Below are 56,312 nucleotides of genomic sequence, written 5' to 3' on the forward strand. Positions count from 1 at the left end.
TAGTTGTAATTTAGAGGTTTATAAAATCTACTTGTTATTCACTCAATACGCCACGGGGCGCCCCGCTTGCTAATGGGCCTGGAGTCCCAAATTTCTATTCGAGCTGCTCTACAAGTAGAGACAGAGCAGGTCCTAAATCGGCCGCCACGGGGCGCCCCGCATAGGTCATCAACCTTGCCCAGCGATAGGGTAGCCTGCTCTGGTTTTCTTTTGACAGCAAGCTACCAAAATCTTGGAATCTTACCAGCTCAAAAACCTAAAGGCCATGCGGAAGAGCCTCTTATTTTACGGTGGGTAAAGGGCGACACAGCCTCTGTGGAGCACATTTATTACGAGAATTGCAAGCCCTCATTGACCAAGGACGTCAGTGGGCGAAAACTATGCACAAGTACTTAATGGAAGCCTATCGAAGCACTCGCCAAGGCCCGATTTCTGCTGACCAACAGGCTCACTGGCGAAGTCGCTACCAACAAATTTACCAACAGGCCGACCAAGAAGAACATCCCCCTATCTACTTCATCAAATCGAATGGTCGCTTGGGAAGAGCCAAAAAACGACGGGGCGTAACTTATTACAGCGCTTGATTCTTCATCAAGAGGCCGTGCTTGCATTTGCTCGCACCGGCGACCCGGTTCGAGTCAGGTAGGTGTACGTTTCACAAATAACCAAGCCGAGCGCGACTTGAGAGCCGCTAAGGTAAATCGGAGCGCCGATGCAACAAAAAATCAGTAATTGCTTCCGTAGTATGGGTGGAGCGACTGCCTATGCCCGTATCACGGGCTTTATTTCTACAATCCGAAAAATGAATCGGAATATCATTCAAAACATCGAATCTGTTCTACAAGGCCCTTTTCAATGGGCTACCTAAACAGTTACAAAAAATCAATAAAAAACAAAAGTTTAAACAGCTTCAGTAAATTGGTCTATTTCCAACACAATGAATGCAGAATGGTGTTGTCAGGTGTTGCGCAAGGCTTTGTCCAATTATCCTCAACCCGAAATTTTTAACACTGATCAAGGCGGTCAATTTACTCAGATGATTTTACGAACGTGTTGCTAAGCCAAAACATTCGCATTTCAATGGACTGCAAAGGCGGGCTCTAGATAACATATTTGTTGAGTGGCTTTGGCGAAGTGTAAAATATGAGCGGCCGCCTCTGCGGGATATTTACCTGAAAGCGTATCAAGATTGATGGCAGTTGGAAGCAGGCTTGCAAGCATACTTCGAGTTTTATAATTGTCGGCGTTTTCACCAAGCATTGAATTATTAAACGCCTGAACAGGTATTGAAGGGAATAAAAATCAGTCAAAAACCAATACAAAATAAAAAAAACCAATAAATTCGTTATTCAATAAAGTACTCTAACTTTATGGGCGCAGTGTATACTTTGCTTATTTTATGGCCGTAGTTCATATACCGTCAGGTGCTCTGTTTTGGGCTTTTTATTTGGGGTTCGGTATGTGGAAATGACAGATGTTGGGTTTTGGTATATGATTTTGTCGGCGCGGTAGTTGTTGTGTTGTATCGAAAGTGGAAATGACAATGGTTTATTTCTAAATTCTAGCGCATAAACCGATGGACAATCGCAGATATCAAGGCTATCGCGAAAGATACGACGAGGAGCATGGACAAGGTTTATTCTTTCTTGGGTGTATAAACACGCATTTTTAGGGAGGATGTTGTCAAGCGCCCGAAAGTCGTCATATAAGGGCAAAAAACGGCGGTAAAAATGCGTACGCTGCTTTGTGGTAAATGGGAAAGGCCGTAAATTGTATAAATACAAGTACGTCATGCCAAGGTAGGGAAGGACAGCTACAAAAATTAAACCTGCTTTAAGATAAAGGTTTGTTGATTTTGTAGCCCATTTTGGCAGACAAAGTAGGGTTGCTATGAAAAAACACAACGGTAAATTCCCCCAAAAACGTGGGCTGTAAAGTAAGTCAAATTTGTACAAAATTAATAAAAATAAAATGGCAATGAGGTACATCTTGATTTTATCACGCCAAGGGTAATTGCTCCAGCCAAACACAATAAATGAACCCAAAACAAGGTATGGAAAGTGCAGCAGTGCCGTTTGGGTATGTTCTAAAAAAGTAGGAGTATTAACAACTTCCGCTTGTAAGGTTGACGCAAGTAAGTGCTTGTCTATGAGTAGTGTATCGAAGTGTTGAGAAAAAATTAAACCGAAAGGTGAATGGGTTTGCGCATAAGTCCAGACGACGATAGGTAGGTAAAATACAAGTGTTGGCCAGAGGAGTAACAGCAGATTCCGAACAGAAAATTGGTTTTGTTGATACAACTCAAAGATTGCTGCTAAACCAACCAACGCTGCATAAGGTGCAAGTGACATTTTTGCGCCCAAAATAGCGGGTAAAAGTAAACCAATTCCGCTAAGAAGGCTTTTAACTGACAATGTTTTGGAAAGCTGAGTGAAATTGAGCGTGAGATAAAAGGCAGTAAATGCGGCTAAATCTCCAAAATGATGGCTTCCTGCGGAGGTAAAAACCAAGCGATACATGCCTAAGCAAGACAAAGATAAACCTACGCTTATCCAAAACACAGGTGTTCCTGCTTGACGCATCCATTGGTATATTGACCAGAGAAATAATCCCAAAAAGCAAAAACTTACCACATTAGGAGCATCGGTAAACACAAGACTGACAAGCGGAACTTGCGAAAAATTGTAAATAAGATGCGGCGGAATTGCGGCTTCCCAAGGTTGGCGATAAAAAATAAGCCCGCCATCCATTACAATTCGCTGCGCAACTAACTGATGATAAAACAGTTCGTCAATTTTGGTAGAAGGCAACAAGGCGTATATGAAAATGGGTAATAGACAAACGAAACCAACGCCAGCTAAAATCAATTTCGGGGTTGAAAAGGTGATTTTGGCCGTTTTCAAATAAAAACTAAAGCGACTTACTGAATATGCAAGACCTGCCGCGAGCATCCCATACAGTACGTTGATTGAAAGAGGAGTTAGCCAAAAACCAAAAGCAAGAAGCTGAATAACAAGGCTTAGAACTAAAAAGCCTAAAATGGCTGCAATTACTTGTTTTAATGGAGTAGGGAAATAAAACCGAAACAAATCTAAAAAGGCTACCCCCCAGCCATAAACCGCCCCAAAAAAAGCCAGTCCAACCAAAAAGTTGCTCAAAAAAAAGTAATGCTCAAGGTACAGAAAGGAGGGCATGGAGGATTTATTCTTTTTGCGCGATAAAACTGTACAATTTACCTGACAAGCGTTCTTGTCGGAACATCAATGCTCGCCAACCAATATCGACAAGCCATTGTTGGTTAGCAAAAGTACGACCTATTTTGTTGCCAATAAGGTCGGCAAGGCGCTTTTTATTCCAAGGATCATAGTTGATGACCGACTGAGAAGGACTCAAATCTTCCAAAATTTGCATGGATGCCTTTAGAAAAGCGTCTCGGTATTCGGCCAGACGGAAGGCATTTTCACCTCCGTAAAAACCATGTAAAGGGTGTTTTTTTAGGAAAATTTGCTTATCGTATTCGTCTTTAATGACGTGATCACGGGTTGTGAAAAGCAGCCCTTTGGGCAAGAGTACCCGCGCTGCTTCTGCTACAAATTTGGGTAAATGATGGGCATGGTGCATCACTTGACGACCATAAACGAGGTCAAAAGTGTGGTCATCAAAAGGCAGCTTTTCTCCAAATGCTTCGACAATTTGTACATTGGATAGACCATATATAGCCACCAAAGTTTTGATAGCTCCACTTCCCACCATTTGACTTGGGTCGGGCTCAAGGGCTACGACCCGAAAACCTTCCAACGCAAAAGCAATACTTGCGATGCCATTGCCAGCGCCGATGTCTAAAAGATATGGGTTAGGAATAGGGCAATAATGCCGAATTAAGCGCAATGTTTCTTGAAACTCAGCACTTTGGCGAAACCGTTCCACATTTGTTTTCAATTCGGGGAGAATGTAAGTGTTGGCTACAATCTCGGCAAATTCGGGGTTTTTCTGGATGTATTCAATGGTTTCGTGCCAAGTCATGTGCCGTTACAGAAATTTGATTTTATTAAGGGCAAAAAACGTCATTTTGAGTAACAGCCATCCGTGTTTGAAGCGAGAAATATTGGTTTCGCCATAGGTTCGTGCCCGATAACGGATGGGAACTTCTATAAATTTGAGGTTGAGTTTTGCTGCTCCAAAAATCAGGTCAAAGTCGCCAAACGGGTCAAAATCACCAAAATAAGAACGGTTGGCCGCAAGCTTGAGGTAATTTTCGCGCGTCATCACTTTCGTACCACAGAGCGTATCCTTCAAACGTTGACCCAATAACCAAGAAAAAGCAATGCTAAAAAACTTGTTGCCCAGCAAGTTGAGGGTTCGCATGGCTTCTTTTTCCATCGGATATACCAGTCGCGTACCGTTAATATATTCACCTTTGCCCGTAGCAATTGCTTCAAAAAATTTGGGTAAATCTTCGGGTGGAACAGTCATGTCGGCATCCAAAATCATCAAAATGTCGCCCGTAGCTATGCTGTATCCTTTTCTTACGGCATCCCCTTTGCCTTTCCCTTCTTGTTGAATCCATTTTAGGGGTACTTGGTCTTTATATTTTTGGCAAATACGTTGAATTTCCCCCCAAGTATCGTCGGTCGAATTGCCTTCTACGAAGATTATTTCGGTTTCCTTCCCCATCTTGGGTGTACGTTGTACGAGGGCTTCGATGTTCCCCTTTTCATTTCGGGCAGGAATGACCACGCTTACGGTCATCTCTTCGGCGGCTTTGAGCGGTTTTTTGACACTTCGAGCGACTAAGAATGTGACCAATCCAAAGAAGTTAAACAAGGGTAAATTGCCAACGTATTTGTTCAAAAACCACGACACCAAAGGAATATATCGAGGGAAAATTATTTTTTTTGTTTGCCGAACAACGTCAAAATTTGCCAAGGTCAATAAGTTGGCTATGTCGCTAATATCAAGCCAATTTTGACGTTTTTGGGGCATTTTGAGCCCAATAATTTCGGCAAAACGTAGGAGCGGTAACCAGAAAAAGTTGGTGTAACTAATGATAACTCGGGTTTGGGGAGAGCATACTTTTTGGACTTCCTGGAAGACTTTTTGCACATCGCCAAAGTACCCAATAGTGTCGCTAATAATCACATAGTCAAAGGTTTCGGCAAGTTCAAGTGCTTCGGCATCCATGTGAAAATAGTCGTGCTGGCCACGGTGTTGGCGGGCGTATTCAATCATATCTTTCGAGGAGTCAATACCAACGCCACGGCTTGGTTGGAGCTTTTCAAGCAAATACCCCGTACCACAGCCTATTTCTAAAATAGAGGCATTGGAAGGAATGAAAAATCGAAGATATTGAATGAGGCAGGTATAATAGTAACGATTTTGTCGTATCCACTTCTCGCGTTCTTCGCCACTCATTTGTAGTGTTGATTGTACCATACAGCGTCTGCTAAAATCAAAAATTGAGGGTGCGGTACGGTCGTATAACCCTCTTTTTTGGGGAAAATGTATTTTTTGTTCGTTTTAAGGTCTTTTTTCTCGTAAATATACAAATATGGTCGCGTCAAAATGCGCAAATCATAACTCCATTCGTTGGCATATACATTTTGAAAAATTCCTACGTACTCAGCGGGGCATACAATTTCGCAGCCTTTGGGGAGTTTTTGGGCCAATTCGTACAGTACTTTTGCGGGGCTTTGTGCATAGGGTTTTGTACCGAGTCGATTATTGTGAATAAACAAGAAATTCTTTTTGATACTAAACATCTGACCGTGAATCGATAAGTCATTGCTTACGGCCATCGGGGTGATAAAAAACTGTAAAAGCCCCGCCCAAAGCAACCATTGGCGTTGATTGGAATGAGGTTGGAGATTGGCTTCTACTAGGCGATCAGTCATAAAAACATAACAACTCATCATAAATGCCCACCAGCTTCCGACGCGTGCAGGGTAGCGAATACTCATGTTAGGGTCGGGAAAATACAACATGCCTTCCACGAAAAAAACGGTGAGTAATACAAAGCAAAACCCTAAAAAAACGCCGATGATAACTCTCTGCTGGGGAATAACCCGCCACCAAGGAATGAAAAGTAAACAAGCAGCTGCCAAAGATACACTTGAAAAAAAAGCAACTAAACCGATATAAACGACCGTCATTGAGAGGGATGCTTTTTCCTGAATTAGCAAAATAGCTTGACCCAATCGACTAGGGTGAGGGCCATTGAGGTATGATAACCACCACATTCCTGCGGCAAAAACAACGATTGAAATTCCAACGATTAGATAGTTGTTTCGGTTAAAAAAATAACGAGTCCATTTTTGGGTCGGATGTTGAAGAAGATTTGATAACACCGAAGCAAACAGCGTCACGCCACAGAGCAAAACCACCGCAGTCTCTTTGATCGAAAGAACCAATAACCCCCAAAAAGCAACCTCTATCCATTTACGTCGGGCGAGACTGAGTGAAAAAAGCCCTAAAAGGGGTAAAAAGTATTGTTCAGGATGCCAGCCATAGTTGTCCAAATATACATGATAGGCAAGTGGTCCTACGCCAAAAAGAATGATAATAAACCAGTCATTAAGCCAGTCTCTGCTGCGAATACTACGGTAAAATTTGAGGAAAAAAGTAGCTAAAAGTCCTAAGTAGATAAGAAACAAGCCGTAAAGCCCCGTAAACTTGGTGACAAAGCCTGTCAAGAGTATAAAGTAATAATTGTGGTGAAGCCAGTGAGAACCGTAGTAGGTATCAAACAAAATGGGTCGTCCTTCCAACCAGCCACGGCTCAATTGGAGGGCGATCAGTCCATCAACGAAATTTTCATTTAGGTACTGAAATTGATATACCTTTAAATAAAACCAGCCCAAAAGTATCGCAAACGGAAAGCCAACAATGAGGTAGTTGAGAAGTTTACGAAAATTGAATAACGGCATTGATACAAGAGCTTAGGCGATAAAAAAGCGAATCTAAGAGTTAATCTTGAAAGATTTTTACAAAGGTATTCGCAAATGTTGAAATACGTTGTTCAAAATCATCAAAGGTAGGTTTTGGCGCAATGGTATTGTCCAAAAATCCTTCCATTAAAGCGATTAATCCGTCAACATCATCGGGAGAAAAATAAAAGCCACGTTCTTGCATTTGTTCTTGATGAACATCAATGTCCGACAAAATTAACTGAACTTGGAGCGTTTTTGCATCTTCTACAACGGTACTCCAACCTTCAAATTTGCTTGGCTGAACCACCGCAATAGATTGACTCATTAAGTAAAGCTGATGTGTCCGAGGAATAACTCCAAGAAAACGAACGTAGTCTGACAGCCCTTTTTCGGTAACAAAATCTTTGAGCCCTTGTACAAAATTGGTGACTTTATAATCTTCTTCTTTTCCCGTAAAAACAACGATAAAGTCGTTTCGACGTTGCTTGAGCTGCTCAAGGGCTTTCAGTACAACCCAATGATTTTTATGGATATAGAATTGATTAGAAACAATAAAATAGCGTTTTGGAACTTGGTAAAGCTCCGTGATTTCGTCAAATGACAAATGCTTCGGACGCTCAACTTGCGAAACAAATCGCAAAATATGAACGGGCAGGCTGGCGGGAACGTCGTAAAATCGTTTGAGGTGATTGTAAGCATCTTGGCTTGACAATACCAGCGCATGAGTTCGTTTTAGCAAGCGTTTTACGCGGAGCTCGCGAAAAAAAATATTGATTTTGGAAAAATATTCGGGATAAAATCGGTGTTGAAAATCGGGGAACCATGAAACAACCTTACTTGACAGCGCGGGTTTCCCCAGTGGAAAATCCATGAGTGGATAAATACCTTTGAGTTGGTATTTTTCGATAATATCCCCAATGAAAAAGTTTTTACGAGAAAGCCACGATTTTAAATAATTGAAGTAATTGTTGGCGGGAGCTTTATGATAAACGTAGGTAACGTAAGGGTAGGAGATAAGGGCGAGCGAACTTTCGACTTTATGATCATAAAAGACAAAAATATGAGGGCGGCGCGCGTCGGGAAGGCTGTTCAACGAATTGATGATGTTGATAAGGTAATAATGACCTCCAATCCAGTCGGCAGCAAAGTAGGTAAACAATATTCCGATGCGTGTTCGATTCGCTAACTCCATTCTATCTTTATTTTGACAACTAGGTTTGGAAGTCGTACATTTTTGCCAAAATATCTTTCAGCGCATCTTCGATGGTGAAAAATAGTTGGGTATTAAACTCCGTCAATACTTTTTGATTATTACCAATTTGGCTAATTCGGTCGTATTTTCTAATCTTCTCAGGGTCTATCTCGATTGAGATGGGTTTGTTCATCAACACCCCAATTTTTTCGACAATTTCCTCAACTGAATATTCGACTGATGTACAAACGTTATAGACTTTCAACCCTTTTTTGGGAGCAGAGGTGGCCATCAACATGAGCAAATTGGCCGTATCTTCTACGTGAATATAATCTCGACGGCTTTTTATGTTTCCAAGCTTGACAATCGCATTGCTTTCTTCGGGGTCAATTTGCCGTAAAATATCGGGAATCAAATGGGCATTTGGGTCATTGGCGCCAATAGTGTTAAACAAACGTGCAATGCAAACATCGGCTTCGGTCCGCTGCTGATAGAATCGAATCTGTTTCTCATTCGTAAATTTCGACAAAGAGTAATTATCAAACGGATCAACAGGCGTTTCATCCTCATTCAAGATGGGGAAGTCGGGTGAATAGACCGCACCTGTGGACGCAAACACCAATTTAGAAACCTGGTATTTCTCCATGCAAAGCAAGAGATTTTCGGTGCCGATGACGTTGACCTCAAGCGCATAATTGCGTTCAATTTCACAAGTGGGAACGTGATGAATGGCCGCCAGATGCACAATACAGTAAGGTTTGTGGGTTCCAATAATTTCATCTAGGGCCGTGGCATCCCGAACGTCGAGGTTATAATTGACAACATTTGGTAACTGGACAAATGGAAGATTACTGGTCAAATTATCAATCACAACGACTTGAAAGCCATTTTCAGACAGCATTCTTACCAACCGACTCCCGATAAACCCTGCCCCTCCAGTAACCAGAATTGTGTGCTTCATTAGAAGATATTAAAGTATCGCATGTACTAACCTACGTTTATCAGGGTTGGCCAAAAGCTAAAAATTGGTGGATAACCGCTTTAAATTTTGAATAATGTCCTGAGTGTAGGTCAACTGATTTGCAAATTTAGCAGTTGAATTGGATAAAATCGACTTTTAGAGGGTTTGATTGTTGAAGATGTGTATACTATCTTCAATAAATTCTTACCAATCATCAGGTTGTTCACTTTTAGCATGACTGAATTTTGGGTATTGAATTTATAATTTATGATGATCAACTTTGCATCATGGGAATAGATTTCGACAAACAAAAGGGGGGTACAATACTGTGCCAATGAGTTGTGGAGTGGATTTGTTTGGACGGACACTCGAAATGCGTAACTCTACAAAGTTATTTCTAGTAAACGCGGTCGTAAGTACGATCAAAACTTTAAGCAACAAGTATTAGAGAAAGTACATGGTGGACAGAGCGTTGCCTCAGTAGCTCGGGAACTTGGGATTAGTGAAGGTATTATCTACCAATGGAAAGAGAAGATGGATAATCATGATATCAATCGTGTGTCTGATTTGGAAAAAGAAGTTGCACAATTGCGACAGCAATTGAATCAAGCCGCAATGGAGCGTGACATCCTAAAAAAATCGGACCGCCGCGCGGCCACAGCGATTTTTGCCAAGTCGGGATAGTTGAAAGATACGATTTTATTAGGCGTGAGACTGCTAATTATTTAGTTAGAGTAGTCTGTAAAGTGTTGAATGTCACCAAGAGCAGTTACTACGAATATATAAAAGACAAGACACATCAAGAGCTAACAGACACTGGCGTAAGTGACGAAATGCGGCGAGTATTTCAAGAACACCGAAGACGGTACGGCTCACGACGCTTGCGAGCAGAAATGCAGGCTATTGGCTACAGAATAGGTCGTCATGGTATTCGTAAGCTACTCAAAGCCCAAGGATTAAAAGCTATTCAGCCACGTAGTTTTGTTCCAAAAACTACTCAAAGTAGGCATGGACTGATGGCCTGTCCTAATCTATTGAAAGCTGATTTTGAGTGTATCAAACCGAATCAAGTATGGGTATCCGATATAACGTACATACCTCTCAAAGACGGGAAATGGGCTTATTTCGCGACATGGATGGAGTGGCCCGCCACCGCGGTTGTATACGCGTAGAATTGTAGGGTGGCACCTAGATGTAACTATGACACAGGAACTAGTGACGATAGCACTAAAAAATGGAATAGATCGTCACAGACCATCCTCGGAGCTTACGCTCCATTCTGACAGAGGCGGTCAGTATTTTGGAGCTAAATTCTAACAACTCGTTGACAAACATTTTTTTAAGCAAAGTATGGCAGGCAAGAAGTCTGTTTATGAAAACGCTTATGCGGACCGCGCGGGCGGCCCCGTCAATTTGGGCCACTATCAAGCGTGAAATGTTAGAAAAGGGGGCTTTTGATAGCTTGGAAGATGCTAAAACAGAGTTATTTGACCGAGGCGGCGGGCCGCTACATTGAAGTCTATAATAATCTTAAGCGAAGACACTCATCTTTGGGTTACCAAAGTCCGGAGAAATTTGAAGAAATCTTTAACCAAAATCAATTACTAAATATGCAAAGTAAAGTGTCCGTCATTTGAGGATCACCCCAGTAAGCTCTGAACACGCCTTTATGAACCACAAAATAACTGGTCAATAGTTGCCCTTGTTTCAAGAAGTGGTCATTCTTTTTTTTGACAATTCTATTGATTTTTTGTTCGATGCTTTTTTCCGCTTCGGGACTCATTGGTCCGTACTTTTTTAATTGTTGGATTAGAGGGTTTTGTCTGTTCATAACGGTTGGTAAATGCTTGCAGGTAACGAACAGGGCTTTGCGTAGATTGGTAAATAGCATTCCGTCTGCCCAACTTGCACAAAACCTTCGGTAGCTATATTTTGCCAAAAGGGTTGATTTTGAGTCCAATTTACCCTTAAAATTTATCATGACAAAAAAGAAGTGTGATGGACTTAAAAATAACACGCTAGTCGGATAAACAGCCATAAAAGAAAAAAGCGGGTCAAAACCCGCTCTCAGTGCAGTTGCCAGCTCGACCATAACTCCATAATAAAACAAAAGGGTTTGGTGAGTACTCACCGCTAGGCTGGCTGCCCGCCCAAGTTTTCGTTCAATCCTGAAGGCTTTCGGGATTTCATGGCTTGGCCTACGGCCACCACGAATGCTTAGTTATTAGCGGTAGTGACTATATGATCAACTCGTTTTATTCAATAAAATCAGTAGAAATACTCAACCGTTTCCAACGCTCTATTTCGGTTTGTAATTTGGTTAAATGATTATTTACAACTCGCACGCCATCACTTCCCATAATGATGTGTGTGGGCGGATTTTCATCTTTAAAAATACGAATGAAAACATCGGGTGCTTTTTCTGGGTCGCCTAACTGTTTGCCGTGTTGGTTTTTGTCGAGCCATTCTTTTATTTTGTGAATATGTTCGTAGTCTCCTATGCTTTGTTGTGCATACACAGCAGAACCTTCTCCCAAAAAATTGGTACGGAATGGTCCAGGTGCAATAGCAGTTATTTTTATCCCTAATGGTTGCAATTCGCCAGCCAATGCGTCGGTTAAACCTTCAACAGCATATTTGGAACTGTTGTAAACCGATACACCTGTATCTCCCTTCCAGCCTGCGATTGAGGTAACATTGAAGATGTGTCCAGACTTTTGTTTGCGAAGTTGGGGTAATACCTGGCGTATCACATTGATGGTTGCGAATACATTGACATCAAACTCCTTTTTGATTTCATCTATCGATAATTCTTCCAAAGAACCTAATAACCCATAGCCCGCATTATTCACTACGGCATCTATACTTCCAAACTTTTCTATTGTTGCAACGATGGCATCTTTCACAGATGTTTCATTGGTAATATTTACTTCGAGTGGTAAAAAATTGTTTTGTATGCCAATAGTTTTTTGCAATTCTTGCACGTTGCGTGATGTAGCAGCCACTTTATATCCTTCTGTTAATAGTCGTTTTGCTAATACAAGCCCAAGCCCCTTGGAAGCTCCTGTTATAAACCATACTTTGTCGTTTGTCATTATTTTAATTTTAAATATTTTATGTTCAATTAATTTTTTCTATTTCAGAGGGTGATTTGCCGAATTTCTTTTTGAATGCAAAAGAAAAATGAGAAAGGTCTTCAAAGCCCAAATCCATAAAAATTTCAGAGGGAGTTTTACCACTTTTTTGCAATAAAAAATGTGCTTCTTCCAATCTTTTTTGTACCAACCAGCGGTTAGGCGTTTCTTTAAATATTTCTTTAAAATCTCTTTTGAATGCCGAAATACTTCTTCCCGTCATACAAGCAAACCGTTCTAAACTTACATTAAATCTAAAATTACGGTTCATAAACTCTTCAAGGTTTATTTTTCCTGGTAATGAAAAGTCGAAAAATAATCCTGATAATTCAGGTTGCTGTTGTAGGATGATTAGTAATAGCTCTTCCCGTTTCAAATCGCAAAATATTGGGTCTATTTTACCTGAAGAAGTAAAATAGGTATTTAAAGTAAGCAAATAATTGACAATCTTTTCATCTTTTTTTAGTTTTATGAAAGCCTCTGTTGAACGAAAGTATTGCAGCGTTGTCTTGTATTTTTGTAGAAACGATTTCAAAAAAGGTTGGTCAAAAATGATGATTACTTTTTCAAAAGTATCATTTTCCTTTTGCTTGTTGTAGCGAGCCAATCTGTACCTGCGAACAATGCAACATTCGCCGTCTTTCAATGCTATGTTTTTGCTTCCATCATAACCGTCCATTTTTCCTTTTGCCAAAAACAAAAAGAAGTGTTCGGGTATAAATTGTTCTGCTGAAATTGCTGGACCGATAGTACAGGATTTTATTTCGGAATACTTTGTCATTTTGCCTGTTTTTTGATGTCCGACACTTCCAAAATAGTTTTTTTATAGCCGCGGATTACACAATGAATCATCGCTTGTCCTACTTCCTCCATTTTACAAATCCAGTTGGGTGAAAATAAATAGAACAAAGGCGAAAAAATATCAAACACTTTATATATGGTTCTTACATTATGCTGTCCTTTTACAGGTTTCATAAATCCTGGGCGGAAATTATAAACTGCTTTAAAAGGCAATTTTGCTACTGCATTTTCGGTTCTACCTTTCACTCTCGCCCACATTACTTTTCCTTGTTCGCTACTATCGGTACGGTTTCCTGAAACGTAGATGAATGTGATGTTTAAATTTATTTCTGAAAGTGATTGGGCAAATGGCACTACAAAATCGTAGGTTTTTTTAGTAAAACTTTCTTCCGTTTCTCCGATAGAACTTGCTCCAGCACAAAAGAAGCAACCTTCATAATTTTTAAGCAGTTCGCTATGATTTTTTATTTCCGAAAAATCTTTTACAATCAATTCTTTTAACTTCTCGTGTTTCCTTGCCAATGGTTTTCTGCTGATAGATAGAACTTCTGTAATCATTGGGTTTTCCAAACAAACCAATAGCACACCATCGCCTACCAAGCCTGTTGCACCTGTGAGTATTATTTTCATAGGTTAAATTTGTTTCAATTTTATTAAACTTTCTGCTGTGGCCAAAACGGCTTCTTGAGTAGTTCTGGGTTTCCATCCCAAAAGACTTTTTGCTTTCTCATTACTGGCTTTTTTTACTAATCCTAAATGAGGAACAATCATTTGCACTTTCGGATTGAATTTGGCAAATAGTTTTACCAACCAATTAGGTATTTCTTTGGTGGGAACTTTACTGGCTTTGTCGCCCAAATTCTTTCTCAAAATATTTGCCGTATCTAAAATTGAAATCGCATCACCTGCCACGGCTATAAATCGTTGTCCGTTGGCTTGTGGCATTGTCATTGCTTTAAAATGTAATTCAGCCACATCACGCACATCTACATAGCCAAATACCAATTTCGGACAACCACGCATTTCGCCTTTCAACATTTGTTTGATGGTTTGGATAGAATGTGAATAGTCATCTGATAAAATGGGACCCAAAACACCAGTCGGATTGACAACGGAAAGTTCCATTCCATCGCCTTCATTTTTGATAAATTCCCAAGCCGCTTTTTCAGAAATGGTTTTAGAACGTTGATAGGGTGCAACAGTGTCGTTAATCACTGTCCAATCTTCTTCTGTATAAGCCGTGTTTTTAATTGTGCCATAACCCACAGCACCAAATGCAGAAGTGAGCACAACACGTTTAACTCCTGCCTTTTTAGCCGCACGAAGCACAAACAAAACGCCATTTACGGCTGGTGTTACAAAATCATCTTCCGATTTAGCATCTGTATTAGGGGTTGGTGAAGCCGTATGAATAACATATCGACAACCTTCTGCAGCTTTTTCCCAGCTTTGTTCGTTGGATAGCTCTGCTTCCACAAAAGATAAATCTTCAAAGGAATTAATGCCACCTCTTTTGAGCATTTCTTTTACCAATTCAGATTTTTTTAAAGAACGTAAACTTGCCCTTACTTTATAACCATTGTGTAACAACGCTATAATGCAATAGGTGGCAATAAACCCCGAACCTCCTGTAACTAAAACTATTTCTTTGTTTTCCATTTTGTATTAATTATACTGCAAATGTCAGCATAATTTTCAATACGTATTTTGTTGAAAAGTCCAAAGTTGTTTTGTTGAAAAGTTCAAAAGTTGAATTGGAACGGTTGGTTTGCCATTACAGCTAACGGTTGGCTGCTTTGCGAAGGCGGGGATTTTTAGCACTAAACTTCATTAAATGCACAAAGCTTGAATTTAGCACTTCACTTTCATAGAAGCACGAAGCCCCAACTTGCACAAAACCTTCGGTAGCTATATTTTGCCAAAATGGTTGATTTTGAGTCTAATTTACCCTTAAAATTTAGCATGACAAAAAAGAAGTGTGATGGACTTAAAAATAACACGCTAGTCGGATAAACAGCCATAAAAGAAAAAAGCGGGTCAAAACCCGCTCTCAGTGCAGTTGCCAGCTCGACCATAACTCCATAATAAAAGAAAAAAGGGTTTGGTGGGCACTCGCCGCTAGGCTAGACGCCCGCCCGAGTTTCGTTCAATCCCGAAGGCTTTCTGGTTTTTTCGCTTGGCTTTTAGCTGCCACAAAACCTTAGTTATTGGTGGCAAGCATAATTAAAAGCTTACTATTTTACTATCCACAGGTTGAGAAGGTGATTAATGCCCTGTTGATTTTGAAAAAAGATTGATGACCACAACGCCGACAATTATCAACAACATCCCCAAAATTGCAGCCGCATCTAGTTTTTGTTTAAAAATAATAACCGAAACAGTCGCCGTTAAAACAATTCCCAATCCTGCCCAAATGGCATAAGCAACACCCAAGGGAATGGATTTTAAAGCCTGAGAGAAAAAGAAGAAACAAGCACTAAATGCAATGACTGTTACAATGCTGGGTGTTAGCTTTGTAAATCCATTCGACTTTGCCAAAAAACTTGTTCCTAAAACTTCTAGGCAAATTGCCAATGCTAAAAATAAATATTTCATATCATCAGTTTACTTTTATCCCAAATGCAACCAAACAGGTCTTGAATTCTTACTTTTCACGTCCTATTTTTTTATGTTGATTAAGAATTATACAAATTGGTGTCTTCCAAAGTAAAACTTCCCACACCTACTGGCACACGACCGTCCACGGCTTCAATTACTTTGGCTGCACCAGCGGTAGTGAAGCCGCCGTATAGTTCAATCAGTCCAAAACCTTCATTGACCAATTCTACCGCAATTGATGCTGCCGTAGCTTCATCTGGTACAGGAATAAAAGTAGTATGTTGTGGATGATAGGACTTTTCGAAGCGGTCTTGCACGGGATTGCTGCCACGCTCTAAAATAATAAAAGCCTCGGGAAGTGGATTGCCTTCCTGAAAGGATTGGCTGTAAGCGGCTGCCAAAACCAGCGATTCGTAGCCAAAAGTTACGGAACTCACTTTTGTCCGATGGCCAACGGCTTCTTGCACTTTTGCTCTCCAAACTGGTGAGATGTAGCCACAAAGCTCTATCAGCTCTGCACCTTCGTCTGCTAGTGCTATGGCTGTTGAAATAATTTCGGGCAAACCGCCTATGGCGACAATGGTCAACCGCCCAGACTCGCTATCACGCACAAACTTAGTTTCGTTGGGCTTAGCACCATAACCTTCGTAAACAATGGCTTTGTTGATACGACTTTGATTTTCTAATTTTTCGCTTTGCATAATTGTATTTATTTAATGATGCAAAGTTCAGATTTATTGAAACTCATTTTTTTGATGTACATCAAAATCGTTTAGCTTTTTCTTATTCGGCTCAAGGTTTCTTGCGTCACACCAACATAGGATGCAATGTGCCCAAGGTTTATCCTATTGATTAAATTGGGATGCTCTTTGATGAGCGACTGATAGCGTTCTGCGGCACTCTCTGTGAGTAATGATGTAATTCGGTCTTCAAGAACAACGCATAGTTCTTCTGCGATTTTTCTGCCAATAAGGTTGAGTTCGGGATGCAGTTTGTACAATTTTTCTAAATCATTAAACGCGATTGCATACACTTCCGAATCTTCTAAAAACTGAATATTTTCAGGCGAAGGTTTGCTTGCATACATTGGCATTATCGCACCAAATATTTGATTTTCTTGCCCAAACCAAACATTTACTTCTTTGTCATTTCGATAGATGTAAGCTCTGAACACGCCTTTATGAACCACAAAATAGCTGGTCAATAATTGCCCTTGTTTCAAGAAGTGATCATTCTTTTTTTTGACAATTCTATTGATTTTTTGCTCGATGTCCTTTTCTGCTTCAGGACTCATTGGTCCGTACTTTTTTAATTGTTGGATTAGAGGGTTTTGTCTGTCCATAACGGTTGGTAAATGCTTGCAGGTAACGAACAGGGCTTTGCGTAGATTGGTAAATAGCATTCCGTCTGCCCAACTTGCAAAAAACCTTCGGTAGCTATATTTTGCCAAAAGGGTTGATTTTGAGTCCAATTTACCCTTAAAATTTAGCATGACAAAAAAGAAGTGTGATGGACTTAAAAATAACACGCTAGTCGGATAAGCAGCTATAAAAGAAAAAAGCGGGCCAAAACCCGCTCTCAGTATAGTTGCTCGCTCGACGATAACTCCATAACAAAAGAAAAAGGGTTTGGTGAGCACTCACCGCTAGGCTAGCCGCCCGCCCAAGTTTCGTTCAATCCCGAAGGCTTTCGGGATTTCATCGCTTGGCTTTCAGCCACCACGAAACCTTAGTTATTAGCGGCTGGCTGGCTATTCATTCAAAAAGTCCAAAATATATTTGTGAAATAATTCAGGGTTTTCATAATTTATCAGATGTCCTGATTGCGGTATAATTTGTATAACTGAATTTTCAATTTTATCGCTCAATATTTTTGCGTCTGCTAAAGTTGCAAATGGGTCACACTCTCCATTTAGTATTAATGTTGGTGACTTAATTTTAAAAATATGGTCAACAACATTATATTTTCTTTGTGCCAAGTATTGATTTTTCCACGCAAATAATGGCTGTTGATACGGGTCGTTTTCATCATATTCAAGAAACACTGCATTTTTCGGATTACTTAAAAAGGAAGTCGAAAAAAGCCACGGACATATAAGGTTAAACATTTGCTTAGAACTAATCCCACTTTCGTAAACATCTAAAACTGAATCAACAAATAGTCGTATTCGAGCATTCATTACGGCATTTGATGCAGCGATTATTAGCTTGCCAACTCTTTCTGGATAGTTTAAAGATAATGTTAAAGCAATATTTCCACCCATTGAAAATCCTAAGATGTTAGCCTTTTCAATTTTTAGTTCATTCAATAACGCAATTATGTCGTCTGCAAAAAGTTCAATGCTATAATCCTCTTTGGGGGTGTCTGTTTGTCCAATTCCTCTTGTGTCTAAAGTAATAACTTGAAATTTGGCAGATAAAAAATCCAAACTCGATTGCCAAAAAAAATGATCGCCACCAAGTCCGCTAATTAAAACCAAAGGCATTCCTTCTCCGTGGGTTTCAAAGTAAATATTTATTCCGTTACAATTTATTATCGGCATATTTTCTATATATTTAAATGATTTCACCTTTAACAGTTGTCGTCAGCTTGGCGCAGTGGCGGATTTTTAGCACAAAAGTTCAATAGAATTACTACCGTTGAACCTTGCACAAATGTTTCATAGAAGCACTTCAGCCGCCATATTGCCAAACCGATGTTGTCCGTTCGTTTTTTTTTCATTTCAATATACTCGTCCATTAAGTGTATGTGTACAACATTCACAATAATGTTTCAAGCCTGTTACTTCTAATTTAGGATTTGATAATTGTAAAACCCCGTCATTGTCAACGTAAAGTCCTGAATAATATGTTGCTTCTCCAAGTCTTACGAAGTCTTCCTTGTCATTCTCATCTAATGCAACTAACCAAAATATGGGCTCTGTTTTGTCTAACCTTGATTTTGCTTCGCTAAATATTTCATTCCAATTTGAACCAACTTTTGATAGTAAAAATCTAAAAAGAGGTGTATAATCCAAACCCCTTTCTTTTTTGCCATACATTGTTCCTTTGGTTTGTTCCAAAGTCTCCTTTTTCTTGTACCTTGAATATTTAAAGTCGCCACCGAAATTGTGATGAACGTTTCGAGCTTTTGTATTTACCTTTCTGTAAAGGGGGTCTTTCTGATTATTTCTGTTCATCTCTAACTATTGAATTTCTGTTCATATTCAGCAATGTGTTCTGGAAATTCCTTTTCGTAAATTTCACTGTCCAACCCAAGAATAGTTATTGTATAATTATCGGAGTCCATTCCTTCAATACTATTTCCTATTCCAACAAGTTCGAGATTTTCAGTATTATAAACTTTGAGACTTGCAATTTGTCCTGTCGAAATTAATTTGTCTTTAGGGTAATCTGTTTGAATTTAAATTGTTGGTACAATATTATTTAATAAAGTCATACCCAATATTTTTTTCAGCAAAGTCTATTTGTCCAAATACAACACCCATTGGTGGGTCGCTAAATTCTAATTTTGTCGTCCCAAACAATTTGTCGTTAAGCAATATTTTATAAATCTTTTCTGTCATTGCAGTGTCTTTTAAAATGACGCACAACGGTTTCGGGCTTTGCGTTCGGGCGGGTTTCGGAGTACAAAACTGTCAACCAGCACTAAACTTGAATAGAAGCACAAAGCTCCAAGTTTGCACGTCACCCCGCCTGACGCAAAACCCGTGTTGTGCGTAGGTTTTCTATTGGAAGTCAATGTCGATACCGTCATATTTTGCAATTAATTCGGGCAAAGTCATAGTTTCAATTTCTAATTCTTTGCAAATTGCAGGTATCTTTTTGAAAAGTTTGTTGTCGTTACTACTTTCAGTTTCTTCTGTTACTATAATTACCTGCTCACCTTGATTTTTTAAATTCATGGACAAGATTACTTGTTTCATATCAGCACTTTCAATGAATGAGCTTTTTTGATTTTCAAACTCTACTTCTGTAATCTTTCTTCTAATTGGTGCGTTCACGAATACAGTATTCAACTGGTGAAAGAACTGTCTTGTATTTGGAACAAGCAAGCTGTCAGTTTTATAAGGAACTTTTGAAGCCTTCAAAAAAGCTTTGTCGGTTAGATACGGTAGTTTGGAAAGAACAAGCCCTTTTGAATTGTATGTACATTCTTCGAGAACCTTATCAATTATTATAATGTCCCCGTTCTCGATTTTTGATTTAATGAATTGAAATAGAACAGCTTTTTTGTCAAATGGCAAGTAGTAACGAACCAACGACAAGAGTGAGTTTGTGTCGATTACTACTTTCATTGCAAATACTTTTCTAGTTTATCAGGTGAAATATTCAGAGTCTTACAAACATCATATTCGTTTATTACCCCTTCATAGAAAGCTGTCTGAATGGTTGAAATGAGCAATGGCGAATTAATTGGCTTTGGTGTTGAGCCACCTTTTTGAATACCTTGCAATTTGTCAAGCTCTCTTTGTTTCTTTTCTTCTTCTTGACGCAATCTGTATTGTTCGTCAAAGTCTGCTTTTATTGTGTTGTAGTTGTTTTGAGAAATTTTTCTCTGAAATAGCAGTTTTGTAAAAAGTGCAATCTGACTTAAATGTGTATGCTTTGAAATGCTTTCAATCAGTTCAAAGTGATAGTCGTTTGTTCCGTCAGCTTTGTCAATTTGTTCAAATGCTTTATTGTATTCTCCTGCTAAGAAATAGTATGCAAAGTCATTGCACCATCTTTCTATGGCTGAAAGTTTGTTATTTGCGAAGTTTGAAATGTCAAGTTCTTCAATTTCTTCTTCGTTTAGCAAGTAGTGTCCTAACTCGTGTATAAGAGTGAAAATCTCTCTTCTGAAAGATGACTGTTGTCGCTTAAGAACAATTACATTTGGTGCAAGAAAAAAGCCGTCAATATTTGCTTTCTCTTTTTTATTCCAAGTTTCTACAAACTCGAAAACCAAAATATTTTTTTCGGCAAATTTTGAAATCAATGCTCGTAGGAACTCTTTTGGAATAGGGTTAAAATCAGGGTATAACTCTTTACGGATTTTAGTTGCAACAACTTTGGGGTCGTCTTGCACTGAAAAAACTGGCAAAGACCTGTCAATATTTATCTCAGCTAATTTTGAAATCGCTGAAAGGGATATTTTAAATTCTTCAAATTGGTTTACAATTTTCTTTGCACCAATATTAAGTTCTGTCCCAAACTTATTTTTTCTAAAGAAAATGCTAGCATCTTTTGAAACTTCGGGAGATTTAGGGTCTAAATAATAGTGAAGTCCTTTATTAAAAACCTTGTCTATCCGTTTTAAGTGACTAACGTTTATCTCGTTAGATAAAATATCCTCTTTGGTTAATGGTTTCTTAAGTCCTTCACTTACAGACAATAGCAAGTCTTCTGCTGTCATTTTGTACAATGTCAGCAGGTATTTAAGTTTTGATATGTTCTGTTCTACTTTCAAGAAGTCTTTGTTTGTTAGTTCGGCAAATTTACAATTTTAAACGGTTCTTTTGTCGATTTGGGTGTCTTTCTAAACTTACGCATAACTCCCAAATATACGAAAGTTTTGCAGTATTTTTTTGTATTTATTTTAACTATACCAAGATTTTATTGTACTTTATATGTCGTACTTTTTGTATTGTATATAGCTACCATTTCTCCAAAAATCCCTAAAGTTCGTCTGCGTCATGGTCAAAACAATGCTCTTTGCAGTGCTCAACCCAGCACTTATTAAAAGCATGAGAGACTAAAAGTAGATGCGTATGGCGCTTTGTAAACATATACCAAAGATTAGTTGCTTCAAAAACTAACTGCCTAATTTTTTTTTAAAAAAGTACCAAGCAAAAAAAGGGAGGCCGTGCCCCCCAATCTCCACTACCAAACCGTCATTTCGCCCACAATAGGCTGGGCGAGGAGGGTTTTGATGCGTTCAGGGTCGGTTTCTTGGCCAAACACCCACATCATCTTGGTAATGGCGGCTTCGGTGGTGATGTCGGCACCGCTAATTACGCCAATCTTGTCAAACCACGTACTGGTTTGGTAGCGCCCTTGCATTACGCGCCCGCCGTCGCACTGCGATACGTTCATAATCACCACACCTCGGTCGGTGGCGTCTTTGAGTTCCTGCAAAAACCACGGGAGGGTAGGGGCATTGCCCGCACCGAAGGTTTCCAACACCACTCCTTTCAGGTCTTTAATCTCCAAAATGGAGCGTACTACATTGGGGGTAATGCCTGGGAACAGCTTGAGAATCGCCACGTTTTCGTCGAGCGTAGGGCGTAGTTCAAAAACACTGCCGTCGGTGGGTGTGGCAATGTAGGGGAAGTTGTATTCGATCGTTACGCCCACCTCGGCCAAGGGCACGTAGTTGTCGGAACGAAAGGCGTTGAACTGCGAGGTTTCTTTCTTTTTGGCGCGGTTGCCACGGAGGAGCACATTCTGAAAATATATGCAGACTTCGGGGACAATCGGTTTGCCGTCTTGCTGCGCCGCTGCAATTTCCAAAGCCGTAATGATGTTTTCGCGGGCGTCGGTGCGGGCCACTCCGATGGGCAACTGCGCACCCGTCAAAATCACGGGTTTTTGGAGGTTTTGGAGCATAAAACTCAGCGCCGAAGCGGTGTAGGCCATGGTGTCGGTGCCGTGTAAAATCACAAAACTGTCGTAAAAATCGTAGTTGCGCCGAATCAATTGACCAAGCTCCACCCACACGTCGGGGCGCATGTTGGAGGAGTCCATGATTTGCTCCAAGCTGGTAAAAGTTATCTCAAAATCGAGGCGTTTGATTTCGGGGAGTCGGTCCAAAATCTGTTCAAAATCGAAGGGGACAAGTTGCCCTTTTTCATAGACCATTCCGAGGGTTCCCCCCGTATAAATAACCAATACTGACGCCCGAGGGCGATTGGGCAACACTGGATTGATGGTGACGGTTTTATAAGAAAACATGATAGCGAATGATGAGTTGATGAATTTAGGGGGTGAGGTGCATTTAGCGCAATAGAAGCGCATTTTCGGTGGTTTGTTGGGCGATATTCTCTACGCTTACCTGCATCAAATCCGCGACGCGCTGCGCAATGAGCGGGATGTAGGCGACTTCGTTGCGCTTGCCTCGGTAAGGTACGGGCGCAAGGTACGGGCAGTCGGTTTCCAAGACGATGTGCTCAAGGCCGATGTAAGGGAGTACTTTGTCGAGGCCGCCGTTTTTGAAGGTCGCAACACCTCCAACTCCTAGCTTAAAGCCGAGTTCGATGGCTTTTTGGGCTTCTTCCAACGTGCCCGTAAAACAGTGAAAAATACCTTTTAGCTGCGGATTGGCCACTTTTTCAATCAATTCCACCACTTCCCAAAACGCGCTGCGGCTGTGAATGTCAATCCAGAGGTTGTGTTTGAGGGCGAGGTCGCACTGTACCAAAAAGGCCTCTTTTTGTTGTTCGACAAAGGTTTTATCCCAATACAAATCCATGCCTATTTCGCCAATAGCGACGAATTTTTGGGCGGATGGGCTTTCCTGCGCTTTGTTAAGCCATTCTTCAACGATGTATAATTCTTGCTGAAAATCTTCTTTGACGTAGGTGGGGTGCAGGCCCATCATGGGCAAACACACGTTGGGGTATTGGTCGGCCAAGGCCATCATGCCGTCGATGGTCGTGTGGTCGCAGTTGGGCATCCATATTTGCTGAATACCTGCCTGAAACGCCCGTTCGAGCATGGCTTCGCGGTCGTCGTTAAATGTTTCGTCGTAAATATGTGCGTGGGTTTCTATCATTTTATAAGTAGTAATTTTTTTAGTGTCGAGTTTTAGTGTCGAATGCAGAGTGCAGAATGTCGAATGGTTCGTGTTGAGGGTTGCTTACAACCCGATTTTTTAGTGTCGAGTTTTTGTAATCCATGTCGGCTTGTGAGCAACCCTCCCCTCAAAAATTCGACACTTTGCACTCGACACTCGACATTTAAAATTGACATTTTGCACTCGACATTCGACATTTAAAATTGGCATTTAAAAATAGTTTCTTCCTTTCCACTGTGTGTTTTTGGTTGTATAAAAGTTAATCAGCATGGTAAAGTTCATTCCGAGGTGATAAAACCAGAAAAACGGCGCCCCCAGCATCAGCGTGTTGAGCTGCAACCAACTGAGGCCACCCACAAGCCAAGCGGTGGTAAAAACGTAGCTAGCAAAGGTCAAAAAGAGGGCAGTTTTTGGAAAAAAGAGGGCCAAAACGAGCAAAATTGGAATCAGTAAGCCGTTGAGATAGACTCCGATACGCTGTCCCCAAGGCAGCGACATGGCTCCGTACATCCAGCGTTTGCGTTGTATTAATAATTCTTGAAAGGTCGGAACAGGCTTTGAAATCGTCAACACGCGGCGGTCGAAAAGTTGCTCAAACCGAAAGCCTTTTTCTAAAATAGCCCTGAAAAGTGCGTAATCTTCGGTGATCGAAAATAGGATGCCTTCGTAGCCACCCACGGCGTCGTAGGCTTGGCGGGTGGTGGCCATGTTGTTGCCCATGGCCGTGACAGGGATGCCAAATAAGCCAAAAAGCCGCATGAGCGACAGGTAAAAAAGCCACTCCATGCCCTGAAAGACCCCTAGCCCCCAATGCGGAAATGGAGGTATTTTCATGGTGGTAATGCCTGTTACTACCCCAACGTTGGGTTTAAAATGCCGTAGCATTTCTTGTATCCAATCTGCTGGTACTTCAATGTCGGCATCGGTAAAAAACAGGTAGTCGCCCGTGGCTTGGTGAGCGAGCTGGGCCAAAACGTTGGTTTTTCCTTTTAAGTCTGGAAGGGTACTGGTGATGCTAACTAATTTAAAATAAGGCTTGTTATGAGTAAAGTCGCGAATAATGTCCGCCGTTTCATCGGTCGAGGCATCATCGCCCACGAGCACTTGCAGGTGCGATTTGGGGTACGTCAGTGCTTCAACCGACTGCAAGCACTCGAGGATATTGTTTGCTTCGTTGCGTGCCGCAATGAGAATGGAGACTTTCTTCACAAGTTCGTTTTTTCGGCAAAGGTAAACGACTGTCGTGGAACAAAAGTGAAGGTTTTCGGATTTATGTATTCAATCCTCTCTAAACCATCCTTAATTTACGAACCAACAATGAAGGCAAATAGACTTATCAATTCAATTAAAAAAAGTGCGCTTTTGGAGCGCGAAGAACAGCGGGTAGAACTTGGTTTTGGAACGCAGCTCACTGGTTTACAGGGAAGGTTGATTAACCCTGATGGTAGTTTTAATGCCAAACGGGTCAATGTATCTTTTTGGGCGTGGGCCGATATTTTTCACCGCCTGACGTTGCTATCTTGGCCACGTTTTTTTGTGGTTGTTTTTCTCATCTACTTTGTGGTCAACTGCCTATTCTCCCTACTTTACTTGGTAATTGGGGTCGAAAATTTGCAAGGTATTCACGGGACGGGTGTGGCGGATAAATTTTGGGGGGCATTCTTTTTTAGCGCCCAAACGCTCACGACAGTAGGATACGGGCACGTATCGCCTGCGGGATTGATGACAAGCGCTTTGTCTTCGGTGGAGTCGTTGGTGGGGGTGTTGGGTTTTGCCATTGCGACGGGCTTGGTTTATAGCCGTTTTTCTCGTCCTGTTCCTAAGATATTGTTTAGCCAAAATGCTATTTTTGCACCCTATCTCGACATTAACGCGTGGATGTTTCGGATGATCAATGAGAGTCCCAATGAGTTGGTGGACGTGAACGTGTCGGTGTCATTATCGCGTTTAGAAACCCTACCGTCGGGACAGCGAACACGCAAGTATTATCCGTTGAAACTGGAGCGAAACCAAGTGAATTTTTTCCCCATGCACTGGACACTCGTTCATCCTTTAACGGAAGAAAGTCCTTTGTACGGCGTTACGGAAGAAGGGTTGAGAGAGTCGGATACGGAGATACTGGTGTATATTCGCGCCACGGAGGAAACATTTTTGCAGCCCGTTCATGCACGCTACTCGTACCGATACGAAGAAATTACGTGGGGAGCTAAATTTAGACCCATGTTTGACGGTGCCAAAGTGGACGGAATCGTCAGGGTGGATGTTCAAAAGATTCATGAATTTGACAAGGTTTCTCTCAACTAACGCTTTTAACAAACAAACGTATGAGCACCCCTACCGACCCTAAGCAGGAGAAACGTTTTACCTCAAACTATGCCAAATATTCGGGCATTGCTTTTCAAATGTTGGGAACAATAGGCTTGGGGGTGTATGCTGGATTGAAGCTTGACGAATGGTTGGCCTACAAGTTTCCACTTTTCACACTGGTGCTTTCGTTGGGGTCAGTAGGTGCTTCTTTATACCTTATGATTGTGCAAGTAAAAAGCGAATAAGAAATTATGCTTCGGACAATATTATTTTCTGCAATTATTGGAATTGTATTTTTTACAGCCGAATACTTTGGCTTTGGCGCCATTTTGCCAAAAGAAAAATGGTTTATTTTAGCCTTCTTTTTTACGTTATCTATCCTTCAGCACAGGATATTATCCTTTGGTTTTCAGGAAGATAACGACAAATTTGTACAGTTTTACTTGGCATCGGCAGTGATAAAGCTGATTTTGTGTATGGTATTTGTTGCTGTATTCGTCTATATGCAAGTAAATGAGGTAGTTTCGTTCATCATTACCTTTTTTGCATTATATTTATTTTATACTTGCTTTGAAGTTGTCGGAATGTATCGTAACTTGCGCCGCGATTTGAAACCGTAGAGCAATAATGAAACATATTTCAATCCGTCTATTTGTACTTTTCTTATTTTTAGCGGCCATTGTATCGCCGCAAGTAATGGCCGAAGAACCTCACAAACACGGTGAGAAAGAGAAATTTAACGCAGGTGAAATGATCATGCACCACGTTGCAGATGGCCACGAGTGGCATTTTGCAACCATCGGTCACACGCACATTTCGATTCCGCTTCCAGTCATTATTTATGACGAAAACAAAGGATTCAAAGTTTTCTCTTCAAGCCACTTCTACCACAGCGAAGACGGAACTTACGAAGGATATAAACTAGAGCACGAACACATCACGGCATTGGACGGCTCGCACGTGAAAGATTTCTCAATCACGAAGAACGTAGCATCGTTGATTCTCAGCTTCGTTTTGTTGTTGACCATTTTCTTGACAGTTGCAAAGTCGTACAAGGAGCGTACAGGAAAATCGCCAAAAGGTTTGCAGTCGGTTCTTGAGCCAATCATTATTTTTATTCGTGATGAAGTGGCCAAAAGCAACATCGGCGAAAAACATTACCGTCGTTTTACTCCGTATTTGTTGACATTGTTCTTCTTCATTTGGATCAACAACTTGCTTGGTTTGTTGCCAGGTGGAGCCAACTTGACGGGGAACATTGCCGTGACAATGACCCTTGCAGTGATTACATTCATCGTTGTTAATTTCAACGGTAAAAGCACTTACTGGACGCACATCTTTGCCATGCCAGGCGTTCCCAAATGGATGTTGATTATCCTTACTCCCGTAGAAATTGTTGGTTTGTTTATGAAGCCATTCTCATTGATGGTTCGTCTTTTTGCCAACATCACGGCGGGTCACATTATCTTATTGAGCTTTTTGAGCATGATTTTCATTTTTGAAAGCCTTGCAGTAAGCCCAGCGGTTGCCATCTTCTCTACTTTTATCAACCTTATTGAGTTGTTGGTAGCGGCATTGCAAGCGTATATTTTCACGGTACTTACAGCTTCGTACATCGGGGCAGCCGTAGAAGAGCATCACCACTAATTCTTGTAAACTTTATTTTTTCATATATAATCAATTACAATCATGTTGCTTAACATTTTGCTTCAAGAAGCCGCTCAGAGCAGCGCATCACTTGGTTACATGGGTGCCGCTATCGGTGCTGGTCTTGCTGCTATCGGTGCAGGTTTGGGTATCGGTCGTATCGGTAGCTCAGCTATGGAAGGTATCGCTCGTCAGCCAGAAGCTTCTGGAAAGATTCAAGGTGCTATGTTGATCGTTGCGGCCTTCGTTGAAGCCGTTGCCCTCTTCGGTGCCGTTATCGCCTTGTTGGTAGTTTTGTTGAAGTAATTCATCGTCCTACCAAAAAGTGGTTATTGACCGTTGAGTACATTAGGTGCCAGCACCCGTTCGTAACTGCTTAAAAATACACCATTCTCCAGTTGCAAGCACTAGGCAAGCTTCTGGAGAATGATTAGTAAATAGAAACTCATAAGCTATTTCAATATCATGGAATTAGTAACCCCCCAACTCGGCCTCATATTTTGGCAATTAGTATTCTTCGGAATTTTGTTGTTCTTGTTGGCTAAACTTGCTTGGAAGCCTATTTTGTCAAGCTTGAGCGAGCGCGAACACCAAATCCAAAGTGCTTTGGACTTGGCTGAAAAGACGCGCGCCGATATGGCAAAATTGCAAGCTGACAACCAACAATTGTTGACAGAAGCCCGCGCCGAACGCGATAGCATCTTGAAAGCAGCAAAAGAATCTGCGGATCGTATCATTGCAGAATCTAAAGACAAAGCAACATTAGAAGGTAAGCGTATCATCGAAGATGCCCGCGAAACCATCAGCAACGAACGCGCTGCCCTTGTTGCCCAAATGAAAAAAGAAGTTGTAACCATTTCGCTTGAAATAGCTGAAAAGGTACTTCGCAAAGAATTGAGCGATAAGTCGGCACAAGAGCAACTTGTGGCTGATTTGGCAAAAGAAGCTAGACTTAACTAAGCGCCGAAACAAATGTCTGAATCTACCGTAGCTTTACGATACGCTAAGTCGTTGATTGATTTAGCAGAAGAAAAAAATGTAGTGGAAACTGTTTATAAAGACATGGTTCTTTTTAAAACCGTTTCCGACGATAATCGTGGGTTGATGTTGGCTTTGAAAAGCCCCGTCGTTCGCCATGATAAAAAACTCGCTATACTTAGAGGAGTGTTTCAAGATAAAGTAGATCCTGTTTCTTTTGGTATCTTCAATATCATCACTCACAAAAACCGTGAAGGTATCATGCACAGCATTGCCGAAGCATTCATTAAATTGTACGATGAGCGCAAGGGCATTGTGAAAGCCTACATCACTTCTTCTACTGCATTGACGGATGCGTTGCGCAAGCAATTCATTACGATTGTGGCAGAAGCTACTGGTAAAACAGTAGAGCTGGAGGAGAAAGTGGATGATAAGTTAATCGGAGGGTATATCCTTCGTGTAGGCGATCGCCAGGTAGATGCCTCTATTCGCAAACAACTGAATGACTTGAAATTAAAGTTACTCAATTAAGGTATTTTTTTATCTGCTTAGAGTGACAGAAGCCCTCTCTGCTTTGCGGAGAGGGCTTTTTTTGTGCTACATTTCGTCAAAAATAGCTTCAATGGCTTCGGCCAGTGCTTCGTCTTTTTCGGTGACTGTATTGCCCGCGTCGTGGGTAGTAAGCTCAATCGTTACCTTGTTCCAGACATTGGCCCACCAGGGGTGGTGATTCATGGCTTCAGCTACTTCGGCTACCTTGGTCATAAATGCAAAGGCTTCTTTGAAGTCTTCAAATTCGTATTCACGAACGAGCTTGTTGTTTTGTTCTATCCACATATAGTTTATTTTGTTAAGAAGCTATATCATTCATAGGGTTGTGAGCAACCCTTTTTTGAGGTTTTGAGAAACCTCAAGCACGTATAAAGAAACCTCAAGCACCTTCCTGCGTGCCTCTGGTTTCTCAAAACCAGAGGACATTATACAATTAAGGTGGTTGTGAGCAACCCTTTTTTGAGGTTTTGAGAAACCTCAAGCACGTATAAAGAAACCTCAAACTTACAACGTACTTCTGAATAATTTGATGGAAATGGCTATGAGAATTAACCCAAATATCTTGCGTAATACGTCAGTGCCCGCTACACCCAATTGACGCTCAATCCATGCCGATGAACGCAGTACTAGGTAAATAAAAACAAGGTTAATGAGGATACCAACAATGATATTTATCTCTTGGTAAGCGGCTTTGAGCGAGAGAATGGTTGTCATGGTCCCTGCACCCGCAATCATGGGAAAAGCAATAGGAACGATAGAAGTGGCATTGGTATGAACGGCGTCGTGTTTGAAGATGTTTCGCCCAAGAATCATTTCCAGACCAATCAAGAACAAAATCAGGGCACCTGCAACGGCAAAGGAGGCGACATCGACGCCAAAAAGCTTCAAAATTTCTTTCCCAACGTACAGAAAAGCAATCATCAAACCGCCCGAAACCAAGGTAGCTCGGCGGGCATTGATGCTGCCAGCCTTTTTTCGGAGGTCGATGATAATGGGAATTGCCCCCAAAATGTCAATGACAGAGAACAGAATCAGCGTGACTGAAATGACCTCTTTGATGTTGAAGGAATACATGAAAATGGTTTTTGTGATGATGAGAAACAAAGATAGTACATTATTTTACCGTTTATCCTTGAATTTTACCGTTTCAGCGAGTTTTGAAAATATTTTAGCCAAGTACCTTGCATCACAAAGTACCTTATATTAGCTTTGTACCATGGATTACCAATTAACAGCCAATTGAAAACAAAAACGCTCATACAGCCATGACGTTTAATCAAAAAAATCCAAAACATGACAGTAGCATGAATATTGAGAACGCTCAAGTGCAAATGCGAAAAGGGATTCTAGAGTTTTGCATTATGCACATCATTTCTCGCGGCGAGGTGTATGCCTCAGATATGCTTGATGAACTCACCTCCGCCAAAATTATGGTCGTTGAGGGAACGCTTTACCCGTTATTGACTCGCCTCAAAAATTCGGGTTTGCTCGACTACAAATGGGTAGAGTCGCAGTCGGGGCCGCCACGTAAATACTACGTACTAACCGAAACGGGGAAAAAGTTTTTGGACGAAATGCAGCAAACGTGGAACGAGCTTTCGGACTCGGTAAATACCATTGTACTAAAAACGCAGCATTTGGAGAACGAAAACAAAGAGTCATCTACTAACTAGATTTGCCATGAAAAAGACTATCAGCATCAACATCGCCGGTCTGATTTTTTATATTGAAGAGGACGGATACGATAAATTAAAAAACTACCTAAACTCCATTCAGAAATATTTTTCGTCGTACGAAGACAGCAAAGAAATCATTTCTGACATTGAAGGCCGCATCGCCGAAAAGTTTTTAACCAAACAAAAATCAGCCGAACAACAGGTGATTGCCCTCGATGATGTCGAGCAGCTTATCAAAAGCATGGGTACTGTTGCCGATTTTGAGGCCATCGAAGAGGAAGAAGACCTGGCAGATCCAAAAGAAACCTTGGATGCTTCGAGCGAGCCAAAACGTGAGAGAACAACGACCGAAATACCATCTGCTCCGTTTGTTCCCAAAAAACTCGTAAGAGATACCAAACGTAAATTAATCGGAGGGGTTTGTGCAGGTATTGCTCATTATTTCAATACCGACCCACTTTTGGTTCGTTTGGTGTTCTTGTTCTTTTTCCTTGGGCTTCCTGCTGGAGGGGGCATGATTGGGGACGGCGCAGAAGAGATATTTGGCCCAATCAGTGGATTTATATTTATTGTTTATATCGCGTGTTGGGTGGCTTTTCCAGGGTCAACAACGCTGGAGGAAGACGTAAATTTGAAGAAATTTTACCGCGACCCCGATAAAAAAGTAGTAGGAGGGGTAGCCTCTGGGGTCGCTGCTTATTTTGGAGTGGACTTGGGTGTGGTTCGGTTTGCGTGGGTGTTGAGTATCTTATTGTTTGGCTCGGGGTTGTTGTTGTACATCGTTTTATGGCTCATTACCCCGAGGGCCAATACTTTGACCGAAAAAATGGAAATGACGGGTCAGCCCATTACGCTCGAAAACATTGAAACAAACGTCAAAAAAGCCCTTCAGCCTGAACAACAAAAAGAAGAAAGCATTTTGACAAAACTATTGCTTTTGCCTTTCCGTGCTATTGCGGCCATTTTTAGTGGATTGACGCCTTTGATGCGATTTTTGGTAGTAGTAATGCGCATTTTTGCAGGTTTAATTTTAGTGATGGTAGGTGCAAGTGCGCTGATTGGGCTTATCACTGCGTTGTTTGCTGTGATGGGCTTAGGAACGTGGGATTTTGGGTCGATTGATAGCGATTTTATGCCGCTCAACTTCTTTTTTGGTGAAGTTACACCCGTTGCCTACGTGTTCTTGTTTTTTGCAGTTGGCGCACCTTTTGCAATTATTGCGTGGTTAGGGGTATCGTTGTTGACCAAAGAAAACAAATTTACGGCTTCTATTTGGCAAACATTGCTTGGGCTGTTTTTGGTTGGAATTATCGGAAGCACTGTTTATGGCGTACGATATGGCTCAAACTTCCGTCGGAATGGTAGCGTTGAAAAGGTACAAACCTATAAACTCCCTGCAAACCCTATTTTGTTGGAGTTGAATGACAACGGCGACAGCGATAATTACAATAATACACACCTTGATTTGGATGGCTATGATGGAACAGAGGCAAAACTAGAGCTTGAATTTCGCTCACAAGGACGTTCGCGTCAAGATGCCGAGTTTAATGCTTCCAATATCCTTTACAACGTAAAACAAAGTGACTCTTCGATTGTGTTTGATGAAGATTTTATGTTGTCAGACAAAGCGCCGCGCTTTAGAGGCCAAAATCTGAGAATGCAGTTGTACTTGCCTTACAACAAGGCGTTTAAGATGACCCGCGATTTTTATGATCACTTTTGGGGAGTGCGTCAGCGTAGCCAATACGAATACGATTTGGAAGTAAATAGCGAAATATTCAAAACGTTAAATTGGGCCATTAAATCAGACTCAGGCTTGGTTTGTCTCGACCGCCCTATTTTAAAGGAAGAACACGATGGAAGCTACGGTGATAATGATAGCCACATCGATGAAATCAGTGGTGGAATCGAATCAGGATTAAACGATGCGTTTGATAAGTCGTTTGAGGCCAGGGGGGAAATGGTAAAACAATTTGACCTTAGTAGTTTTGACAAAGTTAGAGTAGGTGGGGCGTTTGTGGTTAAGATAGAACAAGGGAATGAGTTTAAAGTAACCGCCGATGGCCGTGAGGAAGATTTGGATGAGGTGGAAGCCAAGGTGAGTGATGGGGTTTTGAAAATCGAAAATCGTAAAAAGGCCAAACTGTTTGGAAATAATAAGCGGGTGGGTATCACCATCACCATGCCTAAACTTGAATCAGTCGATTTGTCTGGGGCAACGTTGACCAAAATAACAGGATTTACCAACAGTAATGATTTGAAAGTTGAGATTTCGGGAGCATCAAAAACCTTGATTAATGTCAATGTAAAAGAATTGAAACTAGATGTTTCTGGGGCATCCAAGGTAGAACTCCACGGGAGGGCCAATACCCTTGAGGCTGATTTGTCGGGTGCTTGTATGCTTGATGCCGAACAAATGCAGATTCAAAATGCCAACGTGGAAGCGTCGGGCGTTAGTAAAGCAAACTTAGGGTCGATTCCGAATCTTCAGTCGTCGGCGTCGGGAGCAAGTCGCATTCAACGCCAAGGAGAATAAAATATCATTTGAGTTGTATGAGAGGGATGGCCGTTGGTCATCCCTCTTTTCGTTTTTTTACCATTTTTTTTGGGCAATTCCAGCCCCAAACGGCCAAGGGCGTGCTTCGTGGATAGGAATGATGTTATAGACTTCAAGCTCGTTGGTGTCCATGAAAATGATGCCCGAAGTTTAGGTGGTAGGTAAGAATCAATTCGTTTCGTTGGTGAAACGGAAAAATACCTAACGACTCAATGAGCTGTGCGTCAAGTCCTACTCAAGAGGGCTGGCACATTGTGGACAAAAGCGAAATGTAGGCACAACCTAAAGCAATGAAAAAAACAAAAGAGACCAAAAGAAAGATAAAATTCTAAAATAAAAGTTAAGATTACTACTTTAGGCATTTTTTTTGTGGAGAGAGGCAAGTTCCATTAAAAAACATCCTTCTTGATTGGTTTTTGAGGGTATTCTACCTAAAATGTTCCAATACGTAATAAAGGTAAGACTTGGCATTTTTTTTGATGGAGATTTAAGATAGTTTTGACTTGGTCATAACCAACCTATAGATATGTTAGATAAATCAAGATATTACTGGGCGGTTCTAGTGATTTTACTAGGAGGTGTCGCTTTGATTGACGCCTGCCGTCCAAGAGGAGGAGACGACGTAGAACCCATTGACTCTACCGCCTTGTCTTCGTGTATTTTACTCAACGAAAAAGTGAATGGAGTTTTACTGCGTACGTACGAATTTGACTCTACCCGACGCCTAGAGCGAATGGTTGAGTATGCGGGGATTGAACCAAACAATAGAGTTATCAAAAGATATACTTTTGAATACACTTCTAAAACCCGACTCATTCGTATTCGGGAGACAAATCTGGCCGTCAAAGACAATAGTTTTATTTATGAGTTAGACTACGATCGCGACTCAAAATTGAAAACAATTCGGCCGTTTAGGGTCTATAATTCGGGGCCTAAGTTGGAAGATTCGTTGAAAATTACTTACGGAATAAACAATCGGATTTCGGAGGTAAAATCAAGAACGGGGCTTACTTCAAAATGGGAGTACGATACAGCAGCTAATGTCAAAAAATGGTTTATTCGTAAGCCATTGAGCCAAACGGATAGTTTGGTGGCCGAGTATGGTTCGTACGACGACAAAGTAAATATTTATGCGTTTGCGGAAGGAATGCAGGTTGTTAATCTGCTAACTGGGCGTCCCCACAGTCGAAGAAATCCGCTGACGTACGTGACAGGTGGGCAGAGTGTGGAAGTTTCGTATCAGTACAATACTAAACGGGTTCCGACGCAGGTAGTAATGAAGTTTAAATCAAGCGACAATACACTTCGAGAAACGGTGTATTTGTATGAATTGAATTGCAAATAGAAGTTATTGGAATGAGGAAGGGCGAATTACATTTTGTGATTCGCCCTTCGTTATTAGAATTTATTTCAATGTCGAATAGACGTTTTGAACGTCATCATCTTCTTCAAGTTTCATGAGGAGCTTTTCAACATCAGCGGCTTGCTCTTCTGTCAATTCTTTCAATTCGTTAGGAATACGAGTAAACTCAGCACCCTTCAATTCGTAACCTTGTTCTTCTAGGTATTTTTGAATACCTCCAAAGGCATTAAATTCACCATAAATATTGATTTCATTGGTTTCTTCATCCAAGAATACTTCTTCAGCACCAAAATCAATCAATTCAAATTCAAACTCTTCTAGGTTAATGCCCGTATTGGCAATTTTGAATACACACTTGCGGTCAAACAAGAAATCAAGCATTCCAGATACCCCAAGCGATCCGCCAGTTTTGTTGAAATAACTACGTACGTTGGCTACAGTTCGGTTGTTATTGTCGGTAGTAGCTTCAATCAAAATCGCAATTCCGTGTGGGCCTTTTCCTTCCAAAACTACCTCTTTATAGTCTTCTTGGTCTTTAGAAGTAGCCCGTTTGATTGCTCTTTCTACGTTATCTTTAGGCATATTTGCCGCCTTGGCGTTTTGGATAATCGCCCGCAAACGTGAGTTGTTTTGAGGGTCAGATCCACCTGCTTTTACAGCCATTACAATGTCTTTTCCGATGCGGGTAAATGTCTTAGCCATCATCCCCCAGCGCTTTAGCTTACTAGCTTTACGGTATTCAAACGCGCGTCCCATTGGGTATTTTTATTTTATTGATTAGAATTTAGATTAGCATTATTAGGCAATCTTTTAAAACGCAAGCAATACTTGGTTTTTTAGAATGTCGTCCATCGTTTCGCGTTCACGAATAATATGAGCTTGCCCGTTATAGACGAGCACTTCCGCAGGGCGAAAACGACTATTGTACTGGCTACTCATGGTAAATCCATACGCACCTGCATTGAGCAATGCCAGAATATCCCCTTCGCGGACTTCGTTTAGTTCTCGGTCTTTGGCAAAGGTATCTGTTTCACAAATATATCCTACGACGTCGTACGTGCCTTTGGTTTCAGTTTCAGGGTTTGACACATTGACAATGTGGTGGTAAGCATCGTACATCATTGGACGGATAAGGTGATTTAACCCCGAATTTACCCCTACGAAAGTACGCCCAGGTGCTTGTTTTACCATGTTGGCATGTACCAAAAGCACCCCAGCTTCACTTACCAAAAATTTCCCAGGCTCAAACCAAAGTTGAAGCTCTCTACCCAGCGTTTCGCTCAGTTTCAAGAAGGCTTCGCTTAGTTTTGCGCCCAATTCGGGCATATTGGTCGTGTAATCGCCTTCTTTGTAGGCTACTTTAAAACCCCCGCCTAAATCTATGATTTGAAGATGTGGGAAAGAATGAGCAAAGTCAAAAATCACATCGGCCGCTTTCACAAAAGCTTCGGCTTCTTTGATGTCCGAACCTGTGTGTTGGTGAAGTCCAACGACGTTGATGTTATATTTTTCGACGATGGCTAAAATTTCATCGCGTTGACGAATATCAATTCCAAACTTAGAACCTTCGTGGGCGGTCATTATTTTGGCATTTCCTCCTGCGGCGACGTTGGGTTTGATGCGAATCATGCACGGTACACGATTGCCATAGCGTTGGCCAAACTTTTCGAGCACATTCAAGTTGTCGAGGTTAATGATTGCGCCCGTTTCGACGGCCGCCTCGATTTCGTCAAACGAAACACCACTGGGTGTAAACGTGACTTGGGCGCCTTCAAAACCTGCATGAAGGGCTAATTGAAGCTCTTGGGGAGAAACGACGTCGATTTCAACCCCGTTTTGGCGCATAAGTTTCAGAATCGAAACGTTGGTGAGCGCTTTACACGCAAACTTAATTTTAAGCTTGACGTTCGGGAACGCGCTTTTAAGTTCGTCGATTTTTTCAACGATTTTGTTGGCGTCATACACGTATAGCGGTGTGCCAAATTGCTGTGCAATGTCAAGAACAGCTACGTTTTGAATCTGGTATTGGTGGTTGATAATCTGCATGGGCTGAAATTTCGAGCCGCAAAGATAGTGGATGCCAGTTGCTTTGTCAAAAAACAAATCTTTCATAAAATGTTAAACACAGCAAGCGGCGACCAACAGGTGTTTGTATTAACTTGCACCAAAAATACGCCTAATCATGATAAAAAAATCTTCATCACTCCTAATCTGTCTTTTTATAGCGCTCCACTCCTTTGCGCAAGTTCAATCGGGTCCCATGGTGGGTTATTCCGAAATGCGTGAAGTTTTGCTTTGGGTTCAGACTAAACAAGCGGCCAAAGTAAAATTTATGTACTGGGAACAAGGCAATCCTAGCCAAAAGATGAGCACGGACGAATTATTAACCCAAAAAGACAAAGCGTTTGTGGCAAAATTAATCGCCGACCAAGTTCAGCCCAGTAAAAAGTATGATTACGAACTATGGGTGGACGGTAAGAAGATAAGTTTTAGCTATCCGCTTACTTTTCAAAGCCAAACGTTGTGGCAATGGCGCACCGACCCACCTGCCTTTAAATTTGCCTTTGGAAGTTGTGCCTATGTCAATGATGCCCCCTACGACCGTCCTTCTGCTTACGGTGGCGATTATGATATCTATACTGCTATATACCAACAAAAACCTGACTTTATGGTATGGGGCGGTGACAATACCTACCTACGCGAACCGGATTGGAATACTCGCACGGGTGTGTTGTACCGCAATACCCACACGCGTTCGTTGGCGCAGTTGCAGCCTTTGTTAGCTTCTACCCACAACTACGCGGTTTGGGATGACCACGATTTTGGGCCAAATGACTCAGACCGCAGCTTTGCGCTTAAAAACATGACTTCTGAGGCGTTTCGTTTATTTTGGGGAAATCCCAATTACGTTTTTGAAGGTGCTTGTACGAGTACTTTTGAGTGGGGAGATGCCCAGTTTTTTATGTTGGACGACCGTTGGTTTCGCGCTCCCAATAACCGAAAAGATGACCGAACGTATTTCGGTGAAGCCCAACTCCGCTGGCTGATTGATGCACTGGTAGGAAGTAAGGCGACGTTCAAGTTTATCGTAACAGGTGGGCAAATTCTCAATACGGCTGCTTTGTTTGAAAATTATGCTACTTATGGCGAAGAGCGGGCATTGTTGCTTCAAAAAATAGCCGAGGCTAATATTCCAGGCGTATTGTTTTTGACAGGCGACCGCCACCATACAGTGTTGCACCGTTTGAATCGTTTTGGTACATATCCATTGTATGATTTTACAGTATCACCGCTGACGTCGGGAGCGGGAAAACCAGCCGATGCTGAAAAAACAACCGAAACGTACGTGGCAGGAACGAATGTAGAGAACAAACGTAATTTTGGTATGTTTGAAATCACAGGGCCAGAAAAAGAGCGTGTACTAAAAATAACAATTTATGATGCCAAAGGAAGCCAACAGTGGCAGCGCGAAATCAAAGCGAGTGAATTGAAATAAGGTTTAAATTTTAATGAGATGGATTTAAGAGTAGCGCTGATTCAAACCGATTTATATTGGGAAAATGCAACGGCCAACTTGGCTTCATTGGAAGAAAAAATAGCCACCATCACAGAACCAGTAGATATCATCGTATTACCCGAAATGTTTACAACGGGTTTTACGATGAATCCTGCTTCGGTTGCCGAGCCCATGAACCTGACTACCACCAAATGGATGCAGCAAATGGCAGCACAAACGGGCGCAGTAGTGACGGGAAGTTTTGTCGCCAAAGAAGGTACGAACTATTTTAACCGCCTACTGTGGGTGGAGCCAAGCGGTACGTACGATTATTATGACAAACGGCATTTGTTCCGAATGGCGCGGGAACATGAGTCGTATGAGGCTGGTAGTAAGCGCATTGTCAAAGAATGGAAGGGTTGGAAAATTTGTCCACTGATTTGTTACGATTTACGTTTTCCTGTGTGGTCGCGCAATGTAGCACTTCAATACGACTTGTTGTTGTATGTCGCAAACTGGCCTGCCGTCCGTAGCCACGTTTGGAATACCCTACTTCAAGCCAGGGCCATTGAGAACCTCAGTTATGTAGTTGGGGTCAACCGCATTGGGAATGACGGCAATGGCATTCCACACACAGGCGACTCCGCCGTAGTTGATTTTAAAGGGGAGGTATTAGAGCGGACATCTGGAGAAGAACGCATCATTATTTACACATTACAAAAAGAATCATTAACTGCTTTTCGAACGCGTTTTCCTGCGCATTTGGATGCAGATGAGTTTATGCTAAATCAATTCCTGTAATCGTTCGACGGAATAGGCTACGGGCTTGTCCGCAAAAAGGATTTTGGTTTTGGCCCAAGTTGTTTTGAATAATTCAGAATCTCGGTACGCATTTAGGGCTGCTTCATCGTCCCAATAGCTGTATGTCAGGTAAATATTGGAGTGATGTAAGTCGCGTAAAAGCTCTAGTCGATGGCAGCCTTGACGGGCTCTGATTTTTTCTTTTGATTGCTCAAAAACGTCTAAAAAATCAGCCACTTTTTCAGGCTGAAACGTCATTCGTACAATTCGGATAAGCATAATGATTCTATGTTGAGGAAGTTATTTTCCACGATAGGCAGCCTTGCGTTTTTGCAAAAAAGCCATAATTCCTTCCGCTGCGTCGTGCGTATGGCCAAGTTGGTCTTGGTGTTGTGCCTCAAGCTCAAGCATTTGGTCGAGGGTAGAATACATCGCTTGGTTCATCACTTGCTTCATCGCTCCAATGGCTTTTGTGGGAGCGTTTTGGTAATAGGAAACAATATCTGCAAGTTCTACATCTAGTTCGCTGGCAGGCACGGCTTTGTGAATCAACCCAATCTGAGCGGCTTCTATGGCGGATACTTTTCGACCAGTACTGGCTATTTCAAAAGCCTTTTGCATTCCGACCAATCGAGGTAAAAAGAAGGTTGAGCCAGCATCAGGCATGAGGCCGATATTGACAAAAATTTGACTTAAATATGCTTCTTCGGTAGCTATGACAAGGTCGCAGGCCAAAGCAAGCGAACAGCCAGCACCCGCCGCAACGCCATTGAGCCGACAAATAACGGGTTTGGGCAATGACCGTATGGCTAAAATGAGCGGATTGTAATTTTGTCGTAACGAATCACCAAGGCTATTGGCGCCTCCCATTCCTTCTTTGAGGTCGGCACCCGAACAAAATGCTTTATCGCCAGCGCCTGTTATAACCACTACACGTACCGTTTCGTCGGCGGCTGTAGTTTCAATGGCACGTGTCATTTCTTTTAGCAAGCCTGCACTCAAAGCATTGTAAACTTGAGGACGATTGAGCGTGATACGGGCAACGCCATCGTTTACTTCGTAGGTTAAATACTCAAACATGGTTTTTAGGTTTAGGATGAAGCAGAAAATACGTAAATGTAATAATCTCAGACAAACCACCAAACAGTTGCTAAACTCACCGCTAAACCCAGCAGAACGCCCGCGCTAATTTGAGCGGGGGTGTGGGCATTGAGATGAAGGCGTGCACTCATTAAAAATCCTCCCAGCACGACTAATCCCAAAAGGGGATAGAGGAGGATGTGTTCTCCAAATTTTACAACGATACCAAAAGTGGCACCCAACAACCCGCCAAAGCCAGTGCCATGCGCGCTAATTTTCCAGTTTAAACTTATCATGGCGACCAAAGCGATGGACACCGTAACACTGGCAAGAACGATGCTGATTTGGGGGGCTAACTCTGACAATTGGGCGAGCTGATACCGAAAAAAATACGTGGCAAAGCCGTAAAGCAACACTGTAATAAAATAGGGAAGGCGTCGGTCGGCAAGATTATCTAAGTGGAGGCTTTGAATATAACCTGCTCGGTATAAATAGTAAATTCCTAAGGCAGGAATCACAAAAGTAGTCATACCCACAAAGCCCAAAAGGGTAAGGCGAATGGGAGGGGTAAACATATCGACGCCAACAACGGCTGGTGTGGTAAAAAACAACATGCCCAACAACAACGTGGGCATCAGAAGGGGATGAAGTATAACCGAAAGAAACTTTGCAAGTGGCGTATTCAAAGCGAATGTATCTGTTTATTGCCGACCTTTATTTTGATTATCACAAAGGTAACGAATAACAGACGATGTCACTATAATTGTTTGCGTAATCGTGCAACAGGTATATTGAGCTGTTCGCGGTATTTGGCCACCGTCCGACGGGCAATATTATAGCCTTTGTCGTTTAAGAGTTTCTCTAGCTTGTCGTCCGAAAGCGGATTTCCCTTAGGTTCGTGGTCAATCAAATCCTTCAGGATAGACTTCACTTCACGGCTACTTGCGTCTTCGCCGTACTCGGTCGATATTCCTTCAGAGAAGAAATATTTCAACGGATATACCCCAAATTCTGTTTGAACGGCCTTACTGTTGGCCACGCGCGAAACCGTCGAAACGTCCATTTCGATACGCAGCGCGATGTCCTTCAAAATCATGGGTTTTAAGCGGGTTTCGTCGCCATCCAAAAAGAACTCATATTGGTACTGTAAGATGGCATTCATCGTGCGTTGAAGCGTATTTTGGCGCTGTTTAATGGCATCAATAAACCACTTTGCAGCATCGAGTTTTTGCTTCACAAAAGTGACCGTTTCTTTGATGTGCCGATTGGATTTGTCGCTTTTGTCGTAGGTATCCAGCATTTCGGCAAAAGACCGACTTATGCGTAGTTCTGGTGCATTTTTTGAGTTGAGATGTACTTCAAGCTTGCCGTTGTTGTTGTGAATCCAAAAATCAGGCAAAAGATATTGTGCTAATCCATCCTCACCTTCTACTGAGCCAGGTTTTGGGTTTAGTTTTGTGATGAGCGAAATGACACATTTCATTTGGTCGTCATTGATGCCGAGGCGTTTTTGAATTTTCTCAAAATGCTTTTTTGAAAATTCATCAAAATAATCCTCAATGATTTTGATGGCATAGTTGACATAGTTGTCTGAAGCGTTTTTACGATCAAGCTGGAGCAATAAACATTCTTGCAAATTGCGGGAACCAATGCCTGGAGGGTCAAATGTTTGGATTTTTTTCAATACAACCTCCACTTCCTCCACCGAGGTATAAAACCCTTGCGAAAGGGCTAAATCATTTACAACAGCTTGCATAGAACGGCGGATATAGCCATCGTTTTCGATGCTTCCCAACAATTGTAAGCCGATGACCGACTGGCGTTCGTTGAGTTTCAAATACCCAAACTGTTGCTGTAGCGCATCTTGTAAGGTATTGATGGTGGCGATTGGCATCTCCCGATCTTCCTCTGGGAAGTTTCCATCACTATACATTTTGTACCCGCCATATTCTTCATGGTTGAGATAGTCGTCAAGACTAATGTCATCACGGGTCGAATATTCGTCATCATATTCACCGTCAGATGAATCATCATAGATGTCATCTTTCTCGTTCATCTCCTGTTCTAACCCCTCTTCCAATGCTGGATTAATCTCCAACTCCTCCTCAATTCGACTCTCTAATTCTGCCGTCGGAATTTGGAGCAGCTTGATAAATTGTATCTGCTGCGGCGAGAGCTTTTGTTGTAATGTTTGGTTTAGGCTTAACTTCTGCATGATAGAGTGGGGTTATAAAGCTTGTTCCATGCGATGTTTTTTGGATTATCGTCTGTTTACAGAAATAGCCTCTATCAACAGTCGTGCCAAAACTACATTTAACTTCTTTTTTTTGGTTAATTTTTAAAAAATATTTTTTGATTTGGCTTTTTTTGGGAAGAAAATTATGTCTTTTGGGAGATGAGGTGAATGGTGTAAGTTTCTGGTAGTGAGCATGTTGTGTTTTGGTATATATTTTACTGATTATTTGGTAGTTTATTGGACGTAAAGAATGCCAAAAAGTGACAAAGCCAAACATCTTTTTGGATGTTTGGCTTTGTAGGGGGTGAAAAATGACGATAAAAAGGCGCTTATTCGACCACGATTAAGTGATTTTTTTTGCCTTTAGAAACCAACAAAAATTTATTTTGCAGCAATTCAAATGCGGGTTGCGCATTGGGGTCAGCGACTTTGGTTTTGTTGATGCTCACGGCGTTTCCTTGAATGGCCCGTCGTGCCTCACCCTTAGATGCGTAGATTTCGTTGTTGGTCACTACAGATAATAAATCAGTAACGTTGGTACACTCAGACAATGCGGTTGCGCTGATGACACTTTGCGGTACTCCATCAAATACCGCTTCAAATGTCAGCATGTCCATATTTTGAAGCGTTTCAAGGGTTCCTTTTCCAAAAAGAACTTCAGAGGCCGCTACTGCCATCTCATATTCTGATAATGAGTGAACTCGAATGGTCACATCCTTTGCCAAAGCCTTTTGCATGACGCGCAGGTGAGGAGCTTGAGCATGTTCGGCTTCAAAAGCCTCTATTTCATCTTTTGTGTAAAGCGTAAATACGCGGAGTAGGCGCGAGCAGTCAGCATCGGCGCAGTTAAGCCAAAACTGATAAAACTGAAAAGGAGAAGTTTTGGAAGGGTCTAGCCAAACGTTTCCACTTTCACTTTTTCCGAATTTTGTTCCGTCCGATTTAGTCACCAAAGGAGTTGTAAGGGCAAAAGCACGGTACTCGGCGGTTTCGTCGTTGTTGTTTTCTTTTCGGCGAATCAATTCTGTTCCCGTCGTAATATTTCCCCATTGGTCCGAACCACCCATTTGCAAACGAACATCGTGGTGCTTAAAGAGCCAATAAAAGTCAAATCCTTGGAGTAGTTGGTAGCTAAATTCGGTGAAAGAAATGCCTGTTTCGAGGCGTTTCTTCACGGAGTCTTTCGCCGACATATAATTGACTGTGATATATTTCCCTGCTTCCCGTAAAAACTCAAGGAAACCAATGTTTTTGAACCAGTCGTAGTTGTTTACGATTTGGGCTGAGTTGTCTCCGCAGTCAAAATCCAAAAACTTTTCAAGTTGTTTCTTGATACAGGACTCGTTGTAGCGAAGCGTTTCTTCTGACAAGAAAGCGCGTTCGGCGGCTTTTCCTGAAGGGTCACCCACCATACCAGTCGCACCTCCCACCAGGGCAAATGGCTTATGTCCACACAACTGGAAGTGTTTTAGGAGCATAATAGTTGCCAAATTTCCGATGTGCAAAGAGGAAGCTGTGGGGTCAAAACCAATATAGGCAGAGGTAATTTCTTTTTGGAGTTGTTCTTCTGTGCCAGGCATCATGTCGTGGAGCATACCACGCCAACGCAATTCTTCGATGAAATTCTTAGTCATTTTCTTGCAATCTTGACGACTTATTCTGTATTTTAGAGCCGCAAAAGTACGGGGATTTTTGCTTTGGTTGGCAAAAATGTTAAACTTAGATATAGTTTTGTATAATGAACTTGTCATACACTGCGCTTTGGCACTTGCTATCTACCTTATTTATTATATTTTGTGTAACAATTAAAGTCGTATTTTCTCAGAAAATAGTCCCAGACTCCAATTTTGCCAAAGCAATACGTACTGCTTGTCCAGATTGTATTGACAGCGCTAATAAACTTTTGCCAGTTGCGGCGAACTTAAAAATTTTAACTGTTTCGAATAAAAGCATACGTAGTTTGGCTGGTTTAGAGGGGTTTGTTGGATTAGAGCAGCTAGATTGTAACTCAAACCAATTAACAAGCCTACCAGAGTTGCCAATCAAATTAGATTTGTTAATTTGCTACAATAATAAAATTGGGAGATTGCCCAAGCTTCCTGAATCTTTAAGGTTACTTAACTGTTCAAACAACGAACTGGATACCCTTCCCCCCTTACCTCCTAACCTATTGCGTTTAATATGTATTAATAATAAGCTAAAGGTCTTGCCTGAAAATCTTCCAGCAACCTTAGGTTTTATTGAGTGTAGCCGTAATCAAATTATACATTTGCCTAAAATACATCATATCCCCTATTTGAGGTTTTTATACTGTAGTGGCAATCAGTTGAAAGAGCTACCTGAGTTACCTTTGTTGTTTACATTGTATTGTGCGAATAACCAATTAAAATCATTGCCTCAGTTGCCCTATACCCTAAGAGAATTAGATTTTAGTAATAATCAAGTCTCCTCATTGGGTAACTTACCTACCAATAGTACTTTACTTGACCTTTCATCCAATGAATTAACATGCTTACCAAAGATTCCTTTAGAGTTTTTAGCAGTGATAACAATCGACGCGGAGAAAATCAAATGTTTTCCCAATGAAGTTGGCACCGCTAAGGTGCTGAACAGGGAAGGGCAACAAATCTCTACCCCCCCCGTATGCCAAGAAAATCTGAACCATACCTCAGGGAGTTTGGTAGCAGGCACTTACGTTGCTACAAAGAAAATTGAAAGCACAGCTATACTTCTTGAAGGAACGACGAAATACCACACAACACATTCAATTACGTTAAAGCCAGGTTTTTCAACGGCTTCTACCACGACTTTTGTGGCAGAATTACGTACTTGTAATTGAGCCAAACAGCGCCGACCGAGGAGTAAAATACATTTTCAAGTCTCATTATTTTTCTGTTAATTTTGGTATAGATTTTCAATTCACCGAAATTTCTACTAATTTTACGCGGCAAATAAGGAATCGTTTATTTGCTATGCTCTCAGACACATCCAAATTCCTCTACGAGGCCCTCACGTACGACGACGTTCTGCTCGTCCCTGCTTACTCCGAAGTGCTCCCGCGTGACACAACCACGCAAACACAACTCACTCGAAATATTCGATTGAACGTTCCACTGTTATCTGCTGCTATGGATACCGTTACTGAGTACCAATTGGCCATTGCAATGGCGCAAGAGGGAGGAATCGGTATCATCCATAAGAACATGACTGTTGAAGCCCAAGCTGCGCAAGTACGTAAAGTAAAACGCTCCGAAAGTGGGATGATTGTTGACCCTATTACATTAAACGAAGACGCTACCTTGCGTGATGCGCACCGTATCATGTCGGAGTTTAAAATCGGGGGGATTCCTGTGGTTGACAAAGACAGTAAATTGATTGGTATCATTACTAACCGCGATTTACGCTTCCAAAAAGACTTAACGAGAGGCGTCGTAGGAGTGATGACCAAAGACAATCTTATTACAGCAAGAGAAGGTATTACCCTCGAAGAAGCTGAAAGCATCTTGCAGGAGTTTAAGATTGAAAAATTACCTATCGTTGACAAACACCACAAATTGGTAGGTTTGGTTACGTATCGTGACATCATTAAACGTAAAGACCGCCCAAATGCGTGTAAAGATAGCCTTGGACGCCTTCGGGTTGGAGCAGCCGTAGGGGTAACTCCTGATTTGATTCGTCGCGTTGAAGCACTTCTTAAAGCGGGAGTGGACGTGGTAAGTATCGATACTGCCCACGGTCATTCATTAGGTGTCATCGAAGCATTGAAAGGGGTGAAAAGCCAATTCCCTAATTTGGATGTTTTGGTAGGAAATATTGCTACTGGCGAAGCTGCTCAAGCATTGGCCGCAGCAGGTGCCGATGGGGTAAAAGTAGGTGTTGGCCCTGGAAGTATCTGTACGACTCGTATCATTGCGGGAATCGGGATGCCACAGTTGACGGCAGTTTACGAAGCAGCCAAAGCGATTCAAGGTACGGGGGTGCCAGTCATTGCCGACGGTGGTATTCGGTATTCAGGAGATATTGTAAAAGCAATTGCTGCGGGTGCAAACACCGTAATGATTGGTTCGTTGTTAGCGGGAACGGAAGAAGCACCAGGCGAAGAAATTCTTTACGAAGGACGGCGCTTTAAATCTTACCGTGGTATGGGTTCGGTGGAAGCGATGGAAGATGGCTCGAAAGATCGTTATTTCCAAGATGCGGAAGACGACATTAAGAAACTTGTACCAGAAGGAATCGTAGGCCGCGTTCCGTACAAAGGAAAAGTAGCTGAAATCATTTATCAATTGGTAGGTGGTTTGAAAGCTGGTATGGGCTATTGCGGTGCGGCTGATATTCAGACCCTCCAAAAAGCGAAATTTGTTCGTATCAGCGCGGCGGGGATGAAGGAAAGCCATCCTCACGATATTCATATTGCGAAAGAAGCTCCAAACTATACCACAAAATAGTTGGAAGCTAGTAATGCAAAACGGCCAATTGGGTTTTCCAATTGGCCGTTTTGCATTTGAAAACAATAAGTTACATGATTACATAAACCAACGCTCCTGCTACATAGCCCAGAAGTGCTAAGAGACTGATGCGTTTGAGATACCAAAAGAAGCTGATATTTTCCATGCCCATTACTGCTACTCCAGCTGCCGAACCAATAATTAGCATACTGCCACCTGTACCAGCACAGTAGGCCAAAAACTCCCAAATTCGATGGTCTTGAGGATAGGTAGCTAAATCGTACATACCCATAGAAGCCGCTACTAAAGGTACATTGTCGATGACGGCGGAGGCAATCCCAATAATAAATACAATGGCGTCCAAATTCCCGATGGTATCGTTCATCCAAGCGGCTAAACCAGAAAGGGTATGCGTTACTTCGAGCACGCCAATGGCTAATAAAATCCCCATGAAAAACAAAATACTGCTGGTGTCAATTTTGCTCAAGGCATGGGCCGCCGTAAAAGGTTTGCGGTCTTCTTCGTCTTTTTTTGAGTGAAGAAGTTCGGAAACTACCCATACCGTTCCGAGCGCGAGTAAGACACCCATATAGGGAGGTAAATGGGTTACTGTTTTGAAAATAGGGACAAAAAGCAACATTCCTATGCCCGTAAAAAACATGGTATTTCGCTCAAAAGTTGTGATGCTTTCATCAATGTCTTTTTTGCGCGGCTTAGGAGGTTCAATTGAGCCTTTTAGACGGAATGACAGATAAATCAGCGGAACAATCAGGGAAACTAAGCTCGGAATAATCAGCATTTTCATGATATTGACGGCAGAAACTTGTCCACCAATCCACAACATTGTAGTCGTCACATCACCTAATGGTGACCATGCACCGCCTGCGTTGGCAGCAATGATGACAATTCCCGCAAAAAAGCGACGCATATCGGTATCACGGATGATTTTTCGTAATAGTGATACCATTACAATAGCGGTAGTGAGGTTGTCGAGTACGGCCGAAAGGAAAAAAGTAAGAATGCTGATAATCCAAAGGAGTGTTCGAGTGTCTTTGGTATGAATGCGTTCTGTGATGACTCCAAAGCCTTGATGGGCATCGATAAGTTCGACGATTGTCATAGCACCAAGTAGAAAAAAAGCAATTTCGGCGATGCTTGCCAAATGGTGTGATAACTCTTCCCCGACGTGGTGTGAATCAACCGAGCCAAATGCATACAAAGACCAGCAAAATACCCCCGTAAGCAGCGCGGTTGCGGTTTTATTTATGTGAATACTGTGTTCGATGGTGATGAAAATGTATCCAATAATAAAAATTGCAATAATGGTCGTAATCATATAAGCTAGTTGTTTGTTCGTACTCAAATTAAGTACAAAATTCTTAAAAAGTTGTTAAAAGCTGGTTATTTAAGGTAAAAACGACCATTTTGCAACTTCCTTAAACTGTTTCAATTATGCTCATTAACTGGATTCTTATCTTTATTGCAAGCTTGGCTGTACTTCTTGTTGCTGCTCGTTTTTTTACAAATGCAGCAGAAGCGGCAGGGCAATTGCTTAAACTTCCTGCTTTTGTCACAGGTATCTTTTGTGGGTATTGGAACTTCATTACCTGAGCTTGTGACAGGATTTTTGTCAGTTTCTTCGGGCCATGCTGAGATTGTAGCTGGAAATTTGATTGGTTCAAATATCTCAAACCTGTTCTTGATTGTCGGCACAACGGCATTGCTCAACCGAAAAACCATTGAATTAGGAAAACGCTACATGATGATAGATTTACACTATCTCTTAGGGGCAGCTTTGGTCTTCTTTTTGTTTTTTCAGGATGGTCTGCTGACTTGGAAGGAGGGAATATTTCTCATTCTTATCTTTTTGGTTTATAGTGCGTATCTATTAAAAGCGGGTAATGAAGAAGAAGAGGATGAGACATCGACAGAGTCGTATTCGTGGACGAAAGTTGCGTTGATGCTTTTAGCATCAGGGGTAGGTATTTATTTGGGGGCGGACTACACTGTGATGAGTATTACTAAAGTGGCCGAAATCCTGGAGATTCCCTCTTCAATTATTGCCCTCACAATACTGTCGTTTGGAACTACGCTACCAGAGTTAGCAGTAAACTATTTTTCGGTAAAAAAAGGGAAAGCAGCATTGGCTATTGGCAACGTGATGGGGTCTTGTATTTTTAATATACTGGTTATTCCTGGCCTAGTAAGCTGGGCTGGAGCTCTTACAGCCTCTGGACAAGTCCTTGCATTGGCTTTACCTATATTGTTAGCGGGTTCTGCCTTTTTTTATTTACTAGCCCAAGACAAGCGCATATCTACGTGGGAGGGAGCCTTATTTTTGATACTCTACTGCATTGTGATGGCCAAGACATCAGGGATGATTTAACCCCCTGATGCCTTGGTATGCTAACGGCCTTAGGCTGTTTGCTCTTTAAAATAACGCTTAAGCCAAGTATGATCGGCGCGGGTTTTCCAGCGGCTCATCCATTGGGCTTTGGTCGCTACGGTATTGTCAAACACAGTTGTATTGGGTTCGATTTCTTCGCTTAAAACGGCATTTTTGATGGCAGAGACGGCCACAGTTTGAATTTTTCCTTGTGCATCAAGGTAAGCCAAAGAGCGGTCAAAAAAATCGACATTTAAACGAGGCCCAATTTCTTGTAACCATCGCGTTGACTTGTCGATAGAACAACCGCTCGGCAAAGTCTCACTTTCATCGACCGCAATCACCACAAACCGATGATGGAATATTTTTCCCGAAGCCGTAAGAGCTTCGCCGTGGGCTTCCCAGCCTTCTAACGCGGCTTTGAGGGTTTCGGTAAGTGTCCCTACTTCGTCGTCTGTCAGGGTTCGATTGGCCTGATAAATCCAGACGCGGGCTTCAAAAGCAATATCGTGAAATGGTATGTACATGACAATTGGAGTTTGTGAGTTTTGAATGTCGAGGGTAGAGTGCAGAATGTCGAATAGATGGATTCATTCGACATTCTGCATTTGACATTCGACACTCCAATAACATTTTCTATTGTTTTTTGAGTTCCGTTAAGCACATTACAACGACTGCGCCACCAATTCCGCCAAATCAAATACTTTTACCGAATCTTCCTTTTCTTTGTTTTTAACGCCATCGGTCATCATGACCATGCAGAAGGGACACCCCACGGCGATGGTCTCGGCACCTGTAGCAATGGCTTCCTCGATACGCTCAATGTTGATGTCTTTTTTCCCTTTTTCGGGTTCTTTAAACATTTGAGCACCGCCAGCCCCGCAACAGAGCCCTTTTACTTTGGCGCGTTTCATTTCGACCAAATCGGCATCCAACGCTTCGATGACCGCGCGGGGTGCTTCGTAAATATCGTTGGCGCGGCCTAAATAGCAAGAATCGTGGAAGGTGATTTTTTTACCTTTGAACGTGCCTCCTCCTTCAAGTTTTATTTTGCCCGCATTGATAAGCTGTTGCAAAAACTCCGAATGGTGAATGACTTCATATTGCCCGCCCAGGGCAGGGTATTCGTTTTTGAGGGTATTGAAACAGTGTGGACAAGCCGTTACTATTTTTTTTACACCGTACATATCAAGTACTTGAATGTTGGCCATGGCTTGCATCTGAAACGTAAATTCGTTGCCTGCCCGCCGTGCAGGATCGCCCGTGCAGCCTTCTTCAGTGCCCAAAACGGCAAATTTTACCCCAACAGCATTTAAAATTTTGACAAATGCGACCGTCACTTTTTTATAACGGTCATCAAATGACCCCGCGCAGCCCACCCAGAAAAGTACTTCGGGGGTTTCTCCACTTGCGGCCATTTCGGCCATGGTTGGTACTTTGATTTCAGACATTGATTTGGTTCGTAGGTTTGATGAAAAGGGGGTTTCTATTTAGTATATTTTTGACCACCAATTAGGTAAAAAATCGTCATTAAAAGGAGCGTCACTACAAAAAATGCAACAAAATAACCCTCATAAGGAGAGAAAAATGCAATTCCAGCGCTTGTCAGCAGCGCCAACAAGGCCATAGCCAACAGCCACTTACCTGCCCAACGGGCCAAGCCCGCTTGATCTTTGGTCGTTTCTTCCCTAAAATTGGACAGTAGCCAAATGGCTTCGTACCGCCAAACATAGCCTCCTAAAACGCCTAATAAAATCCCAACTCCTGCAAATGCTAGCATCATTCATAGATTATATGTTGCAAAATCTACAATTTTATTAAAAACTCAAAACCATTGCTAAGGGTTGCTTACATTTGTCAATAATTAAAAAAGCAACGTCACTAACCAAAAATAATAATAAACTTGAAAAGCGTTTATAAGTCTCACCCTTGGCATGGTATTCCCATCGGTGAAAATGCCCCAGAAACTTTAACGGCCTTTATTGAAATTGTACCTACGGATACGGTTAAGTACGAAATCGACAAAACAACGGGTTATCTGAAAATTGACCGCCCGCAAAAATATTCTAACATCGTTCCTGCCCTGTATGGTTTTGTTCCAAAAACCTATTGTGGTGATACTATTGCCGAATATGCTCGTCAACAGTCGGGACGTAATGACATCAAAGAAGGCGACGGCGACCCGTTGGATATTTGTGTGTTGAGCGAAAGCAACATCCCTCACGGTGACATCATTTGCCAAGCGATTCCTATCGGTGGCTTGCGTTTGATTGACAAAGGTGAAGCTGATGACAAAATCATTGCGGTGTTGAAAGATGACTTACTCTACAGCAAATACCGCGACATTAGCGAGCTTCCTCGTAGCGTAGTTAACCGCCTTCAACATTACTTCCTGACTTACAAAAACTTGCCAGGTGAACCAATGACCTGTGAAATTGCCAATGTATATGGTCGGGAAGAAGCGCACCAAGTGATTCGTAACTCGGTAACGGATTATTTGAACAATTTTGGAATGCTTTAATTCATAGCCCTTCCAAGTTTCGGCTTCGACGAATGAGCAAACTTGGAAGGGTTTTTTACGGGTTGTGAGCAACCCTCTTCACGGTAGCCCTTCCAAGTTTCGATTTTAACGAATGTGTAAACTTGGAAGGGCTTTTATTTTCGTTTGTGCTTCCAGCGATTGTGCGACCACAGCCAGTCAGCAGGATGTTTTTTGATACTTTCTTCCAATATATTTTTATACTTCTCAGTAATACTTCCCTCCGAAAGTGACTGATAGGGCGGTAGGGCAATGAGTTGAAATGAAGCAACGTAATAACCCCGCCGTATTCGATAAATATCAGCAAAAACGATGGGCATTTCGGTAGCCCGCGCTATCTTCTCCGTCCCAGGAAAAAAGGCGGTGTCATGGTTCAAAAATGAAAACCAATGCGCGTGCTCAGGAGAGTGAGGGGATTGGTCCGCTACAAGCCCTATCAACCTTGGTAGGTGTTTTCTAGTAACAATTTCGCGCATTAACCGTGGCATCGGAATCAGATGAACGCCGAACGTGGCCCGCAATGACTGCATAAATTTATCAGATTTTTCATTGGTCAACGTTTTATAAACGGCATCCACAGGAATGCCGCGCGTGGTCAAACTTGCGGGAACCCATTCCCAATTGGCAGTGTGTGCTCCAAACGACAAAAAAGGCTGATTGTTAACAATAAAACCCTGTAATAGCTCAATGTTTTGAATTTCTACCCGCTGTTGAATTTCAGCTACGGAAAGGTGGGGAAGTTTGAGCGTTTCTACGAAAATATCGGCTAAGTGTTGGTAAAATTTTCGGGCAATTTGCTTGGTTTCCTGTGGTGACTTTTCGGGAAATGCCTGATGAAGGTGTTTGAAAACAAGTTTTTTGCGGTAACCGACAACATAATAAAGCAGAAAATATACAAAATCTGACAATAGATACAGTACCCACAGCGGTAAATACCCTATCCAACTCAAAAATCTCATGGCCAACAATATAAGATGAAAACTTGTTTAATTTTCGCAAATGTAAAAAGCTTTACTACGTAATCAAATACAGAAAATTTGTACTTTCCTTACTTACCATGCCCATTTAGGGGCTTTTTGTAAATTTTTTTGTGATTTTTTTGATAATATTACTCAAATTGCTTTACTTACGTAATCACATTTATTTAAGTAAAAAGCATTGTCAGTACGAATAGAGTTACAATATTTACCGAGTCTCGATTATTTTGCCTGTTTATTGAAATACGGTGAGGTGTCGCTTGAAACTCAGGAGTATTTTGTGAAGCAAACTTATCGCAATCGGTGTCATATTTTGGCGGCTAATGGTGTTGATACGCTTATTGTTCCTGTGATTCATTCAGCGCCCAAAATGCCCATTCGTGAAGTGAAAATTGATTACTCACAAGGTTGGGTACGACGGCATTGGGGGGCAATTGTGGCGGCTTATGGGAAAGCACCCTATTTTGAGTATTTTGGAAGTGATTTTGAACGGGTTTATCTCAAAAAGCCAACGTATTTGTTTGACCTCAATTGGGAGTTGCTGACAATCTGTCTGAAATTACTGCGGCAAAAACCGACAATACGGCTGACGGAGGTGTTTGAAATGAGCCTCCCTGAGGGCCATTTTGACGCACTGTCACGGATTTCCCCCAAAAATCCATCGGGGCACAACATTTTCAGTAAACCTGTTGTTTATCAACAAAATTTCGGAACAGAGTTTGTTCCAAATTTGAGTATTCTTGACTTGCTGATGTGCCAAGGAGCAGATGCGACGCGTTTGCTGAAACAGTCGGTAAAGGTGGAATGAAAAACACACGATTTTTGTATATAATCTGAATACCTATTTTCTGTTAAAAAAAGGAGGAAACAAAAGAAAAAAAGGAGAATTTAATGAATTGCGTCGTCGATTACGTTTTTTTTCTAAAAAAACTAACCTACCTTACGTTTCACAACAGCTTAACTCCAACGAATGGAAGCAAAATTTTCAAATCGCGTAAAAGAAGTCATCGGATTCAGCCGTGAGGAAGCCCTCCGTTTGGGACATGATTATATCGGTACAGAGCATCTCGTTTTGGGGATGATCAGAGAGGGTGAGGGCGTGGCATTGGCCCTGTTAAAAAAACTGGGCGTTTCGTTGGACGAATTGCGCGTGACAATTGAGCAAGTTACCAAAGGAACCGCGACCAACAATATCAAAAACTTGGCCAACATTCCTTTGACCCGCCAGTCGGAGAAGGTGTTGAAAATAACCTACTTAGAAGCAAAAATTTTTAAAAGCCCACTCATTGGCACGGAGCATCTACTCCTGTCCATTCTGCGTGACCCCGATAATTTGGCCTCGCAGATTTTAGCCAAGTTTAATGTTAACTACGAAATCGTTAAGGAAATGTTAGAGTATCAATCATCAGGCACCAAACCCCACGCGGGTCCCGATACTGAAGACGACGATGAACGGAGTATGTTCAGCGGCGGTTCGCAGCAAGGAAAAGACCCCAAAAGTGCTGAAAAGTCGCGTACACCAGTATTAGACAATTTCGGCCGTGACCTTACGAAGATGGCCGAATTGGGTAAGTTAGACCCGATTGTAGGCCGTGAAAAAGAAATCGAACGTGTAGCCCAAGTACTTAGCCGCCGAAAGAAAAACAACCCAGTTCTTATTGGAGAACCTGGCGTTGGTAAAACGGCGATTGCCGAAGGTTTGGCACTTAGAATTGTACAAAAGAAAGTATCGCGTGTGCTGTTTGGCAAACGCGTTGTGACGCTTGACCTTGCTTCGCTCGTGGCAGGTACCAAATACCGTGGCCAATTTGAAGAGCGTATGAAAGCTGTGATGAACGAATTGGAAAAATCACCTGAGGTGATTCTGTTCATCGATGAGTTACATACCATTGTAGGTGCTGGTGGCGCTTCTGGCTCTTTGGATGCCTCAAATATGTTCAAGCCAGCGTTAGCCCGGGGCGACATCCAATGCATTGGTGCCACAACGCTCGACGAATACCGTCAATACATTGAGAAAGACGGCGCTTTGGCCCGTCGTTTCCAAATTGTAATGGTGGACGCGCCAAGCGTAGAGGAAACGATTGAAATCCTCAATAATATCAAAGATAAGTACGAAGATCACCACCACGTAAACTATACAGATGAGGCCATAGCGCAAGCTGTGAAATTGTCGGAACGTTATATTACTGACCGTTTCTTGCCCGATAAAGCCATCGACGTATTGGACGAGGTAGGTGCGCGCGTACACATCAGCAACATCACCGTTCCAGAAGATATCGTGGTGTTGGAACAACAAATCGAGGAGGTGAAGAAACAAAAAAACCTCGTCGTGAAAAGCCAGAAGTACGAAGAAGCAGCACAACTCCGCGACCGCGAGAAGAAGCTTCTTGACCAACTCGACCGGGCGAAGATTGCGTGGGAAGAGGAGACCAAAAAGCGTCGCTATACTGTAACGGACGATAACGTGGCTGAGGTAGTAGCGATGATGACGGGAATTCCTGTTAACCGCGTCGCTCAAAACGAAGGTCAGAAGTTGTTGGGAATGGCCGATGAACTCAAAGCGAAAGTAATTGGTCAAAACAACCCCATCGAAAAACTAACCAAAGCGATTCAGCGAACACGCGTTGGATTGAAAGACCCGAAAAAACCAATCGGTTCGTTTATTTTCCTCGGCCCAACGGGGGTAGGAAAAACGGAATTGGCCAAAGTACTTTCGACTTATCTGTTCGATAAAGACGATTCGTTGGTGCGCATTGATATGAGCGAATACATGGAGAAATTCAGCGTGTCTCGCCTCATCGGAGCGCCTCCAGGCTACGTTGGGTACGAAGAAGGTGGACAGTTGACGGAGAAAATTCGCCGTAAGCCTTACAGCGTAGTGTTGTTGGACGAAATTGAAAAAGCACACCCTGATGTGTTTAACCTCCTACTCCAAGTGCTCGATGATGGTATTTTGACGGATGGTTTGGGACGTCGCGTGGATTTCCGCAATACGATTATTATTATGACCTCAAACATTGGGGTACGTGATTTGAAAGACTTCGGCTCAGGGATTGGATTTGCAACCAAAGCAAAAACCGAAAACCAAGACGATATGATGAAAACCACGATTCAAAATGCCTTGAGAAAAGCGTTTTCTCCAGAATTTTTGAACCGTTTGGACGATGTGATTGTGTTTAATACGCTTCAGCGCGAAGACATTCACCGTATCATCGACATTTCGTTGGGCAAACTTTTCAATCGCATCACTACTTTGGGATATAAAGTTGAGTTGACCGAGAAAGCAAAAGACTTTTTGTCAGAAAAAGGATATGACCAACAGTACGGTGCGCGTCCGCTCAATCGTGCCATCCAAAAATACCTTGAAGACCCCGTTGCGGAAGAAATTCTCAAGGGTGATCTTCGCGAAGGAGACACATTATTGGCTGATCACGAGGATGGAAGTGAGAATCTCGTTATTACGGTGAAGAAAAAAGAGGAAGAAGTGATTAATTAATCGCTTGAATCTTAGCGGAAACGCAATTTTCTTAAAAAATATATAGTGAAAAAACCAAAAAGGGTACGGTCTTTGATTGTACCCTTTTTGGTTTTATAATGTATTGGGCTATTTACAACCCGATTGGTTTACGATTAAATGTATGATTGAACGTTTTCTTGATTCATTTTCTAAGATTTCGCTCAACGATATGGAATCAACGCGTTTGATGAACCGTATCGACTTTAAATACATGTTTCGTAAAGATGATTTGGTCGATGTACTGACACAATTGCAACCTTATTACCACGTTTTGCGGATGAGTTCCAAAACGGTTTTTCGTTACGATACCCTTTATTTTGACACACCCGAACGCTTGTTTTACCACCAGCATTTGCACGGCAAGCTC

At 41.9% G+C, this 56,312-nt stretch carries 60 protein-coding genes and 1 pseudogene (1 of these 61 running past the window's edge); 25 read left to right on the forward strand and 36 right to left on the reverse strand.

Annotated features, from left to right (window positions below; all coding sequences use genetic code 11):
• Positions 1 to 290 precede the first annotated feature (290 nt).
• From AC23P2_RS23495 to AC23P2_RS23505, 3 genes and pseudogenes are all read left to right on the forward strand, one after another.
• Complete coding sequence (locus AC23P2_RS23495; RefSeq protein ID WP_487775470.1) at positions 291 to 584, forward strand: IS66 family transposase; 294 nt, start codon at positions 291 to 293, stop codon at positions 582 to 584.
• Between the two features lie 128 nt (positions 585 to 712).
• Entirely contained in the window at positions 713 to 868 is a 156-nt protein-coding gene (locus AC23P2_RS23500) for a hypothetical protein (protein WP_487775471.1), read from the forward strand.
• A 45-nt stretch (positions 869 to 913) separates the two neighbouring features.
• Positions 914 to 1,268, forward strand: a pseudogene (locus AC23P2_RS23505) (transposase); the annotation flags it as partial.
• A gap of 129 nt (positions 1,269 to 1,397) precedes the next feature.
• Here AC23P2_RS23505 and AC23P2_RS23510 read toward each other — a convergent pair.
• The 6 genes from AC23P2_RS23510 to AC23P2_RS23535 are packed head-to-tail and all read right to left on the reverse strand — an operon-like array spanning position 1,398 to position 9,079.
• The gene (locus tag AC23P2_RS23510; RefSeq protein WP_487775472.1) at positions 1,398 to 3,194 is read right to left on the reverse strand and encodes a hypothetical protein; all 1,797 of its coding nucleotides are present in this window, start codon (positions 3,192 to 3,194) and stop codon (positions 1,398 to 1,400) included.
• Between the two features lie 7 nt (positions 3,195 to 3,201).
• A complete protein-coding gene (locus AC23P2_RS23515; protein ID WP_487775473.1) occupies positions 3,202 to 4,023 on the reverse strand; it encodes a class I SAM-dependent methyltransferase in 822 nt (273 codons plus the stop codon).
• 6 nt (positions 4,024 to 4,029) lie between these two features.
• Positions 4,030 to 5,433, reverse strand: a complete 1,404-nt coding sequence (locus AC23P2_RS23520; protein WP_487775474.1) for a glycosyltransferase — start codon at positions 5,431 to 5,433, stop codon at positions 4,030 to 4,032.
• Entirely contained in the window at positions 5,409 to 6,923 is a 1,515-nt protein-coding gene (locus tag AC23P2_RS23525) for a hypothetical protein (protein WP_487775475.1), read from the reverse strand. Before AC23P2_RS23525 ends, AC23P2_RS23520 begins: the two co-directional genes overlap by 25 nt.
• A 40-nt stretch (positions 6,924 to 6,963) precedes the next feature.
• Positions 6,964 to 8,118, reverse strand: coding sequence for a glycosyltransferase family 4 protein (locus AC23P2_RS23530; RefSeq protein ID WP_487775476.1), 1,155 nt, complete (start codon positions 8,116 to 8,118; stop codon positions 6,964 to 6,966).
• Between the two features lie 19 nt (positions 8,119 to 8,137).
• Positions 8,138 to 9,079: an NAD-dependent epimerase/dehydratase family protein gene (locus AC23P2_RS23535; protein WP_487775477.1), complete on the reverse strand. Its 942-nt coding sequence runs from the start codon at positions 9,077 to 9,079 to the stop codon at positions 8,138 to 8,140.
• Between the two features lie 393 nt (positions 9,080 to 9,472).
• On the opposite strand from AC23P2_RS23535, the gene AC23P2_RS23540 reads away from it, so the two are divergent.
• A complete protein-coding gene (locus tag AC23P2_RS23540) occupies positions 9,473 to 9,763 on the forward strand; it encodes a transposase (protein WP_487775571.1) in 291 nt (96 codons plus the stop codon).
• Positions 9,764 to 9,912: 149 nt separating this feature from the next.
• Positions 9,913 to 10,251: an IS3 family transposase gene (locus AC23P2_RS23545; RefSeq protein ID WP_487775478.1), complete on the forward strand. Its 339-nt coding sequence runs from the start codon at positions 9,913 to 9,915 to the stop codon at positions 10,249 to 10,251.
• Positions 10,252 to 10,676: 425 nt separating this feature from the next.
• Here the strand turns inward: AC23P2_RS23545 and AC23P2_RS23550 are convergent, their stop codons facing one another.
• From AC23P2_RS23550 to AC23P2_RS23625, 16 genes are all read right to left on the reverse strand, one after another.
• The gene (locus AC23P2_RS23550; RefSeq protein WP_487775479.1) at positions 10,677 to 11,210 is read right to left on the reverse strand and encodes a hypothetical protein; all 534 of its coding nucleotides are present in this window, start codon (positions 11,208 to 11,210) and stop codon (positions 10,677 to 10,679) included.
• A 124-nt stretch (positions 11,211 to 11,334) separates the two neighbouring features.
• Positions 11,335 to 12,174, reverse strand: coding sequence for an oxidoreductase (locus AC23P2_RS23555; RefSeq protein WP_487775480.1), 840 nt, complete (start codon positions 12,172 to 12,174; stop codon positions 11,335 to 11,337).
• Positions 12,175 to 12,199: 25 nt separating this feature from the next.
• Positions 12,200 to 12,994, reverse strand: coding sequence for a helix-turn-helix domain-containing protein (locus AC23P2_RS23560; protein ID WP_487775481.1), 795 nt, complete (start codon positions 12,992 to 12,994; stop codon positions 12,200 to 12,202).
• Positions 12,991 to 13,644 (reverse strand): Rossmann-fold NAD(P)-binding domain-containing protein, encoded by a 654-nt coding sequence (locus AC23P2_RS23565; protein WP_487775482.1) that lies wholly within the window; start codon positions 13,642 to 13,644, stop codon positions 12,991 to 12,993. Before AC23P2_RS23565 ends, AC23P2_RS23560 begins: the two co-directional genes overlap by 4 nt.
• A gap of 3 nt (positions 13,645 to 13,647) precedes the next feature.
• Positions 13,648 to 14,673 (reverse strand): SDR family oxidoreductase, encoded by a 1,026-nt coding sequence (locus AC23P2_RS23570; RefSeq protein ID WP_487775483.1) that lies wholly within the window; start codon positions 14,671 to 14,673, stop codon positions 13,648 to 13,650.
• Between the two features lie 606 nt (positions 14,674 to 15,279).
• The gene (locus AC23P2_RS23575) at positions 15,280 to 15,609 is read right to left on the reverse strand and encodes a DMT family transporter (protein WP_487775484.1); all 330 of its coding nucleotides are present in this window, start codon (positions 15,607 to 15,609) and stop codon (positions 15,280 to 15,282) included.
• An 80-nt stretch (positions 15,610 to 15,689) separates the two neighbouring features.
• Positions 15,690 to 16,313: a DUF6506 family protein gene (locus AC23P2_RS23580; protein WP_487775485.1), complete on the reverse strand. Its 624-nt coding sequence runs from the start codon at positions 16,311 to 16,313 to the stop codon at positions 15,690 to 15,692.
• A gap of 71 nt (positions 16,314 to 16,384) precedes the next feature.
• The gene (locus tag AC23P2_RS23585; RefSeq protein WP_487775486.1) at positions 16,385 to 17,251 is read right to left on the reverse strand and encodes a Crp/Fnr family transcriptional regulator; all 867 of its coding nucleotides are present in this window, start codon (positions 17,249 to 17,251) and stop codon (positions 16,385 to 16,387) included.
• Between the two features lie 111 nt (positions 17,252 to 17,362).
• Positions 17,363 to 18,181, reverse strand: coding sequence for an alpha/beta fold hydrolase (locus AC23P2_RS23590; protein WP_487775487.1), 819 nt, complete (start codon positions 18,179 to 18,181; stop codon positions 17,363 to 17,365).
• A 153-nt stretch (positions 18,182 to 18,334) separates the two neighbouring features.
• Entirely contained in the window at positions 18,335 to 18,790 is a 456-nt protein-coding gene (locus tag AC23P2_RS23595) for a hypothetical protein (protein WP_487775488.1), read from the reverse strand.
• A gap of 243 nt (positions 18,791 to 19,033) precedes the next feature.
• Positions 19,034 to 19,177: a hypothetical protein gene (locus AC23P2_RS23600; protein WP_487775489.1), complete on the reverse strand. Its 144-nt coding sequence runs from the start codon at positions 19,175 to 19,177 to the stop codon at positions 19,034 to 19,036.
• Between the two features lie 162 nt (positions 19,178 to 19,339).
• The gene (locus AC23P2_RS23605) at positions 19,340 to 19,909 is read right to left on the reverse strand and encodes a DUF4411 family protein (RefSeq protein WP_487775490.1); all 570 of its coding nucleotides are present in this window, start codon (positions 19,907 to 19,909) and stop codon (positions 19,340 to 19,342) included.
• Positions 19,906 to 21,009, reverse strand: a complete 1,104-nt coding sequence (locus AC23P2_RS23610; protein WP_487775491.1) for an ImmA/IrrE family metallo-endopeptidase — start codon at positions 21,007 to 21,009, stop codon at positions 19,906 to 19,908. The genes AC23P2_RS23605 and AC23P2_RS23610 overlap by 4 nt, the downstream gene beginning before the upstream one ends.
• A gap of 467 nt (positions 21,010 to 21,476) precedes the next feature.
• Positions 21,477 to 22,547 carry an asparaginase gene (locus tag AC23P2_RS23615; RefSeq protein WP_487775492.1) on the reverse strand — a complete coding sequence of 357 codons (1,071 nt, stop codon included), beginning with the start codon at positions 22,545 to 22,547 and terminating at the stop codon, positions 21,477 to 21,479.
• Positions 22,548 to 22,590: 43 nt separating this feature from the next.
• The gene (locus tag AC23P2_RS23620) at positions 22,591 to 23,367 is read right to left on the reverse strand and encodes a TatD family hydrolase (RefSeq protein ID WP_487775493.1); all 777 of its coding nucleotides are present in this window, start codon (positions 23,365 to 23,367) and stop codon (positions 22,591 to 22,593) included.
• A 231-nt stretch (positions 23,368 to 23,598) separates the two neighbouring features.
• Positions 23,599 to 24,597, reverse strand: coding sequence for a glycosyltransferase (locus AC23P2_RS23625; RefSeq protein WP_487775494.1), 999 nt, complete (start codon positions 24,595 to 24,597; stop codon positions 23,599 to 23,601).
• 108 nt (positions 24,598 to 24,705) lie between these two features.
• Between AC23P2_RS23625 and AC23P2_RS23630 the strand changes: the two genes are divergently transcribed.
• The 7 genes from AC23P2_RS23630 (at position 24,706) to atpH (ending at position 28,851) form a co-directional block, all read left to right on the forward strand.
• The gene (locus tag AC23P2_RS23630) at positions 24,706 to 25,692 is read left to right on the forward strand and encodes an ion channel (protein WP_487775495.1); all 987 of its coding nucleotides are present in this window, start codon (positions 24,706 to 24,708) and stop codon (positions 25,690 to 25,692) included.
• Positions 25,693 to 25,712: 20 nt separating this feature from the next.
• Positions 25,713 to 25,940, forward strand: a complete 228-nt coding sequence (locus AC23P2_RS23635; RefSeq protein ID WP_028527127.1) for an AtpZ/AtpI family protein — start codon at positions 25,713 to 25,715, stop codon at positions 25,938 to 25,940.
• A gap of 6 nt (positions 25,941 to 25,946) precedes the next feature.
• The gene (locus tag AC23P2_RS23640; RefSeq protein ID WP_487775496.1) at positions 25,947 to 26,315 is read left to right on the forward strand and encodes a hypothetical protein; all 369 of its coding nucleotides are present in this window, start codon (positions 25,947 to 25,949) and stop codon (positions 26,313 to 26,315) included.
• Between the two features lie 7 nt (positions 26,316 to 26,322).
• The gene (gene atpB, locus AC23P2_RS23645; protein WP_487775497.1) at positions 26,323 to 27,342 is read left to right on the forward strand and encodes a F0F1 ATP synthase subunit A; all 1,020 of its coding nucleotides are present in this window, start codon (positions 26,323 to 26,325) and stop codon (positions 27,340 to 27,342) included.
• A gap of 42 nt (positions 27,343 to 27,384) precedes the next feature.
• On the forward strand, positions 27,385 to 27,648 hold the full coding sequence (gene atpE / locus AC23P2_RS23650; RefSeq protein ID WP_028527130.1) for an ATP synthase F0 subunit C: 264 nt from the start codon (positions 27,385 to 27,387) through the stop codon (positions 27,646 to 27,648).
• A gap of 159 nt (positions 27,649 to 27,807) precedes the next feature.
• On the forward strand, positions 27,808 to 28,302 hold the full coding sequence (atpF, locus tag AC23P2_RS23655; protein ID WP_487775498.1) for a F0F1 ATP synthase subunit B: 495 nt from the start codon (positions 27,808 to 27,810) through the stop codon (positions 28,300 to 28,302).
• Between the two features lie 12 nt (positions 28,303 to 28,314).
• On the forward strand, positions 28,315 to 28,851 hold the full coding sequence (gene atpH, locus AC23P2_RS23660) for an ATP synthase F1 subunit delta (RefSeq protein ID WP_487775499.1): 537 nt from the start codon (positions 28,315 to 28,317) through the stop codon (positions 28,849 to 28,851).
• Positions 28,852 to 28,917: 66 nt separating this feature from the next.
• Here atpH and AC23P2_RS23665 read toward each other — a convergent pair whose 3' ends face one another.
• Together AC23P2_RS23665 and AC23P2_RS23670 are read right to left on the reverse strand one after the other, a co-directional pair.
• Positions 28,918 to 29,157 carry a 4a-hydroxytetrahydrobiopterin dehydratase gene (locus AC23P2_RS23665; protein WP_487775500.1) on the reverse strand — a complete coding sequence of 80 codons (240 nt, stop codon included), beginning with the start codon at positions 29,155 to 29,157 and terminating at the stop codon, positions 28,918 to 28,920.
• Positions 29,158 to 29,376: 219 nt separating this feature from the next.
• The gene (locus AC23P2_RS23670; RefSeq protein WP_487775501.1) at positions 29,377 to 29,946 is read right to left on the reverse strand and encodes a MarC family protein; all 570 of its coding nucleotides are present in this window, start codon (positions 29,944 to 29,946) and stop codon (positions 29,377 to 29,379) included.
• A 230-nt stretch (positions 29,947 to 30,176) separates the two neighbouring features.
• Between AC23P2_RS23670 and AC23P2_RS23675 the strand changes: the two genes are divergently transcribed.
• The 3 genes from AC23P2_RS23675 (at position 30,177) to AC23P2_RS23685 (ending at position 34,450) form a co-directional block, all read left to right on the forward strand.
• Entirely contained in the window at positions 30,177 to 30,545 is a 369-nt protein-coding gene (locus tag AC23P2_RS23675) for a PadR family transcriptional regulator (RefSeq protein WP_037302416.1), read from the forward strand.
• A 7-nt stretch (positions 30,546 to 30,552) separates the two neighbouring features.
• A complete protein-coding gene (locus AC23P2_RS23680; protein WP_487775502.1) occupies positions 30,553 to 33,084 on the forward strand; it encodes a GIN domain-containing protein in 2,532 nt (843 codons plus the stop codon).
• 547 nt (positions 33,085 to 33,631) lie between these two features.
• Positions 33,632 to 34,450 carry a hypothetical protein gene (locus tag AC23P2_RS23685; protein ID WP_487775503.1) on the forward strand — a complete coding sequence of 273 codons (819 nt, stop codon included), beginning with the start codon at positions 33,632 to 33,634 and terminating at the stop codon, positions 34,448 to 34,450.
• Positions 34,451 to 34,510: 60 nt separating this feature from the next.
• Here AC23P2_RS23685 and AC23P2_RS23690 read toward each other — a convergent pair whose 3' ends face one another.
• Both AC23P2_RS23690 and lysA read right to left on the reverse strand, forming a co-directional pair.
• Positions 34,511 to 35,224 (reverse strand): YebC/PmpR family DNA-binding transcriptional regulator, encoded by a 714-nt coding sequence (locus tag AC23P2_RS23690; RefSeq protein WP_028527139.1) that lies wholly within the window; start codon positions 35,222 to 35,224, stop codon positions 34,511 to 34,513.
• A gap of 54 nt (positions 35,225 to 35,278) precedes the next feature.
• The gene (gene lysA, locus AC23P2_RS23695) at positions 35,279 to 36,514 is read right to left on the reverse strand and encodes a diaminopimelate decarboxylase (RefSeq protein WP_487775572.1); all 1,236 of its coding nucleotides are present in this window, start codon (positions 36,512 to 36,514) and stop codon (positions 35,279 to 35,281) included.
• 136 nt (positions 36,515 to 36,650) lie between these two features.
• Between lysA and AC23P2_RS23700 the strand changes: the two genes are divergently transcribed.
• Together AC23P2_RS23700 and AC23P2_RS23705 are read left to right on the forward strand one after the other, a co-directional pair.
• A complete protein-coding gene (locus tag AC23P2_RS23700) occupies positions 36,651 to 37,964 on the forward strand; it encodes an alkaline phosphatase D family protein (RefSeq protein ID WP_487775504.1) in 1,314 nt (437 codons plus the stop codon).
• An 18-nt stretch (positions 37,965 to 37,982) separates the two neighbouring features.
• Positions 37,983 to 38,765 (forward strand): amidohydrolase, encoded by a 783-nt coding sequence (locus AC23P2_RS23705; protein WP_487775505.1) that lies wholly within the window; start codon positions 37,983 to 37,985, stop codon positions 38,763 to 38,765.
• Here AC23P2_RS23705 and AC23P2_RS23710 read toward each other — a convergent pair.
• The 5 genes from AC23P2_RS23710 to tyrS form a co-directional block, all read right to left on the reverse strand.
• Entirely contained in the window at positions 38,748 to 39,044 is a 297-nt protein-coding gene (locus AC23P2_RS23710) for a putative quinol monooxygenase (protein WP_487775506.1), read from the reverse strand. The genes AC23P2_RS23705 and AC23P2_RS23710 overlap by 18 nt on opposite strands.
• A 21-nt stretch (positions 39,045 to 39,065) precedes the next feature.
• The gene (locus AC23P2_RS23715) at positions 39,066 to 39,845 is read right to left on the reverse strand and encodes an enoyl-CoA hydratase/isomerase family protein (RefSeq protein ID WP_487775507.1); all 780 of its coding nucleotides are present in this window, start codon (positions 39,843 to 39,845) and stop codon (positions 39,066 to 39,068) included.
• A gap of 47 nt (positions 39,846 to 39,892) precedes the next feature.
• On the reverse strand, positions 39,893 to 40,480 hold the full coding sequence (locus AC23P2_RS23720; protein ID WP_487775508.1) for a hypothetical protein: 588 nt from the start codon (positions 40,478 to 40,480) through the stop codon (positions 39,893 to 39,895).
• 122 nt (positions 40,481 to 40,602) lie between these two features.
• Entirely contained in the window at positions 40,603 to 42,060 is a 1,458-nt protein-coding gene (gene rpoN, locus AC23P2_RS23725) for an RNA polymerase factor sigma-54 (RefSeq protein ID WP_487775509.1), read from the reverse strand.
• A 350-nt stretch (positions 42,061 to 42,410) separates the two neighbouring features.
• Positions 42,411 to 43,715 (reverse strand): tyrosine--tRNA ligase, encoded by a 1,305-nt coding sequence (tyrS, locus tag AC23P2_RS23730; RefSeq protein ID WP_487775510.1) that lies wholly within the window; start codon positions 43,713 to 43,715, stop codon positions 42,411 to 42,413.
• 104 nt (positions 43,716 to 43,819) lie between these two features.
• On the opposite strand from tyrS, the gene AC23P2_RS23735 reads away from it, so the two are divergent.
• Both AC23P2_RS23735 and guaB read left to right on the forward strand, forming a co-directional pair.
• On the forward strand, positions 43,820 to 44,920 hold the full coding sequence (locus tag AC23P2_RS23735) for a 3-coathanger stack domain-containing protein (protein ID WP_487775511.1): 1,101 nt from the start codon (positions 43,820 to 43,822) through the stop codon (positions 44,918 to 44,920).
• Between the two features lie 133 nt (positions 44,921 to 45,053).
• Positions 45,054 to 46,526 (forward strand): IMP dehydrogenase, encoded by a 1,473-nt coding sequence (gene guaB, locus AC23P2_RS23740; RefSeq protein ID WP_028527149.1) that lies wholly within the window; start codon positions 45,054 to 45,056, stop codon positions 46,524 to 46,526.
• Positions 46,527 to 46,596: 70 nt separating this feature from the next.
• Here the strand turns inward: guaB and nhaD are convergent, their stop codons facing one another.
• Positions 46,597 to 47,862: a sodium:proton antiporter NhaD gene (gene nhaD / locus AC23P2_RS23745; RefSeq protein WP_487775512.1), complete on the reverse strand. Its 1,266-nt coding sequence runs from the start codon at positions 47,860 to 47,862 to the stop codon at positions 46,597 to 46,599.
• A 116-nt stretch (positions 47,863 to 47,978) separates the two neighbouring features.
• Here nhaD and AC23P2_RS23750 point away from each other — a divergent pair, with 116 nt between their 5' ends.
• Positions 47,979 to 48,137 carry a hypothetical protein gene (locus tag AC23P2_RS23750; protein WP_487775513.1) on the forward strand — a complete coding sequence of 53 codons (159 nt, stop codon included), beginning with the start codon at positions 47,979 to 47,981 and terminating at the stop codon, positions 48,135 to 48,137.
• Entirely contained in the window at positions 48,094 to 48,912 is an 819-nt protein-coding gene (locus AC23P2_RS23755; protein ID WP_487775514.1) for a sodium:calcium antiporter, read from the forward strand. Before AC23P2_RS23750 ends, AC23P2_RS23755 begins: the two co-directional genes overlap by 44 nt.
• A 29-nt stretch (positions 48,913 to 48,941) precedes the next feature.
• Here the strand turns inward: AC23P2_RS23755 and AC23P2_RS23760 are convergent, their stop codons facing one another.
• The 3 genes from AC23P2_RS23760 to AC23P2_RS23770 form a co-directional block, all read right to left on the reverse strand.
• Entirely contained in the window at positions 48,942 to 49,439 is a 498-nt protein-coding gene (locus AC23P2_RS23760) for a hypothetical protein (protein ID WP_487775515.1), read from the reverse strand.
• 138 nt (positions 49,440 to 49,577) lie between these two features.
• Entirely contained in the window at positions 49,578 to 50,363 is a 786-nt protein-coding gene (locus tag AC23P2_RS23765) for a (Fe-S)-binding protein (RefSeq protein ID WP_487775516.1), read from the reverse strand.
• Between the two features lie 35 nt (positions 50,364 to 50,398).
• On the reverse strand, positions 50,399 to 50,695 hold the full coding sequence (locus AC23P2_RS23770) for a DUF3784 domain-containing protein (RefSeq protein ID WP_487775517.1): 297 nt from the start codon (positions 50,693 to 50,695) through the stop codon (positions 50,399 to 50,401).
• A gap of 120 nt (positions 50,696 to 50,815) precedes the next feature.
• Between AC23P2_RS23770 and AC23P2_RS23775 the strand changes: the two genes are divergently transcribed.
• The gene (locus AC23P2_RS23775) at positions 50,816 to 51,433 is read left to right on the forward strand and encodes an inorganic pyrophosphatase (protein ID WP_028527154.1); all 618 of its coding nucleotides are present in this window, start codon (positions 50,816 to 50,818) and stop codon (positions 51,431 to 51,433) included.
• A 134-nt stretch (positions 51,434 to 51,567) separates the two neighbouring features.
• Here the strand turns inward: AC23P2_RS23775 and AC23P2_RS23780 are convergent, their stop codons facing one another.
• Positions 51,568 to 52,410 carry a lysophospholipid acyltransferase family protein gene (locus tag AC23P2_RS23780; RefSeq protein WP_487775518.1) on the reverse strand — a complete coding sequence of 281 codons (843 nt, stop codon included), beginning with the start codon at positions 52,408 to 52,410 and terminating at the stop codon, positions 51,568 to 51,570.
• Positions 52,411 to 52,609: 199 nt separating this feature from the next.
• On the opposite strand from AC23P2_RS23780, the gene AC23P2_RS23785 reads away from it, so the two are divergent.
• From AC23P2_RS23785 to AC23P2_RS23795, 3 genes are all read left to right on the forward strand, one after another.
• Positions 52,610 to 53,236, forward strand: coding sequence for a WbqC family protein (locus tag AC23P2_RS23785; protein WP_487775519.1), 627 nt, complete (start codon positions 52,610 to 52,612; stop codon positions 53,234 to 53,236).
• Positions 53,237 to 53,398: 162 nt separating this feature from the next.
• Complete coding sequence (locus tag AC23P2_RS23790) at positions 53,399 to 55,924, forward strand: ATP-dependent Clp protease ATP-binding subunit (protein ID WP_028527157.1); 2,526 nt, start codon at positions 53,399 to 53,401, stop codon at positions 55,922 to 55,924.
• A 142-nt stretch (positions 55,925 to 56,066) separates the two neighbouring features.
• Positions 56,067 to 56,312, forward strand: partial view of a polyphosphate polymerase domain-containing protein gene (locus AC23P2_RS23795; protein ID WP_487775520.1) — the beginning only. It continues 501 nt past the right edge of the window; only the first 246 of its 747 coding nucleotides appear in the window; its start codon is at positions 56,067 to 56,069; the stop codon falls past the right edge of the window.

The sequence above is a fragment of the Runella sp. R0.1_18 genome (assembly GCF_057652155.1).

Excerpts from the sequence above, each read along its gene's own strand:
- lysA (WP_487775572.1), bottom strand. The coding sequence starts at position 36,514 with ATGCAGATTATCAACCACCAATACCAGATTCAAAACGTAGCTGTTCTT.
- AC23P2_RS23580 (WP_487775485.1), bottom strand. The coding sequence starts at position 16,313 with ATGCAAAGCGAAAAATTAGAAAATCAAAGTCGTATCAACAAAGCCATT.
- AC23P2_RS23675 (WP_037302416.1), top strand. The coding sequence starts at position 30,177 with ATGAATATTGAGAACGCTCAAGTGCAAATGCGAAAAGGGATTCTAGAG.
- guaB (WP_028527149.1), top strand. The coding sequence starts at position 45,054 with ATGCTCTCAGACACATCCAAATTCCTCTACGAGGCCCTCACGTACGAC.
- AC23P2_RS23535 (WP_487775477.1), bottom strand. The coding sequence starts at position 9,079 with ATGAAGCACACAATTCTGGTTACTGGAGGGGCAGGGTTTATCGGGAGT.
- AC23P2_RS23710 (WP_487775506.1), bottom strand. The coding sequence starts at position 39,044 with ATGCTTATCCGAATTGTACGAATGACGTTTCAGCCTGAAAAAGTGGCT.
- AC23P2_RS23640 (WP_487775496.1), top strand. The coding sequence starts at position 25,947 with ATGCTTCGGACAATATTATTTTCTGCAATTATTGGAATTGTATTTTTT.
- AC23P2_RS23510 (WP_487775472.1), bottom strand. The coding sequence starts at position 3,194 with ATGCCCTCCTTTCTGTACCTTGAGCATTACTTTTTTTTGAGCAACTTT.
- AC23P2_RS23735 (WP_487775511.1), top strand. The coding sequence starts at position 43,820 with ATGAACTTGTCATACACTGCGCTTTGGCACTTGCTATCTACCTTATTT.
- AC23P2_RS23575 (WP_487775484.1), bottom strand. The coding sequence starts at position 15,609 with ATGAAATATTTATTTTTAGCATTGGCAATTTGCCTAGAAGTTTTAGGA.
- AC23P2_RS23595 (WP_487775488.1), bottom strand. The coding sequence starts at position 18,790 with ATGAACAGAAATAATCAGAAAGACCCCCTTTACAGAAAGGTAAATACA.
- atpE (WP_028527130.1), top strand. The coding sequence starts at position 27,385 with ATGTTGCTTAACATTTTGCTTCAAGAAGCCGCTCAGAGCAGCGCATCA.
- tyrS (WP_487775510.1), bottom strand. The coding sequence starts at position 43,715 with ATGACTAAGAATTTCATCGAAGAATTGCGTTGGCGTGGTATGCTCCAC.
- AC23P2_RS23620 (WP_487775493.1), bottom strand. The coding sequence starts at position 23,367 with ATGATAGAAACCCACGCACATATTTACGACGAAACATTTAACGACGAC.
- AC23P2_RS23615 (WP_487775492.1), bottom strand. The coding sequence starts at position 22,547 with ATGTTTTCTTATAAAACCGTCACCATCAATCCAGTGTTGCCCAATCGC.
- AC23P2_RS23770 (WP_487775517.1), bottom strand. The coding sequence starts at position 50,695 with ATGATGCTAGCATTTGCAGGAGTTGGGATTTTATTAGGCGTTTTAGGA.
- rpoN (WP_487775509.1), bottom strand. The coding sequence starts at position 42,060 with ATGCAGAAGTTAAGCCTAAACCAAACATTACAACAAAAGCTCTCGCCG.
- AC23P2_RS23680 (WP_487775502.1), top strand. The coding sequence starts at position 30,553 with ATGAAAAAGACTATCAGCATCAACATCGCCGGTCTGATTTTTTATATT.
- atpH (WP_487775499.1), top strand. The coding sequence starts at position 28,315 with ATGTCTGAATCTACCGTAGCTTTACGATACGCTAAGTCGTTGATTGAT.
- AC23P2_RS23525 (WP_487775475.1), bottom strand. The coding sequence starts at position 6,923 with ATGCCGTTATTCAATTTTCGTAAACTTCTCAACTACCTCATTGTTGGC.
- AC23P2_RS23670 (WP_487775501.1), bottom strand. The coding sequence starts at position 29,946 with ATGTATTCCTTCAACATCAAAGAGGTCATTTCAGTCACGCTGATTCTG.
- AC23P2_RS23570 (WP_487775483.1), bottom strand. The coding sequence starts at position 14,673 with ATGGAAAACAAAGAAATAGTTTTAGTTACAGGAGGTTCGGGGTTTATT.
- AC23P2_RS23665 (WP_487775500.1), bottom strand. The coding sequence starts at position 29,157 with ATGTGGATAGAACAAAACAACAAGCTCGTTCGTGAATACGAATTTGAA.
- AC23P2_RS23760 (WP_487775515.1), bottom strand. The coding sequence starts at position 49,439 with ATGTACATACCATTTCACGATATTGCTTTTGAAGCCCGCGTCTGGATT.
- nhaD (WP_487775512.1), bottom strand. The coding sequence starts at position 47,862 with ATGATTACGACCATTATTGCAATTTTTATTATTGGATACATTTTCATC.
- AC23P2_RS23690 (WP_028527139.1), bottom strand. The coding sequence starts at position 35,224 with ATGGGACGCGCGTTTGAATACCGTAAAGCTAGTAAGCTAAAGCGCTGG.
- AC23P2_RS23705 (WP_487775505.1), top strand. The coding sequence starts at position 37,983 with ATGGATTTAAGAGTAGCGCTGATTCAAACCGATTTATATTGGGAAAAT.
- AC23P2_RS23515 (WP_487775473.1), bottom strand. The coding sequence starts at position 4,023 with ATGACTTGGCACGAAACCATTGAATACATCCAGAAAAACCCCGAATTT.
- AC23P2_RS23715 (WP_487775507.1), bottom strand. The coding sequence starts at position 39,845 with ATGTTTGAGTATTTAACCTACGAAGTAAACGATGGCGTTGCCCGTATC.
- AC23P2_RS23500 (WP_487775471.1), top strand. The coding sequence starts at position 713 with ATGCAACAAAAAATCAGTAATTGCTTCCGTAGTATGGGTGGAGCGACT.
- AC23P2_RS23565 (WP_487775482.1), bottom strand. The coding sequence starts at position 13,644 with ATGAAAATAATACTCACAGGTGCAACAGGCTTGGTAGGCGATGGTGTG.
- AC23P2_RS23600 (WP_487775489.1), bottom strand. The coding sequence starts at position 19,177 with ATGACAGAAAAGATTTATAAAATATTGCTTAACGACAAATTGTTTGGG.
- AC23P2_RS23765 (WP_487775516.1), bottom strand. The coding sequence starts at position 50,363 with ATGTCTGAAATCAAAGTACCAACCATGGCCGAAATGGCCGCAAGTGGA.
- AC23P2_RS23720 (WP_487775508.1), bottom strand. The coding sequence starts at position 40,480 with ATGCCCACGTTGTTGTTGGGCATGTTGTTTTTTACCACACCAGCCGTT.
- AC23P2_RS23685 (WP_487775503.1), top strand. The coding sequence starts at position 33,632 with ATGTTAGATAAATCAAGATATTACTGGGCGGTTCTAGTGATTTTACTA.
- AC23P2_RS23555 (WP_487775480.1), bottom strand. The coding sequence starts at position 12,174 with ATGACAAACGACAAAGTATGGTTTATAACAGGAGCTTCCAAGGGGCTT.
- AC23P2_RS23780 (WP_487775518.1), bottom strand. The coding sequence starts at position 52,410 with ATGAGATTTTTGAGTTGGATAGGGTATTTACCGCTGTGGGTACTGTAT.
- AC23P2_RS23520 (WP_487775474.1), bottom strand. The coding sequence starts at position 5,433 with ATGGTACAATCAACACTACAAATGAGTGGCGAAGAACGCGAGAAGTGG.
- AC23P2_RS23630 (WP_487775495.1), top strand. The coding sequence starts at position 24,706 with ATGAAGGCAAATAGACTTATCAATTCAATTAAAAAAAGTGCGCTTTTG.
- AC23P2_RS23790 (WP_028527157.1), top strand. The coding sequence starts at position 53,399 with ATGGAAGCAAAATTTTCAAATCGCGTAAAAGAAGTCATCGGATTCAGC.
- AC23P2_RS23750 (WP_487775513.1), top strand. The coding sequence starts at position 47,979 with ATGCTCATTAACTGGATTCTTATCTTTATTGCAAGCTTGGCTGTACTT.
- AC23P2_RS23605 (WP_487775490.1), bottom strand. The coding sequence starts at position 19,909 with ATGAAAGTAGTAATCGACACAAACTCACTCTTGTCGTTGGTTCGTTAC.
- atpB (WP_487775497.1), top strand. The coding sequence starts at position 26,323 with ATGAAACATATTTCAATCCGTCTATTTGTACTTTTCTTATTTTTAGCG.
- AC23P2_RS23700 (WP_487775504.1), top strand. The coding sequence starts at position 36,651 with ATGATAAAAAAATCTTCATCACTCCTAATCTGTCTTTTTATAGCGCTC.
- AC23P2_RS23560 (WP_487775481.1), bottom strand. The coding sequence starts at position 12,994 with ATGACAAAGTATTCCGAAATAAAATCCTGTACTATCGGTCCAGCAATT.
- atpF (WP_487775498.1), top strand. The coding sequence starts at position 27,808 with ATGGAATTAGTAACCCCCCAACTCGGCCTCATATTTTGGCAATTAGTA.
- AC23P2_RS23530 (WP_487775476.1), bottom strand. The coding sequence starts at position 8,118 with ATGGAGTTAGCGAATCGAACACGCATCGGAATATTGTTTACCTACTTT.
- AC23P2_RS23610 (WP_487775491.1), bottom strand. The coding sequence starts at position 21,009 with ATGACAGCAGAAGACTTGCTATTGTCTGTAAGTGAAGGACTTAAGAAA.
- AC23P2_RS23545 (WP_487775478.1), top strand. The coding sequence starts at position 9,913 with ATGCGGCGAGTATTTCAAGAACACCGAAGACGGTACGGCTCACGACGC.
- AC23P2_RS23635 (WP_028527127.1), top strand. The coding sequence starts at position 25,713 with ATGAGCACCCCTACCGACCCTAAGCAGGAGAAACGTTTTACCTCAAAC.